The 57,671-nt window shown below is 39.5% G+C and carries 69 protein-coding genes and 2 other annotated features (1 of these 71 running past the window's edge); all 69 genes read right to left on the bottom strand.

The window, feature by feature from the left end; genetic code table 11:
* Positions 1–142: the start of a 50S ribosomal protein L13 gene (gene rplM, locus AC1DFT_RS14215; protein ID WP_478159392.1), read on the bottom strand. Its footprint begins 296 nt before the window's first position; 142 of the gene's 438 nt are visible here — the first part of the coding sequence; it begins with the start codon at positions 140–142; its stop codon lies off the left edge, out of view.
* 168 nt (positions 143–310) lie between these two features.
* Positions 311–1,063 carry a tRNA pseudouridine(38-40) synthase TruA gene (gene truA / locus AC1DFT_RS14210; protein ID WP_478159399.1) on the bottom strand — a complete coding sequence of 251 codons (753 nt, stop codon included), beginning with the start codon at positions 1,061–1,063 and terminating at the stop codon, positions 311–313.
* 10 nt (positions 1,064–1,073) lie between these two features.
* Positions 1,074–1,871, bottom strand: a complete 798-nt coding sequence (locus tag AC1DFT_RS14205; RefSeq protein WP_478159391.1) for an energy-coupling factor transporter transmembrane component T family protein — start codon at positions 1,869–1,871, stop codon at positions 1,074–1,076.
* A gap of 1 nt (position 1,872) precedes the next feature.
* Positions 1,873–2,739, bottom strand: a complete 867-nt coding sequence (locus tag AC1DFT_RS14200) for an energy-coupling factor ABC transporter ATP-binding protein (protein ID WP_478159390.1) — start codon at positions 2,737–2,739, stop codon at positions 1,873–1,875.
* Complete coding sequence (locus AC1DFT_RS14195; protein WP_478159389.1) at positions 2,715–3,563, bottom strand: energy-coupling factor ABC transporter ATP-binding protein; 849 nt, start codon at positions 3,561–3,563, stop codon at positions 2,715–2,717. The genes AC1DFT_RS14200 and AC1DFT_RS14195 overlap by 25 nt, the downstream gene beginning before the upstream one ends.
* A gap of 325 nt (positions 3,564–3,888) precedes the next feature.
* Positions 3,889–4,269 carry a 50S ribosomal protein L17 gene (gene rplQ / locus AC1DFT_RS14190; RefSeq protein ID WP_093274692.1) on the bottom strand — a complete coding sequence of 127 codons (381 nt, stop codon included), beginning with the start codon at positions 4,267–4,269 and terminating at the stop codon, positions 3,889–3,891.
* 53 nt (positions 4,270–4,322) lie between these two features.
* The gene (locus tag AC1DFT_RS14185; protein ID WP_093274697.1) at positions 4,323–5,267 is read right to left on the bottom strand and encodes a DNA-directed RNA polymerase subunit alpha; all 945 of its coding nucleotides are present in this window, start codon (positions 5,265–5,267) and stop codon (positions 4,323–4,325) included.
* Between the two features lie 137 nt (positions 5,268–5,404).
* Positions 5,405–5,794 (bottom strand): 30S ribosomal protein S11, encoded by a 390-nt coding sequence (rpsK, locus tag AC1DFT_RS14180; protein ID WP_053591340.1) that lies wholly within the window; start codon positions 5,792–5,794, stop codon positions 5,405–5,407.
* Positions 5,795–5,819: 25 nt separating this feature from the next.
* Positions 5,820–6,185 (bottom strand): 30S ribosomal protein S13, encoded by a 366-nt coding sequence (gene rpsM, locus AC1DFT_RS14175; protein WP_478159388.1) that lies wholly within the window; start codon positions 6,183–6,185, stop codon positions 5,820–5,822.
* A 23-nt stretch (positions 6,186–6,208) separates the two neighbouring features.
* A complete protein-coding gene (gene rpmJ, locus AC1DFT_RS14170; RefSeq protein ID WP_003247619.1) occupies positions 6,209–6,322 on the bottom strand; it encodes a 50S ribosomal protein L36 in 114 nt (37 codons plus the stop codon).
* A gap of 37 nt (positions 6,323–6,359) precedes the next feature.
* On the bottom strand, positions 6,360–6,578 hold the full coding sequence (gene infA / locus AC1DFT_RS14165) for a translation initiation factor IF-1 (RefSeq protein ID WP_016429904.1): 219 nt from the start codon (positions 6,576–6,578) through the stop codon (positions 6,360–6,362).
* 456 nt (positions 6,579–7,034) lie between these two features.
* Positions 7,035–7,688 carry an adenylate kinase gene (locus AC1DFT_RS14160; protein WP_478159387.1) on the bottom strand — a complete coding sequence of 218 codons (654 nt, stop codon included), beginning with the start codon at positions 7,686–7,688 and terminating at the stop codon, positions 7,035–7,037.
* A 65-nt stretch (positions 7,689–7,753) separates the two neighbouring features.
* A complete protein-coding gene (secY, locus tag AC1DFT_RS14155; RefSeq protein ID WP_478159386.1) occupies positions 7,754–9,046 on the bottom strand; it encodes a preprotein translocase subunit SecY in 1,293 nt (430 codons plus the stop codon).
* Positions 9,046–9,486: a 50S ribosomal protein L15 gene (rplO, locus tag AC1DFT_RS14150; protein ID WP_478159385.1), complete on the bottom strand. Its 441-nt coding sequence runs from the start codon at positions 9,484–9,486 to the stop codon at positions 9,046–9,048. Before rplO ends, secY begins: the two co-directional genes overlap by 1 nt.
* Positions 9,487–9,518: 32 nt before the next feature.
* Positions 9,519–9,701 (bottom strand): 50S ribosomal protein L30, encoded by a 183-nt coding sequence (rpmD, locus tag AC1DFT_RS14145; protein WP_093274716.1) that lies wholly within the window; start codon positions 9,699–9,701, stop codon positions 9,519–9,521.
* A gap of 15 nt (positions 9,702–9,716) precedes the next feature.
* Positions 9,717–10,217: a 30S ribosomal protein S5 gene (rpsE, locus tag AC1DFT_RS14140; RefSeq protein ID WP_093274720.1), complete on the bottom strand. Its 501-nt coding sequence runs from the start codon at positions 10,215–10,217 to the stop codon at positions 9,717–9,719.
* 21 nt (positions 10,218–10,238) lie between these two features.
* Positions 10,239–10,598: a 50S ribosomal protein L18 gene (gene rplR, locus AC1DFT_RS14135; protein WP_093274725.1), complete on the bottom strand. Its 360-nt coding sequence runs from the start codon at positions 10,596–10,598 to the stop codon at positions 10,239–10,241.
* A 30-nt stretch (positions 10,599–10,628) separates the two neighbouring features.
* A complete protein-coding gene (gene rplF, locus AC1DFT_RS14130) occupies positions 10,629–11,168 on the bottom strand; it encodes a 50S ribosomal protein L6 (RefSeq protein ID WP_478159384.1) in 540 nt (179 codons plus the stop codon).
* Between the two features lie 30 nt (positions 11,169–11,198).
* Complete coding sequence (rpsH, locus tag AC1DFT_RS14125; protein WP_142538198.1) at positions 11,199–11,597, bottom strand: 30S ribosomal protein S8; 399 nt, start codon at positions 11,595–11,597, stop codon at positions 11,199–11,201.
* 30 nt (positions 11,598–11,627) lie between these two features.
* Positions 11,628–11,813 carry a type Z 30S ribosomal protein S14 gene (locus AC1DFT_RS14120; protein ID WP_093274736.1) on the bottom strand — a complete coding sequence of 62 codons (186 nt, stop codon included), beginning with the start codon at positions 11,811–11,813 and terminating at the stop codon, positions 11,628–11,630.
* Positions 11,814–11,831: 18 nt separating this feature from the next.
* Positions 11,832–12,371, bottom strand: a complete 540-nt coding sequence (gene rplE / locus AC1DFT_RS14115) for a 50S ribosomal protein L5 (RefSeq protein ID WP_402825751.1) — start codon at positions 12,369–12,371, stop codon at positions 11,832–11,834.
* A gap of 23 nt (positions 12,372–12,394) precedes the next feature.
* The gene (gene rplX / locus AC1DFT_RS14110; RefSeq protein ID WP_142605848.1) at positions 12,395–12,703 is read right to left on the bottom strand and encodes a 50S ribosomal protein L24; all 309 of its coding nucleotides are present in this window, start codon (positions 12,701–12,703) and stop codon (positions 12,395–12,397) included.
* Positions 12,704–12,739: 36 nt separating this feature from the next.
* The gene (gene rplN / locus AC1DFT_RS14105) at positions 12,740–13,108 is read right to left on the bottom strand and encodes a 50S ribosomal protein L14 (protein ID WP_053591327.1); all 369 of its coding nucleotides are present in this window, start codon (positions 13,106–13,108) and stop codon (positions 12,740–12,742) included.
* 44 nt (positions 13,109–13,152) lie between these two features.
* Positions 13,153–13,416: a 30S ribosomal protein S17 gene (rpsQ, locus tag AC1DFT_RS14100; RefSeq protein WP_478159383.1), complete on the bottom strand. Its 264-nt coding sequence runs from the start codon at positions 13,414–13,416 to the stop codon at positions 13,153–13,155.
* An 18-nt stretch (positions 13,417–13,434) separates the two neighbouring features.
* The gene (gene rpmC / locus AC1DFT_RS14095) at positions 13,435–13,635 is read right to left on the bottom strand and encodes a 50S ribosomal protein L29 (protein WP_090567840.1); all 201 of its coding nucleotides are present in this window, start codon (positions 13,633–13,635) and stop codon (positions 13,435–13,437) included.
* Positions 13,625–14,059: a 50S ribosomal protein L16 gene (rplP, locus tag AC1DFT_RS14090; RefSeq protein WP_478159382.1), complete on the bottom strand. Its 435-nt coding sequence runs from the start codon at positions 14,057–14,059 to the stop codon at positions 13,625–13,627. The genes rpmC and rplP overlap by 11 nt, the downstream gene beginning before the upstream one ends.
* Position 14,060: 1 nt before the next feature.
* Positions 14,061–14,717 carry a 30S ribosomal protein S3 gene (gene rpsC, locus AC1DFT_RS14085; RefSeq protein WP_402825738.1) on the bottom strand — a complete coding sequence of 219 codons (657 nt, stop codon included), beginning with the start codon at positions 14,715–14,717 and terminating at the stop codon, positions 14,061–14,063.
* Positions 14,718–14,720: 3 nt separating this feature from the next.
* The gene (rplV, locus tag AC1DFT_RS14080) at positions 14,721–15,065 is read right to left on the bottom strand and encodes a 50S ribosomal protein L22 (protein ID WP_093274750.1); all 345 of its coding nucleotides are present in this window, start codon (positions 15,063–15,065) and stop codon (positions 14,721–14,723) included.
* A gap of 20 nt (positions 15,066–15,085) precedes the next feature.
* Entirely contained in the window at positions 15,086–15,364 is a 279-nt protein-coding gene (rpsS, locus tag AC1DFT_RS14075) for a 30S ribosomal protein S19 (protein WP_090567829.1), read from the bottom strand.
* Positions 15,365–15,424: 60 nt separating this feature from the next.
* The gene (gene rplB, locus AC1DFT_RS14070) at positions 15,425–16,255 is read right to left on the bottom strand and encodes a 50S ribosomal protein L2 (RefSeq protein ID WP_402825733.1); all 831 of its coding nucleotides are present in this window, start codon (positions 16,253–16,255) and stop codon (positions 15,425–15,427) included.
* Between the two features lie 42 nt (positions 16,256–16,297).
* Positions 16,298–16,582 carry a 50S ribosomal protein L23 gene (gene rplW / locus AC1DFT_RS14065; protein ID WP_142538192.1) on the bottom strand — a complete coding sequence of 95 codons (285 nt, stop codon included), beginning with the start codon at positions 16,580–16,582 and terminating at the stop codon, positions 16,298–16,300.
* Positions 16,582–17,205, bottom strand: coding sequence for a 50S ribosomal protein L4 (gene rplD / locus AC1DFT_RS14060; protein ID WP_478159381.1), 624 nt, complete (start codon positions 17,203–17,205; stop codon positions 16,582–16,584). The genes rplW and rplD overlap by 1 nt, the downstream gene beginning before the upstream one ends.
* Positions 17,206–17,231: 26 nt before the next feature.
* Complete coding sequence (gene rplC / locus AC1DFT_RS14055; RefSeq protein ID WP_478159380.1) at positions 17,232–17,861, bottom strand: 50S ribosomal protein L3; 630 nt, start codon at positions 17,859–17,861, stop codon at positions 17,232–17,234.
* A 44-nt stretch (positions 17,862–17,905) separates the two neighbouring features.
* On the bottom strand, positions 17,906–18,214 hold the full coding sequence (gene rpsJ / locus AC1DFT_RS14050) for a 30S ribosomal protein S10 (RefSeq protein ID WP_093274779.1): 309 nt from the start codon (positions 18,212–18,214) through the stop codon (positions 17,906–17,908).
* Positions 18,215–18,572: 358 nt separating this feature from the next.
* Positions 18,573–19,889 carry a Na+/H+ antiporter family protein gene (locus tag AC1DFT_RS14045; RefSeq protein ID WP_478159379.1) on the bottom strand — a complete coding sequence of 439 codons (1,317 nt, stop codon included), beginning with the start codon at positions 19,887–19,889 and terminating at the stop codon, positions 18,573–18,575.
* 124 nt (positions 19,890–20,013) lie between these two features.
* Complete coding sequence (locus tag AC1DFT_RS14040) at positions 20,014–22,002, bottom strand: FtsX-like permease family protein (protein WP_478159378.1); 1,989 nt, start codon at positions 22,000–22,002, stop codon at positions 20,014–20,016.
* Positions 21,992–22,753 (bottom strand): ABC transporter ATP-binding protein, encoded by a 762-nt coding sequence (locus tag AC1DFT_RS14035; RefSeq protein WP_478159377.1) that lies wholly within the window; start codon positions 22,751–22,753, stop codon positions 21,992–21,994. Before AC1DFT_RS14035 ends, AC1DFT_RS14040 begins: the two co-directional genes overlap by 11 nt.
* Before the next feature lie 99 nt (positions 22,754–22,852).
* Positions 22,853–23,854 (bottom strand): sensor histidine kinase, encoded by a 1,002-nt coding sequence (locus AC1DFT_RS14030; RefSeq protein ID WP_478159376.1) that lies wholly within the window; start codon positions 23,852–23,854, stop codon positions 22,853–22,855.
* A gap of 6 nt (positions 23,855–23,860) precedes the next feature.
* The gene (locus tag AC1DFT_RS14025; RefSeq protein WP_478159375.1) at positions 23,861–24,550 is read right to left on the bottom strand and encodes a response regulator; all 690 of its coding nucleotides are present in this window, start codon (positions 24,548–24,550) and stop codon (positions 23,861–23,863) included.
* Between the two features lie 671 nt (positions 24,551–25,221).
* The gene (tuf, locus tag AC1DFT_RS14020; RefSeq protein ID WP_478159374.1) at positions 25,222–26,409 is read right to left on the bottom strand and encodes an elongation factor Tu; all 1,188 of its coding nucleotides are present in this window, start codon (positions 26,407–26,409) and stop codon (positions 25,222–25,224) included.
* Between the two features lie 117 nt (positions 26,410–26,526).
* Entirely contained in the window at positions 26,527–28,605 is a 2,079-nt protein-coding gene (gene fusA / locus AC1DFT_RS14015; RefSeq protein WP_478159373.1) for an elongation factor G, read from the bottom strand.
* 51 nt (positions 28,606–28,656) lie between these two features.
* Positions 28,657–29,127, bottom strand: a complete 471-nt coding sequence (gene rpsG / locus AC1DFT_RS14010; protein WP_478159372.1) for a 30S ribosomal protein S7 — start codon at positions 29,125–29,127, stop codon at positions 28,657–28,659.
* Between the two features lie 41 nt (positions 29,128–29,168).
* Positions 29,169–29,588, bottom strand: a complete 420-nt coding sequence (gene rpsL / locus AC1DFT_RS14005) for a 30S ribosomal protein S12 (protein WP_478159371.1) — start codon at positions 29,586–29,588, stop codon at positions 29,169–29,171.
* A 98-nt stretch (positions 29,589–29,686) separates the two neighbouring features.
* On the bottom strand, positions 29,687–29,941 hold the full coding sequence (locus AC1DFT_RS14000; protein WP_478159370.1) for a ribosomal L7Ae/L30e/S12e/Gadd45 family protein: 255 nt from the start codon (positions 29,939–29,941) through the stop codon (positions 29,687–29,689).
* A 121-nt stretch (positions 29,942–30,062) separates the two neighbouring features.
* Positions 30,063–33,665 carry a DNA-directed RNA polymerase subunit beta' gene (rpoC, locus tag AC1DFT_RS13995; RefSeq protein WP_478159369.1) on the bottom strand — a complete coding sequence of 1,201 codons (3,603 nt, stop codon included), beginning with the start codon at positions 33,663–33,665 and terminating at the stop codon, positions 30,063–30,065.
* 217 nt (positions 33,666–33,882) lie between these two features.
* Positions 33,883–37,437 carry a DNA-directed RNA polymerase subunit beta gene (rpoB, locus tag AC1DFT_RS13990; protein WP_478159368.1) on the bottom strand — a complete coding sequence of 1,185 codons (3,555 nt, stop codon included), beginning with the start codon at positions 37,435–37,437 and terminating at the stop codon, positions 33,883–33,885.
* Between the two features lie 229 nt (positions 37,438–37,666).
* Positions 37,667–38,269, bottom strand: coding sequence for a class I SAM-dependent methyltransferase (locus tag AC1DFT_RS13985; protein WP_478159367.1), 603 nt, complete (start codon positions 38,267–38,269; stop codon positions 37,667–37,669).
* A gap of 77 nt (positions 38,270–38,346) precedes the next feature.
* Positions 38,347–38,709, bottom strand: coding sequence for a 50S ribosomal protein L7/L12 (gene rplL, locus AC1DFT_RS13980; RefSeq protein WP_478159366.1), 363 nt, complete (start codon positions 38,707–38,709; stop codon positions 38,347–38,349).
* 68 nt (positions 38,710–38,777) lie between these two features.
* On the bottom strand, positions 38,778–39,278 hold the full coding sequence (gene rplJ, locus AC1DFT_RS13975) for a 50S ribosomal protein L10 (RefSeq protein WP_282241551.1): 501 nt from the start codon (positions 39,276–39,278) through the stop codon (positions 38,778–38,780).
* Between the two features lie 32 nt (positions 39,279–39,310).
* Positions 39,311–39,454 (bottom strand) — a sequence feature (ribosomal protein L10 leader region).
* 42 nt (positions 39,455–39,496) lie between these two features.
* Positions 39,497–40,189, bottom strand: coding sequence for a 50S ribosomal protein L1 (gene rplA / locus AC1DFT_RS13970; protein WP_478159365.1), 693 nt, complete (start codon positions 40,187–40,189; stop codon positions 39,497–39,499).
* A 128-nt stretch (positions 40,190–40,317) separates the two neighbouring features.
* The gene (gene rplK / locus AC1DFT_RS13965; protein ID WP_139176005.1) at positions 40,318–40,743 is read right to left on the bottom strand and encodes a 50S ribosomal protein L11; all 426 of its coding nucleotides are present in this window, start codon (positions 40,741–40,743) and stop codon (positions 40,318–40,320) included.
* A gap of 171 nt (positions 40,744–40,914) precedes the next feature.
* Positions 40,915–41,448 carry a transcription termination/antitermination protein NusG gene (gene nusG, locus AC1DFT_RS13960; protein WP_478159364.1) on the bottom strand — a complete coding sequence of 178 codons (534 nt, stop codon included), beginning with the start codon at positions 41,446–41,448 and terminating at the stop codon, positions 40,915–40,917.
* 106 nt (positions 41,449–41,554) lie between these two features.
* Positions 41,555–41,740 (bottom strand): preprotein translocase subunit SecE, encoded by a 186-nt coding sequence (gene secE / locus AC1DFT_RS13955; protein ID WP_478159363.1) that lies wholly within the window; start codon positions 41,738–41,740, stop codon positions 41,555–41,557.
* Between the two features lie 43 nt (positions 41,741–41,783).
* Positions 41,784–41,933 (bottom strand): 50S ribosomal protein L33, encoded by a 150-nt coding sequence (gene rpmG / locus AC1DFT_RS13950; protein ID WP_478159362.1) that lies wholly within the window; start codon positions 41,931–41,933, stop codon positions 41,784–41,786.
* A gap of 76 nt (positions 41,934–42,009) precedes the next feature.
* Entirely contained in the window at positions 42,010–42,654 is a 645-nt protein-coding gene (sigH, locus tag AC1DFT_RS13945; RefSeq protein WP_402825670.1) for an RNA polymerase sporulation sigma factor SigH, read from the bottom strand.
* Between the two features lie 71 nt (positions 42,655–42,725).
* A complete protein-coding gene (locus tag AC1DFT_RS13940) occupies positions 42,726–43,235 on the bottom strand; it encodes an NYN domain-containing protein (protein WP_478159361.1) in 510 nt (169 codons plus the stop codon).
* Positions 43,236–43,239: 4 nt separating this feature from the next.
* Positions 43,240–44,001, bottom strand: a complete 762-nt coding sequence (gene rlmB, locus AC1DFT_RS13935; RefSeq protein ID WP_478159360.1) for a 23S rRNA (guanosine(2251)-2'-O)-methyltransferase RlmB — start codon at positions 43,999–44,001, stop codon at positions 43,240–43,242.
* The gene (locus tag AC1DFT_RS13930) at positions 44,002–44,421 is read right to left on the bottom strand and encodes a Mini-ribonuclease 3 (RefSeq protein ID WP_478159359.1); all 420 of its coding nucleotides are present in this window, start codon (positions 44,419–44,421) and stop codon (positions 44,002–44,004) included.
* A 4-nt stretch (positions 44,422–44,425) separates the two neighbouring features.
* Positions 44,426–45,826 carry a cysteine--tRNA ligase gene (cysS, locus tag AC1DFT_RS13925; protein ID WP_478159358.1) on the bottom strand — a complete coding sequence of 467 codons (1,401 nt, stop codon included), beginning with the start codon at positions 45,824–45,826 and terminating at the stop codon, positions 44,426–44,428.
* Entirely contained in the window at positions 45,823–46,479 is a 657-nt protein-coding gene (cysE, locus tag AC1DFT_RS13920) for a serine O-acetyltransferase (RefSeq protein WP_478159357.1), read from the bottom strand. The genes cysS and cysE overlap by 4 nt, the downstream gene beginning before the upstream one ends.
* Positions 46,480–46,536: 57 nt before the next feature.
* Positions 46,537–46,757, bottom strand: a binding site (T-box leader).
* A gap of 57 nt (positions 46,758–46,814) precedes the next feature.
* Entirely contained in the window at positions 46,815–48,278 is a 1,464-nt protein-coding gene (gene gltX, locus AC1DFT_RS13915; RefSeq protein WP_478159356.1) for a glutamate--tRNA ligase, read from the bottom strand.
* 70 nt (positions 48,279–48,348) lie between these two features.
* On the bottom strand, positions 48,349–48,828 hold the full coding sequence (gene ispF, locus AC1DFT_RS13910; RefSeq protein ID WP_478159355.1) for a 2-C-methyl-D-erythritol 2,4-cyclodiphosphate synthase: 480 nt from the start codon (positions 48,826–48,828) through the stop codon (positions 48,349–48,351).
* 1 nt (position 48,829) lies between these two features.
* Complete coding sequence (ispD, locus tag AC1DFT_RS13905; protein WP_478159354.1) at positions 48,830–49,522, bottom strand: 2-C-methyl-D-erythritol 4-phosphate cytidylyltransferase; 693 nt, start codon at positions 49,520–49,522, stop codon at positions 48,830–48,832.
* A 71-nt stretch (positions 49,523–49,593) separates the two neighbouring features.
* Positions 49,594–50,685, bottom strand: coding sequence for a PIN/TRAM domain-containing protein (locus AC1DFT_RS13900; RefSeq protein ID WP_478159353.1), 1,092 nt, complete (start codon positions 50,683–50,685; stop codon positions 49,594–49,596).
* Between the two features lie 91 nt (positions 50,686–50,776).
* Positions 50,777–52,147 carry a DNA repair protein RadA gene (radA, locus tag AC1DFT_RS13895; RefSeq protein WP_478159352.1) on the bottom strand — a complete coding sequence of 457 codons (1,371 nt, stop codon included), beginning with the start codon at positions 52,145–52,147 and terminating at the stop codon, positions 50,777–50,779.
* Between the two features lie 58 nt (positions 52,148–52,205).
* Entirely contained in the window at positions 52,206–54,656 is a 2,451-nt protein-coding gene (locus tag AC1DFT_RS13890; protein WP_478159351.1) for an ATP-dependent Clp protease ATP-binding subunit, read from the bottom strand.
* The gene (locus AC1DFT_RS13885; protein ID WP_478159350.1) at positions 54,646–55,746 is read right to left on the bottom strand and encodes a protein arginine kinase; all 1,101 of its coding nucleotides are present in this window, start codon (positions 55,744–55,746) and stop codon (positions 54,646–54,648) included. The genes AC1DFT_RS13890 and AC1DFT_RS13885 overlap by 11 nt, the downstream gene beginning before the upstream one ends.
* Positions 55,736–56,281, bottom strand: coding sequence for a UvrB/UvrC motif-containing protein (locus AC1DFT_RS13880; protein ID WP_478159349.1), 546 nt, complete (start codon positions 56,279–56,281; stop codon positions 55,736–55,738). Before AC1DFT_RS13880 ends, AC1DFT_RS13885 begins: the two co-directional genes overlap by 11 nt.
* 21 nt (positions 56,282–56,302) lie before the next feature.
* A complete protein-coding gene (locus AC1DFT_RS13875) occupies positions 56,303–56,770 on the bottom strand; it encodes a CtsR family transcriptional regulator (RefSeq protein ID WP_478159348.1) in 468 nt (155 codons plus the stop codon).
* Positions 56,771–57,671: the final 901 nt, after the last annotated feature.

The following is a 57,671-nucleotide window of genomic DNA, read 5'->3' as shown; positions in this document are numbered from 1 at the left end:
TTGGTGTGAATGTTGGTTTGTTTTTTCCACGTAAAATAGCTGCAACTTCTGAAGCTAGACGACCAAGAGTTTGGCCTTCAGCGTCTACTACTAACCATTTACGTTCTACTTCGTGACCTTTAGCCATGAATGTTGTACGCATGTATTTTGTCCTCCTAATTCAATCATAATCGATCTATAATTTTCTATATCCTCATACCAATAAGTTTCGGGGCTTATATTGTGGGGTTAATGAAAATACCATACATCATCTTAACCCGAATACTTCATTTAGTCAAGCGTTTTATGAAAAACACCTGGAAAGGTTGCTTCATTGCAAATACGCTACTTTTTCTAGGTACAAACCGTGTGCTGGCGCTGTTTTCCCAGCATTTTTTCGGCTGCAAGATTGCAAGATTTCAGGTAAGTCCTCTACACTTTTTTTTTCGATTCCAATTTCCCATAAAGTTCCTGCAATAATCCGAACCATATTATATAAAAATCCATTCCCGCTAATCTCCATATGCAGCTGATTCATCTCCATATTCACTTCCAAACGAATGGAATGGATTGTTCTGACAAAATCTTTCACACTCGTGTTAGATGCACAAAAACTTGAAAAGTCATGTGTTCCAAGCAAATGGACAGATGCCTCTTTCATCAGCTCAATATTCGGTTTATATCGTTCCACATGTACGCTATAATTGCGTTCAAATGGGCTATGCACTTCATTTAATGACCAAATATACCGATACGTTTTTCCAACCGCATCATATCTTGCATGAAAATCGTCCCGCACTTGTTCAACCGATAACACTCGAATATCCCCCGGAAGTTGTACATTTAGTGCCGTTTTCCAGCGATCCATCGGTATTGAAAGCGGACTATCATAATGGATCACTTGACCAGTTGCATGTACGCCAGCATCCGTCCTTCCACTAGCAACGACTTTCACAACTATTCCTTTATGCATCGTCTGCAATACTCGTTCTAACTCCAACTGGACGGTTCGTTTTCCAGGTTGCACTTGATAGCCTGAAAACGCACTACCATCATAGCTAATAATTGCACGTAGCCGCATGATACACCTCCAATTACGATCTAAAGTAGAAGAGAACAATCGCTAAAACTAGAAGAATAACAATAACTACCGTATCTTTTGTTGCCCATTCTAACTTACGATATCTCGTTCTTCCTTCTCCGCCTTTATAACCTCGTACTTCCATCGCAGTCGCCAAATCTTCGGCCCGTTTAAACGCGCTAACGAATAAAGGAATAAGCAGGGGAACAATGGCATTCATTCTTTCTTTCATACTACCACTTGTCATATCCGACCCTCTTGCCATTTGCGCTTTCATAATTTTATCCGTTTCATCCATCAATGTTGGGATAAACCTTAAGGAAATGGACATCATAAGCGCTAATTCATGCACAGGTAGCTTCCATTTCTTCAATGGGTTTAATAGTGTCTCTAATGCATCTGTAATCGAAATAGGGGTCGTAGTGAGCGTTAAAATAGACGTTAATATAACAAGGACAAAAAAGCGGATGGAGATGAATATCCCTTGTCGCAAACCTTCCTCATAAATCTTTATAAACTTCCACTCAAATATGACTGCACCTTCCCTTGTAAAGAATAAATGCAATAAGAACGTAAAAATGATTAAAATAACAACAGGTTTCAACCCATTAATTAAAAAATAAAGTCGAATTCTAGACATTCGAATGATTAAAAATGTAAACACAACTAAAATTGCATATGTAATCCAGTTATTCGCGATAAATACTATCGCAATAAACAAAAACACAAAAATCAATTTTGCACGCGCATCTAACCTATGGATAAACGAATCCCCTGGTATATATCGACCAAATATCATTTTTTCTAGCATTTTACTCACGCCCCTTCTTCAAAAAAAGCGCAAGTTCTTCTGCTAACATTTCTTCTGTTAAACAAAGAACAGGTAACCTTTTGCCCATCATTTGTTCCACCTTCTTTTGGAACTTGATGCTTTGGGGAAGTTCTAAGCGGTAATCCATCAAACGACTTTCATCAGCAAAAATGTCTTGCGGTGTTCCTGCTAAGACGCATCTACCATCATGCATAATGGCAATCCGATCGGCATATCGTGCGGCATCTTCCATACTATGTGTCACAAGTACTGTTGTTAACCCTTTTTCTTTGTGAAGTCGATAAAACAAATCCATTATTTCTTTTCTTCCTCTTGGGTCTAGTCCTGCTGTTGGCTCATCTAGTACCAATACTTCTGGATTCATCGCAAGCACTCCCGCAATTGCGACACGTCTCATTTGCCCTCCTGATAAATCGAAAGGCGACTTTTCTAATACTTCATCCGGTAAACCTAGTAATTTGACTAGTTCAATGGCACGATGTTTTGCTTCTGCTTCCGGTACACCAAAATTCATCGGTCCAAACATAATATCTTTCAACACTGTTTCATCAAATAATTGATGCTCTGGAAATTGAAATACAATCCCTACTTTTTGTCTTACTTTTCGGAGCTGCTTATTTTTCTTGTCTGCCTTCACTTCTACATCACCAATTGCAATTGTACCCTCCGTCGGTTTCAAAAGAGCATTCAAATGCTGTAAAACCGTCGACTTCCCTGACCCAGTATGGCCAATAATGGCTTGATAGGATCCAGAAGGAATATGTAAATCTACATCGAAAAGCGCTCTTTTTTCAAATGGCGTATTTTTCGCATAGGCGTAACTTACTTGTTGAAGTGTGATGTCCATAAATCATTCACCAATTCTTCTTCTGACATATGTTCTCCTACTAATTCAATTCCCTGTTCCATTAACAATCTAGAAACATTCATTGCAAACGGTAGATCTAATCCTACATCTACTAATGCTTGCCCACGCTGAAAGATCTCTTCGGGCGTTCCTTCTGCATACTTGTTCCCTTGATTCATCATAATGACCCGATCAGCGAGTAATGCTTCTTCTAAATCATGTGTAATGGATATAACGGTCAAGTCTGTCTCTGCTCTAAGCTGCCTTACCGTAGAAAGTACTTCTTCTCTACCTTGGGGGTCTAACATGGATGTCGCTTCGTCTAGTAAAAGTATTTTAGGTTGCAGGGCAATAGCTCCCGCAATGGCAACTCGTTGTTTTTGACCACCTGATAAATGATGGGGTTCACTATTCATAAAATCGCTCATCTTCACTTTTACCAACGATTGTTTCACGCGTTCTACCATTTCCTCAAAAGGGATCCCGTTATTTTCTAATGCAAATGCCACATCATCTTGTACGGTAGCCCCTACAAATTGGTTATCCGGATTTTGAAAAACCATTCCCATTTGAGAACGTGTATCCCATAAACTTTGTTCGGCAAGCGTCTCTCCAAAAACACGTACTTGTCCCGTCTGAGGAAATAGCAGACCATTCATTAATCGTGCAAGCGTCGATTTTCCAGATCCATTATGACCGACAATCGCCACCCATTCCCCTTCGTATATTGTATAAGATACATTATTTACCGCAGGTCGCACGCTTTCATCTTCTTCGGCATATGTAAAAGTTACTTCATGTAAAGAAATAATTTCGTGTTTCATCCTTTACCTCCTCTAGCTCATCTCAGCTACTCTAATTCTCTTTACACTATATTACGACAAATTAAAAAAGCGCGCACCTCATTTAGAGAAATGCGCTCTTCTATAACTTATTTCAAGATTGGCTGCTCAAGACCAATCCGAAAATGAGGTGCGTAGAGCTAGACAAGACGCTACTTTTCGATAGAAAAGTCCGCTCATCGTAACACTCTGCTTTTATAATGTCGTATAAATCTGTTTGAAAAAAGAAGAGGGAGGTCAGAAATACCAACATCCCTCTTCAACTTTTTAGAGTTTAACTTTCGCAAGTGTAAAAACACCTATCAAATTAAACTAACTCAATTACTACAACTGGTGCTCCGTCTCCGCGACGAGGTCCAACTTTCATAATACGAGTATAACCGCCTTGACGATCTGCATAACGTGGTGCTACATCATCAAACAACTTTTGCAATGCAAATACAGTTGTTTCATTGCCTTCTTCGTCAGTAGAAGTAGCTACTTCACGACGAATATAAGATGCAGCTAAACGACGTGCATGTAAATCTCCGCGTTTACCTAAAGTGATCATTTTTTCAACGACAGAACGTAATTCTTTCGCGCGCGCTTCAGTTGTTTGAATACGCTCGTTAATGATTAAGTCTGTAGTTAAGTCACGTAACATCGCTTTACGTTGAGAACTTGTACGTCCAAGTTTTCTGTAACCCATGGATGTTTCCCTCCTTTGGTGAATAGTTCAAATCTAGCTATATCAAAATTCGCTTAGTCTTCTTTACGTAATCCTAAGCCAAGCTCATCTAACTTCGCTCTTACTTCTTCTAAAGATTTACGTCCAAGGTTTCTTACTTTCATCATGTCATCTTCTGACTTGCTTGCAAGCTCAAGTACTGTATTAATACCAGCGCGTTTTAAGCAATTATAAGAACGAACAGAAAGATCAAGCTCTTCGATAGTCATCTCTAATACTTTTTCTTTTTGATCTTCTTCTTTTTCAACCATGATTTCAGCAGTTTGTGCCTCGTCAGTCATTCCTACGAAAATGTTCAAGTGCTCTGTTAAAATTTTTGCTCCAAGCGAAATCGCCTCTTTAGGACCGGTGCTGCCATCTGTCCACACATCAAGAGTTAATTTATCGTAATTGGACGATTGCCCAACACGAGTATTTTCCACTTGAAAATTAACGCGTGAAACTGGAGTATAAATAGAGTCGATCGGGATTACGCCGATAGGAAGATCCTCACGTTTGTTTTGATCAGCAGGAGTGTAGCCACGGCCTCGACCTGCGTACATACGCATACGGAAATGACCATTTTTGCCGATTGTTGCAATATAGAGTTCTGGATTTAATATCTCAACATCACTGTCATGTGTAATGTCAGCAGCTGTAATCGTTCCCTCTCCTTTTACATCAATCTCAATGACTTTTTCTTCATCAGAGTAGATTTTTAAAGCGAGCTTCTTCACATTCATGATAATAGATGCGACATCTTCCACTACGCCTTCAATAGTTGAAAACTCATGTAAAACGCCATCAATTTGAATAGAAGTTACTGCGGCTCCTGGTAAAGAAGACAGAAGGATACGACGTAAAGAATTACCCAAAGTATTTCCATAGCCACGTTCTAGCGGTTCTACAACAAATTTACCAAACTTGGTATTTTCGCTGATTTCTACACTTTCAATCTTTGGTTTTTCAATTTCGATCATTCCAATTTACCCTCCCTCAAAACATCGAATGTATAGGTTCTTTCCATCATGAATTCGATCGTTTAACTGGTTGCTTATTTTGAACAACCTCAGTCTGTACAATAAATGATGTTCTCAAACAATTTGAGTGTCACCTTTTACACGCGACGACGTTTTGGTGGACGGCAACCATTATGTGGTACTGGTGTTACGTCTTTGATAGCTGTAACTTCTAGACCTGCAGCTTGAAGTGCGCGGATAGCCGCTTCACGTCCAGCACCAGGACCTTTTACTGTTACTTCTAAAGTTTTAAGACCATGTTCCATAGACGTTTTTGCAGCAGTTTCTGCAGCCATTTGTGCAGCGAATGGAGTAGATTTACGAGAACCTCTGAATCCAAGAGCTCCAGCACTTGACCAAGAAAGTGCATTACCTTGCATGTCTGTGATAGTCACAATTGTGTTATTAAATGTTGAGCGAATGTGAGCAATACCGGATTCGATATTCTTTTTCACACGACGCTTACGTGTTTGTTGTTTACGTGCCATGTTAAGAAGAAACCTCCTTTACCGATTATTTTTTCTTGTTAGCTACTGTTTTACGTGGACCTTTACGAGTACGTGCATTGTTCTTCGTATTTTGTCCGCGTACAGGTAAGCCGCGACGGTGACGGATACCACGGAAAGATCCGATTTCCATCAAACGTTTAATGTTTAGTGATACTTCACGACGAAGGTCACCTTCTACTTTGTATACACCGATTTGTTCACGGATTTTGTTTAACTCGTCTTCTGTAAGATCACGAACTCGTGTCGATTCAGAAATACCAGCTCCAACTAGTACTTTTTGTGCAGTAGTTTTACCAATTCCGAAAATGTATGTTAATGCAATAACAACGCGTTTATCGCGTGGAATGTCAACACCAGCAATACGTGCCATATGTGTCGTGCACCTCCTTCTAATTATCCTTGTCTTTGTTTGTGTTTAGGATTTTCACAGATTACCATTACTTTACCGCGTCGGCGAATTACTTTACATTTTTCGCAGATCGGCTTCACAGATGGTCTCACTTTCATCTAACCCAACCTCCTTAGTAGTCCGGAGTGCAAAAGATTATTTAAAACGGTACGTGATACGACCGCGAGTTAAATCGTAAGGAGAAAGTTCAATTGTGACTTTATCTCCAGGTAAAATGCGGATAAAGTGCATACGAATTTTACCCGATACATGCGCAAGTATCGTATGACCGTTTTCTAATTCTACCTTAAACATCGCGTTTGGCAAAGTCTCAACAACTGTTCCTTCGACTTCAATTACATCATCTTTCGCCATCAACCCTGTCTCCCTTCTATATACAAATCAGGTTCTCATCACTACTCAAACGTAATTTGCTTTAGTATAGCCTCTAGTGGAACGAAACTATTCGTTTCAAGCATATGTTTGGAAATCATGAGAGATGTTCGAAAGACACTCGTAAGGTTTCGCTTTTGCAATCCACGGAGTAGACTGACTGGTAGAAACCCGTCTCCCTCATGTCAACATGTTCGTACGAATGTGTTGGATGAGTTCCATAGTACCCGTTCGTTACATAGATGCTTCCACGAAACCCATTATACCCTTTCAGAAGTCAAAATGCACGTGGACTAGGGGGCCCTCGTTATATATACATTTCTATTCATCCAGTTCGTATACCGGGCGCAATATGCTTTTGCAGCTCTCGAAAAAAACGTTTTCGTTCTTTATGCATAGTGCCCGGGTATTCAGTCGTCTGCGACAGGCACCGGGCTATTAGATGCGGTTGCCCTGTAACAGAGCATCTAGATCAGCAAATACTTTTGAAATATCTTGCTGTCCATCTATATTTGTTAAAACACCTTTGTTGTCATAAAAATCAAGCAAAGGTTGTGTTTGCTTCATATTTACTTCCAGACGGTTAGTTACCGTTTCCGGATTATCATCCGCACGTTGATAAAGCTCTCCACCATCTTTGTCACATACCCCATCAGTAGTAGGTGGGTTAAAGACTAAATGATAAGCAGTACCGCATACTTTACAAATACGTCGGCCAGTTAGACGTCTGATCAATTCATCTTGTTCTACTTGAATGTTAAGCACATGCTCAATTGACTTTCCAAGATCCGTAAGTAAAGCATCTAATGCTTCTGCTTGCGGTACAGTACGTGGAAAACCATCAAGTAGGAATCCTTTTTCACAGTCTGGTTTACTTAATCTATCGCGAACGATACCTATCGTTACTTCATCCGGTACTAATGCACCTTGATCCATAAACGATTTTGCTTTTAAACCAAGTTCCGTACCATCTTTAATAGCTGCACGAAACATATCGCCTGTAGAAATATGAGGGATTGCGTACTTCTCAACAATTTTATCTGCTTGTGTACCTTTACCAGCACCCGGCAGACCCATTAAAACGATATTCATACGAAAATACCCCCTCAGGACTATTTGTAGATTTTTAGGAACTTAGCCGTTCCTAAAAACCAATATTATTTCATAAAGCCTTTATAGTGACGTTTAACTAATTGTGATTCCAATTGCTTCATAGACTCCAATGCTACCCCAACCACGATAAGTAAGCTGGTACCACCAATTTGAGCTGTTTGCGGTAGACCTGCAAACTTAACAAATAGTAATGGCATTATTGCGATCAAAGCTAAGAAAATAGAACCGACAAAAGTTAATCGGTATAATACGCTAGTCAAATAATTTTGTGTGTTTATCCCTGGACGAATCCCCGGAATATACGCACCTTGCTTTTTCAAATTGTCCGCTACATTTTCTGGATTCACTTGAATGAATGCATAGAAGTAAGTAAAGGCAACAATTAAAGCAATATAAATAATCATACCAATAGGTTGAGTATAATCTAATGCTCGCGTTATGAACTCAGTCGTGCTGTTCTGTCCAAAAAACAAAACAAGTGATTGAGGTGCCATAAGAAAAGCAGAAGCAAAGATTACCGGAATTACTCCCGCAGCATTTACTTTTAAAGGCAAGTGCGTTTGTTGACCACCCGTTTGAGCGGTACCAGCAACACGTTTTGCGTATTGGATTGGAATTTTACGTAACGCTTGTTGAACGTATATAACTCCAACCGTAACAGCAATAATTGCCAATAATAATAATACGACAATAACAATATTGATAAATAGTGCTTCTCCAGCACCGTCGATAAATTGCGCATACACTTGGTTAACCGCATTTGGAATAGCAGCCACGATACCAGCGAAGATAATAATAGAAATACCATTACCTACACCTTTAGCAGTAATCTGTTCTCCCAACCACATTAAAAATGCAGTACCTCCAGTTAAAACAATTGCAATCACAACATAATTTAAGATGCCTTCTTCTTTTATTAAAGAACCACCGTACATACGGTTAAAGCCGTAAGACATAGCAATTGCTTGAATAAAAGCTAACACAATGGTGAAGTAACGTGTGAATTGAGCAAGTTTTCGTCTTCCAACTTCTCCTTGCTTAGCCCACTCCGTAAACTTCGGTACAACATCCATTTGTAACAATTGTACAATGATGGATGCTGTGATGTATGGCATGATGCCCATCGCTAAAATGGAGAAGTTGGCTAATGCTCCACCTCCAAATGTATTTAAGAAGCCAATCAAACCTAATTGATCGGTTTGCTTTAATACATTTGCATCAACGTATGGTACCGGTACGAATGTTCCGATACGAAATACGATCAACATCAATAAAGTAAAAATGATTTTATTTCGAATATCTCGCACACGCATAAAGTTGGAGATTGTCTGAAACATTAAACCACCTCAGTTTGTCCGCCAGCATTCTCGATTGCTTCTTTCGCTGACGCAGAAAATTTGTGAGCTTTAACAGATAATTTCTTGTCAAGAGTTCCATTACCTAGAATCTTAATACCAGATTTTTCACTGCTCACAACACCTGTTTCAATTAATAAAGCAGGTGTTATTTCTGTGCCTTCTTCGAAACGGTTTAATGTATCAAGGTTCACAATTGCAAATTCTTTACGATTAATGTTCGTGAATCCACGTTTTGGTAGACGACGGAACAATGGGTTTTGACCGCCCTCAAATCCTGGACGAACTCCACCGCCCGAACGAGAATTTTGACCTTTATGACCTCTACCTGCAGTTTTACCATTACCAGAACCGGTACCACGACCTACGCGGTTACGTGTAGAACGAGATCCTTCTGCTGGTTTTAACTCATGAAGTTTCATATGGTGGCACCTCCTTATTCTTAAAATAAACCTTAAATTTCTTTGACAGTTACTAAGTGAGCTACTTTGCCAACCATCCCGCGGATAGCAACATTGTCTTGGTGCTCTACTGTTTGATGCATTTTACGTAGTCCAAGGGCTTCAGCTGTTTTGCGTTGATTTGGTTTTGTACCAATCAAGCTTTTAGTAAGGGTGATTTCTAATTTAGTTGCCATTGTCAATTTCCCCCCTTATCCTAACAGTTCTTCTACTGATTTACCACGTAATTTAGCAACGTCCTCAGCACGTTTTAGTTCAGTTAAACCTTGGATTGTAGCACGAACCATGTTAATAGGTGTGTTAGATCCAAGTGATTTAGAAAGAATGTCTGTAATACCAGCTAATTCTAGAACCGCACGAACAGGTCCACCAGCGATAACACCTGTACCAGGTGCAGCAGGTTTAACTAGAACAGAGCCAGCTCCGAAGCGTCCAATAATTTGGTGAGGAGTAGTTCCTCCAACTCTTGGTACTTCTACTAAGTTTTTCTTTGCATCTTCAACTGCTTTACGGATTGCATCTGGAACCTCTTGAGCTTTACCAGTACCAAATCCAACATGTCCGTCTTTATCTCCTACTACTACTAATGCAGTAAATCGGAAACGACGTCCACCTTTTACAACTTTAGCAACACGGTTAATCGTTACTACGCGTTCTTCAAGTTCAAGTTTGTTTGGGTCAATACCACGCATGAAATATGTCCCTCCTTCTTCTTAAAATTCTAAGCCGTTTTCACGTGCAGCTTCAGCTAACGCTTTAACACGTCCATGATATAAGTAACCGCCACGGTCGAATACAACAGATTTGATGTTCTTTTCAACAGCGCGTTTTGCGATTGTTTCACCGATTAATGTAGCAGCTTCAAGATTTCCAGCTGTACCATTAAAGTCTTTATCCATAGTAGACGCACTTACGATTGTTACACCTTGTGAATCATCGATAAGTTGTGCGTAAATATGTTTATTAGAACGGAATACATTTAAACGAGGACGTTCAGTAGTACCCGTGATTTTTGTACGAACACGTGCATGACGTTTCTTACGAACTTGATTTTTGTCTTGTTTCGTAATCACAGTGGTCACTCCTTTCTAATGCGTAATGCATTATTTACCTGTTTTACCTTCTTTGCGGCGTACAACTTCGCCTTCATAACGAATACCTTTACCTTTGTAAGGCTCTGGTGGACGAACTTGACGAATGTTAGATGCTAAAGCACCAACACGTTCTTTGTTAATACCGCGAACGATAATTTTTGTATTAGAAGGAACTTCAACTACTACTCCGTCTTCAGGAGTGAATTCAACTGGATGAGAGTACCCTACGTTAAGTACAAGTTTAGTACCTTGTAGTTGTGCACGGTAACCAACCCCAACTAATTCAAGTCCACGTTCAAATCCTTGTGATACACCAGTAACCATATTTGCTAATAAAGCACGTGTAGTACCATGGATCGTACGGTGTTCTTTAGACTCTGAAGGACGTACTAATGTAATCACATTACCTTCTTGCTCAATTTTAATATCTTGGTTAAAAGAATTTGTTAATTCACCTTTTGGTCCTTTTACTACTACTGTATTGTCAGCGTTAACTGTCACAGTAACTTCTGCAGGAACCTCTATTGGTTTTTTACCTACTCGAGACATTTTGTTGCACCTCCATTCGTTTGTTGATTATTACCAAACGTAAGCTACGATTTCTCCGCCAACTTGTTTAGCGCGAGCTTCTTTATCTGTTAATAAACCATTTGAAGTAGAAACTAAAGCAATTCCTAAACCGTTAAGTACTTTAGGCACTTCGTTTGTTTTTGCGTAAACGCGTAGACCAGGTTTTGAAATACGTTTCAAACCAGTAATAACGCGCTCATCGTTTTGACCATATTTTAAGAAGATACGGATGATACCTTGTTTGCTATCTTCTACTAATTCTACATCACGCACGAAACCTTCGCGTTTTAAAATTTCAGCGATTTCCTTTTTCATGTTTGAAGCAGGAACTTCCAATTTCTCGTGACGAACCATGTTAGCATTACGAATGCGTGTAAGCATATCTGCAATTGGATCTGACATTGTCATTACATTTACCTCCTTCCCATTTATAGGGGTTTACCAGCTTGCTTTTTTAACGCCAGGAATTTGTCCTTTATATGCAAGTTCACGGAAACAAATACGGCAAAGCTTAAATTTACGTAATACGGAGTGCGGACGTCCACAACGCTCACAGCGTGTGTAGCCTTGCACTTGGAACTTTGGCGTACGTTGTTGTTTAACGATCATTGATTTTTTAGCCACGTTTTCGCCTCCCTTATTTTACTTTTGGAATGGCATACCGAATTGTGTTAATAACTCACGAGCTTCTTCGTCAGAGTTCGCAGTTGTTACAATTACGATGTCCATACCGCGTACTTTCGAAACTTTATCATAATCGATTTCAGGGAAAATTAATTGCTCTTTTACTCCTAGTGTGTAGTTACCGCGACCGTCAAATGCTTTTTTAGAAACACCACGGAAGTCACGTACACGTGGAAGAGAGATAGCAATTAGTTTATCCAAAAAGTCATACATACGCTCTCCACGTAATGTAACTTTTGCTCCGATTGGCATTCCTTCACGAAGACGGAAACCAGCGATCGATTTTTTAGCTTTCGTAACTACAGGTTTTTGACCTGAGATAATTTGTAATTCTTCAACAGCAGCGTCAAGTGCTTTTGTATTAGATACAGCATCACCCACACCCATGTTGATAACAATTTTATCAACTTTAGGTACTTGCATCACTGACTTATATTCAAACTTGCTCATAAGAGCAGGAGAAACTTCCTTAAGATATTTGTCTTTTAGGCGGTTCATGTGTGTACCTCCCTTCTTTTTACTTATTTAATGATTTCACCGGATTTTTTCGCAACACGAACTTTTTTGCCATCTTCTACTTTATAACCTACGCGAGTCGGCTCGCCAGTTTTAGGGTCGATTAACATAACATTCGATACGTGAATTGCAGCCTCTTGGCTTACAATTCCTCCTTGCGGATTAACTTGATTTGGCTTCATATGTTTTTTGATGATGTTTACACCTTCAACTAACACACGGTCTTTCTTAGGAAAAGAAGCTAGGATAACACCTGTTTTCCCTTTGTCTTTACCTGAGATTACCATTACTTTGTCGCCTTTTTTAACATGCATTCTGTCGCACCTCCTTGATTGGCACTTTCATGTAAATTAAAGAACTTCTGGAGCTAAAGATACGATTTTCATGAAGTTGCTGTCACGTAGTTCACGCGCAACAGGTCCGAAAATACGAGTTCCACGCGGCCCTTTATCGTCTTTGATAATAACACATGCGTTTTCATCAAATTTGATATAAGTACCGTCTTTACGGCGTACGCCGCTTTTTGTGCGAACGATTACAGCTTTAACGACGTCACCTTTCTTGACAACGCCACCTGGTGTTGCTTTCTTAACTGTACATACGACGATATCGCCGATATTAGCAGTCTTACGTCCAGTACCACCAAGTACTTTGATTGTTAAAACTTCACGTGCACCTGAGTTGTCAGCAACTTTCATACGAGTTTCTTGTTGGATCACTTAGGTAACCTCCCTTCGGAATGAATTAGTTCCGAAATTTATTATTAGATAATAACCGCTTTTTCTACAACTTCCAATAGGCGGAAACGTTTTGTAGCTGATAACGGACGAGTTTCCATAATGCGGACGATATCTCCGATTTGGGCTTCGTTTTGCTCATCATGAGTTTTGAATTTCTTCGAGTATTTAACACGTTTACCGTATAACTTATGTTTTTTATGAGTTTCAACTAAAACAGTGATTGTTTTATCCATTTTGTCTGAAACTACACGGCCTGTGTATACTTTGCGTTGATTACGCTCAGTCATGCCTGAAAACCTCCTTTATCAGTTGTTTGCACTGATTTCTCTTTCGCGTACCACAGTTTTCATACGCGCAATCGCTTTACGTACTTCACGAATGCGAGCTGTGTTTTCTAATTGACCAGTCGCCAATTGGAAGCGCAGGTTGAAAAGCTCTTCTTTCAGTGATTTTACCTTTTGTTCTATTTCTGCAGTAGTAAGTTCACGGATGTCATTAGCTTTCATTAGATTCACCACCAATTTCTTGACGTTTAACTATCTTACATTTCACAGGAAGCTTATGTGATGCTAAGCGTAGCGCTTCACGAGCTATCTCTTCAGATACACCAGCGATTTCAAACATAATTTTTCCTGGTTTTACTACAGCTACCCAACCTTCAGGAGCACCTTTACCGGAACCCATACGAACCTCAAGAGGTTTTTTCGTGTAAGGTTTATGCGGGAATATTTTAATCCAAACTTTACCGCCACGTTTCATGTAACGTGTCATTGCAATACGAGATGCTTCAATTTGACGGCTAGTAATCCAGCTTGCTTCAGTTGCTTGTAAACCAAATTCACCGAATGATACTTCTTTGCCGCCTTTCGCTTCACCACGCATTTTTCCGCGGTGTTCACGACGATATTTAACGCGTTTAGGCATTAACATATTATTTGCCTCCTTCCTCAGAGTTCTTCTTCACTGGAAGGACTTCCCCACGATAGATCCATACTTTAACGCCTAGCTTACCATAAGTAGTGTCAGCTTCAGCATGTGCATAATCAATGTCAGCACGTAATGTATGAAGTGGTACAGTTCCTTCACTATAGTGTTCAGCACGCGCGATGTCAGCGCCGCCAAGACGTCCAGATACTTGAGTTTTAATACCTTTAGCGCCAGCACGCATTGTGCGTTGAATTGCTTGTTTTTGAGCACGACGGAAAGATACGCGGCCTTCTAGTTGGCGTGCAATACTTTCTGCTACTAATTTAGCATCTAAGTCAGCTCTTTTAATTTCTACGATGTTGATGTGTACACGCTTGCCAGTAAGATCGTTTAAGTGTTTACGAAGTGCTTCAACTTCCGTACCACCTTTACCGATTACCATACCTGGTTTCGCAGTGTGAATTGTAATGTTAACACGTTTAGCTGCGCGTTCGATTTCTACTTTAGAAACAGATGCATCATTTAAACGAGTTTCAATGTATTTACGAATTTTCAAGTCTTCGTGAAGTAGAGTTGCATAGTCTTTACCAGCGTACCATTTTGACTCCCAGTCACGAATAATACCTACTCGTAATCCTATTGGATGTACTTTTTGACCCACGAATTATCCCTCCTTCTTCTCAGATACCACTACAGTGATGTGGCTAGTACGTTTGTTAATCGCACTTGCACGACCTTGTGCACGTGGACGGAAACGTTTTAATGTTGGACCTTCGTCAACAAAAATTTCAGAAACAACTAGGTTGTTAATATCTAAATCATAATTGTGCTCAGCGTTCGCAACTGCAGATTTTAATACTTTCTCAACAACAGGTGATGCTGTTTTTGGAGTAAGTTGTAAAATCGCAACTGCTTCACCAACTTGCTTTCCTCTGATTAAATCTACGACTAATCTTACTTTACGAGGAGCAATGCGCACCGTTTTAGCAATAGCTTTTGCTTGTGACATTTGAATGACCTCCTCTCAAATTAGCGTCTTGTTTTCTTATCATCTGCACCATGACTTTTATAAGCGCGTGTTGGTGCAAACTCGCCTAGTTTATGACCTACCATATCTTCAGTCACGTATACAGGGACATGTTTACGTCCATCATATACTGCGATTGTTAATCCGATAAAAGTAGGGAAAATTGTTGAACGGCGAGACCAAGTCTTAATCACTTGTTTTTTCTCAGAATCCTTTTGTGCATCGACCTTTTTAAGTAAATGATCGTCTGCGAAAGGTCCTTTTTTCAAGCTACGACCCATGCTGAATCCTCCCTTTCGTGATTACACCACGGTCCGTTCTTTGAACCGTAGTAAACCACATTATTTTTTACGACGACGAATGATAAGTTTGTCGGATTTGTTTTTCTTGCTACGAGTTTTGTATCCAAGAGTTGGTTTACCCCATGGAGACATAGGTGACTTACGACCGATTGGCGTACGTCCTTCACCACCACCGTGTGGGTGATCGTTAGGGTTCATTACAGATCCACGTACAGTTGGGCGTTTACCTAACCAACGAGAACGTCCTGCTTTACCAATGTTTACTAGTTCATGTTGTTCGTTTCCTACTTCACCGATAGTTGCACGGCAAACACCTAGGATTAAACGAACTTCACCAGATTGTAAACGTACGATTACGTATTTACCTTCTTTACCAAGTAATTGAGCAGATGTACCAGCAGAACGTACTAGCTGACCACCTTTACCAGGTTTCATTTCAATGTTATGGATTGTAGAACCCATTGGAATGTTTTCTAATGGAAGAGCGTTTCCTACTTTAATATCAGCTTCTGGACCTGACACAACTGTCATTCCAACTTCTAAGCCTTTAGGAGCTAGGATGTAACGTTTTTCCCCATCCACATAGTTAATCAATGCGATATTCGCAGTGCGGTTTGGATCATATTCAATAGTAGCTACACGGCCTTCAATACCATCTTTGTTTCGTTTGAAATCAATGATACGGTATTGACGTTTGTGTCCACCACCATGATGACGAACAGTAATTTTACCTTGATTGTTACGGCCGCCTTTACGCGTCACAGGAGCAAGAAGTGATTTCTCAGGTTTGTCTGTTGTGATTTCTGCGTAATCTAACGATGTCATGTTACGACGTCCGTTTGTCGTTGGTTTATACTTTCTAATCGCCATTGTATTCCCTCCTTCTTGAGTATTGATTTGTTTTTATAAGATTTAGATCTCGAATAATTCGATTTCTTTGCTATCTAGAGTTAATGTAACAATCGCTTTACGGCGTTTGTTTGTATATCCACCAAATTTACCTACACGTTTGAATTTCCCTTTGTAGTTCATGATGTTCACTTTTTCAACATCTACTCCAAAGATTTCTTCAACTGCATATTTAACTTGTGTTTTGTTAGCGCGAGTGTCCACTTCGAAAGTGTACTTTTTATCTGCCATTATTTCAGAAGAACGCTCGGTAATGACCGGACGTTTAATAATATCACGTGCTTCCATTATCCAAGCACCTCCTCAACTTTTTCTACTGCAGATTTAGTTAACACTAATTTTTCGTGTCCTACTAAATCTAATACGTTAATGCMTGTTGCAGACACAACTGTGATTCCAGGGATGTTACGTGCAGCTAATGCTACGTTTTCATCTAAATCAGCAGTTACGAATAACGCTTTTTTATCGATAGAAAGGTTAGATAACACTTTCACGAATTCTTTTGTTTTTGGTGCATCAAAAGCCAAACCTTCTAGTACTACGATGCTTTCTTCACGCGCTTTAGATGAAAGAGCTGAAAGAAGTGCTAGACGACGTACTTTTTTAGGTAATTTATAGCTATAGCTACGTGGAGTTGGACCGAATACAACACCACCGCCACGCCATTGTGGAGAGCGGATCGACCCTTGACGAGCACGACCTGTTCCTTTTTGACGCCATGGTTTACGTCCACCACCAGCTACTTCAGAACGGTTTTTCACTTTGTGATTACCTTGACGAAGTGAAGCGCGTTGAGCAATGATAGCTTCAAATAAAACAGCTTCGTTTGGTTCGATACCGAAAACTTTATCGTTTAACTCGATTTCACCAACAGAAGTTCCTGCTTGATTTAATAAAGATACTTTTGCCATTCCTGTTTCCTCCTTTCTTTAAGAGATTATTTCGATTTAATAGCAGCTTTTACAACTACTAATGATTTACGAGAACCAGGAACATTACCTTTTACAAGAAGTAGGTTGCGTTCAGCATCCACTCTTACGATGTGTAAGTTTTGGATTGTCACTACATGCCCACCCATTTGACCAGGTAATTTCTTTTGTTTAAATACACGGTTCGGAGCAACTGGCCCCATTGAACCTGGACGACGGTGGTAACGAGATCCATGGGCCATTGGTCCACGAGATTGTCCGTGGCGTTTAATAACACCTTGGAAACCTTTACCTTTAGTAACACCTGTTACATCAATTACATCGCCTTCTGCAAAACTTTCTACGTTGACTTCTTGACCAACTTCGTAATTAGCTGTTTCCAAGCCGCGGAATTCGCGGATGAAGCGCTTAGGAGCAGTGCTCGCTTTTGCTACGTGCCCTTTAGCAGGTTTGTTAGAAAGCTTTTCGCGCTTATCTTCAAATCCTAACTGAATTGCTTCGTAACCGTCTGTTTCAACTGTTTTCTTTTGAAGTACTACGTTTGGAGTAGCTTCAATTACAGTTACAGGGATTAAGTCACCGTTCTCAGCAAATACTTGCGTCATACCGATTTTTCTACCTAAGATTCCTTTGGTCATCCGTCACACCTCCTATTATAATTTGTTGTTTTATTTTTTTACCATTAAAGTTTGATTTCAATATCAACGCCAGATGGTAAATCAAGCTTCATTAACGCATCAACAGTTTGTGGTGTTGGGTTAACGATATCGATCAGACGTTTATGCGTACGCATTTCGAATTGTTCACGAGAATCTTTGTACTTGTGAACAGCACGAAGAATTGTGTACGTCGACTTCTCAGTTGGAAGTGGAATCGGACCTGATACACTTGCACCTGAACGTTTAGCAGTTTCCACAATTTTCTCAGCAGATTGATCAAGGATTCTGTGATCATACGCTTTCAAACGGATACGAATTTTTTGTTTTGCCATTATTTTCCCTCCTTCTCGCCTATTTTCTAGACATTCTCCACGAAAATTTTCCAATCACTCGCCATGGCAAAGCGGCCGGGTGTGTCGGTAACCTCTCGCTTCATCGCAGTCAAAGACCAACTACAACATTATATACAATAAAAAAAGATTTCGCAAGTGTTTTAGCGAAATTCTTTTAAAATGTTTTAACAGCACTTCTTTTTAATTATATATATATGTTTTTCTAAGCCGATGTCTAGTATATAAAATTCTAGTGAAAATGGCAACTGATAAGGTTAATGAAATTTTTGGAATATGTCCTTTCATCTATGACATGAAAAAGGATATCTCTTCTATAGAGATATCCTTCCACTAAGTATTATAGAACAAATACAATCGCTATCCACCCAAAGAGGACGAGAGGAATGTTGTAACAAAGAAAAGTCGGGACACAAGTATCCCAAATATGATTATGCTGTCCATCTACATTTAATCCCGCGGTAGGTCCAAGTGTCGAGTCGGAAGCTGGTGAACCAGCATCACCTAAAGCTCCTGCAGTACCTATTAAAGCAATTGTCGCTAAAGGACTTAGCCCAAGTTCCATTGCAAGCGGTACAAAGATAGCGGCGATAATAGGAATAGTTGCAAAAGAAGATCCTATTCCCATCGTCACAACTAAACCGATAATTAGCATGATTAATACTGCTATACTCACATTACCTGCTAACAGATTTGAAGAAGCTTCAACCAAGCTCTCGATATGTCCTGTTGCATTGATAACTGACGCAAAGCCATTTGCTGTAATCATCACGAACCCAACAAAGGCCATCATGCGCATACCTTCCGTTAATAGGACATCTGCTTCTTTCCTTTTAAGTGCCCCACTAATATAAAGAACCACGATACCAGCAAGTGCACCTGCAATCATCGAGTCTGTATTCACTTGAACAAATAGTGCTGCCAACAAAGAAATAATGGTGAAGAGGATACTACTCCTTTTTACTTCTACTTCTAATTCGCTTACCTCTACTTCCTCTTGTTTATAGTTTCTTGGCTTCCGGTATAAAACAAAGGCAGACATCAATCCAAATACCATTCCTAGTGCAGGAAAAGCCATCGCTTTAGGAATATCACTTAATGATACCTCTAGACCAGATAGCCCTATCTGAGTAGCAACGATATCTTGATAAATCGCACCAAAGCCATATGGCAGGAACATATACGGGGTTATTAAACCAAATGCTAATATACAGGCAATCATTCTTCGGTCCACCCGTAACATGTTCAATACTTTTAATATTGGTGGTACTAACAAAGGAATAAATGCGATATGGATTGGGATTAAGTTCTGTGAAAACACAGCCATTAATAATAGCAATAAGAAGACTAGCGCTTTTACAAAACCCGTTTTATTTGAATCTCCCTTTCTTTTTACTAGCTTTAAAATTGCTATTACTAATAAGTCTGGTATCCCCGTTCTGGAGATAGCAACTGCAAATCCTCCTAGCAATCCATAACTTAAAGCTATAGTTGCTCCAGCACCTAACCCACCTGTAAATGCTTCAATCGTTTCGGCAACAGATAAACCTGCTGTAAGCCCTCCTACCAGGGCACCTATAATTAACGAGAATACAACATTAATACGTAGTAAACTCAAAATTAACATGACACATACTGCAACTAATACTGCATTCATAAAAACACTCGCTTTCACACACTAGATTACTAACAAATGAAAGTTTAATTCTTCTTGGGCTAAATGTCAATGGAAAAAGCCTCCTTGTTTTGAAAACAAAGAGGCTCTCGTTCATAATTAACCATTACAATGATTCATTTACAACTTTTCTATAGTAACCTATAGAAAGAAATGCAAAGATCGAATATAAAACTACATAAATCCCCATCGTAATTAGTAAAGGTGCTACGAGTTCTGTACCAAATAACATCCAACCCGACTTAACCGCAAAGTAGCTATGCGCTAAACCAATGACTAATGGAACGCCGAAGTTAAATAACTGCTTTTTATAAATTCCTTTCATCAACTCATTTGTAGTGAAACCAATTTTCCGAAGCACTGTATAGGAAGCTTTTTCTTCTTCCGCTTCCGTCATTTGTTTAAAGTAAAGAATACTGCCTGTAGTCATCAAAAACGCTAAGCCTAAGAATCCAGTTACGAAGATCACTAGTCCAAACATATCTAGCATCGACAATCTATATGCTTCTTGCGAATCCATGTTGACACTATCAATTACGCCGTCATCTTTAGTCACTTCAAAATGACCATTATTGGTTGTCTCCTCGTATAACGCTTGCACTTCTTTTAACTGCGCTCTATCCGCCAAATCAATACCAACTTGTTTTTTCCATCCAGTTTGCTCGCTGATTATAGCGTCCGCTTTCAGCTTTTCAAATTGATCATCCCTTACAACTATTGACATGCCGGCACCAGTTAGGTAATAGACAAGCAAAGAATCCGATTTAATTTCTTTAATTGTAATAGCTTCTTCTCCGTCTGATGTCGTTAGCTGTACTGGTTTATTTTCTTCCAGTTTCACTATTTCTGACATCATATTACTATATCCTGTGATATACCCTTCCCCTGCTTTTAATGAGAGCTCCGGCATTACCTTTTGCATATCACTTAGCTTTGAGATAATCATCGGCCCTTTATATACCATACTTAATCCCGCTGGCATATCATTAGCGTAGATATCTGCCGTATCGACTTCCACATTCAATAATTCGATATCCGTTTGTGTAAACTCTATTTTTTCCTCATTCAATCGCTCTATAAATGCCTCGCCTTGGTCATTCATAAGAATATAATCAAAAGGTATATTTTGTTTTGCCGATGAACCTGCCGAGTAATAGGAGATATACGACAAACAAAGAATACCTAAAGCTGTAGCAGATATAACTGTAATTACAGTTAGTGACATTGCATTCGATTTCATTCGATGCATGATTGGCGATAAAGATAATACATCCTGTATAGACAAATGGCCCCTTTTCTGTTTTCGAATTAAATTCAATATAAACGCTACTGAAAATCGAAAAACAAAAAACGTTCCTCCAATTGTTGAACCTAAAATAGCGATCATTTTATAAAAAAGCATATTGACATTATCACTATCTAAATCGAACAATGTAGTAGACAAGTAATACCCATAACCAATTAATAAAAGACCAATGAAGCCGAGTAACATTTGTAGTCCACTAAATCGCTTCACTTTCACATCCGCTGTTGCATTTGCCGTAAACAACGCAAGTAACGACACCCGTCGGATACCGATTGCAGTCTGGATCAATACTACGATCAATAACACCAAAAACACGAAAATGGTCATTTGCAATGCTTCAACCGAGAATATTAACTGAACTAACACATCTTTTTCTAAAATGCGCAGCAAAACCATCCCAAAAATTCTAGAAGTTAAAAAACCAAGTCCGACACCTATGGCAAGTGCACTAACCCATAGAATCGTATTCTCAAGCACTAATAACCTTGTCACAAGCCCTTTCGACATCCCTATTAACTGGTAGAGCCCAATTTCTTTACTTCTACGTTTCATAAACAGGAGATTGGCATACAGAACAAAAAACACTACTACAAATAATAATATATACGAAGCGGCTTTTAAACCAGCAGCAATCTTTACCCCTTGCGATACATCTACTACACTAGGGTTGTATTGCAAAGTAACAAAAGAAAAGTAAAGCGTTACACTGAATATTAGTGCAAAGAAATATAAATAATAATATTTAATGTTTTTCTTCATGCTTCGAAGAACTAACTGACTAAGCGTCATAGCCATCACCACCAAGTACACCTTGCGTACTCATAATTTCTTGGAAAAAACGCGTTCGGTCTTTTTCACCTTTATAAAGCTCTGTATATAGTTGACCATCTTTTAGGAATAACACACGTGAACAGAAGCTCGCAGCAACCGCATCATGCGTAACCATCATAATCGTTACTTTTTTATCAAGATTGATTTTCTCTAGGTTACTAAGCAGTGCAGTAGCCGCTTTAGAATCTAGCGCTCCTGTCGGCTCATCGGCAAACACTACCGAAGGGTTACTGATTAATGCACGGGCAGCCGATGTTCTTTGTTTTTGTCCTCCTGATATTTCGTTTGGATATTTGTTTGCAAGATCATCAATACCTAATGTTTTAGTAAGATCTTGGAAACGTGCTTCCGCTTCTTTTTTCGAAATATTACTAATGGAAAGTGGCAATAGTATATTTTCTTTGACCGTTAATGTATCTAACAGATTGTAGTCTTGGAATATGAAACCTAATTGCTCCCGACGGAAGTTAGATAGTTCGCGTTCTTTCATCGTCCGTAAATTATGGCCACTAATCTCGATGACACCCTCCGTCGCTTTATCAATAGAAGCTAGTACATTTAGTAACGTCGTCTTCCCGGAACCCGACGGCCCCATAATGCCAACAAATTCTCCTTCTTGCACTTCCATATCTATACCTTTTAATACTTCTTGTGCCGTTGACTTTTTCCCATACACTTTTCTTATTTTACGTCCGCTCAAAATAGTCATGTATTTACCTCCTACATAGTATTAATCCTAGTGTAAGGCTTTTTATTCTTTTAATCGTTCGATTTACATGACAAACGAATAGAGTAGATGACAATTTTGTCACCTACTCGTTATTTTACTCATTTCATTTTTTAAAGGAAACTGTAGTGAAAATGAGGAGCCTTCCTCCATTTTAGATTCTACTATTATTCGTATTCCCAATTTATCGGCAGCTTTTTTCGTTAAATACAGTCCCATTCCAGTTGAAGCAGCAGTATTTCTCCCCGTTGTGCCGGTAAATGACTTTTCAAATATACGCGGTAGGTCTGCCTTCGTTATTCCACTTCCAAAGTCTTTTACCGTCAAAATTGTATGACCTGCTTCGTCTTTTCTAGAGAAAATGTGAACTTCTTTATCTGGATTACTATACTTAACCGCATTTGATAACAATTGGCGAAGGATAAACGCTAACCATTTTTGATCGGTTAGCACTTCTTCTTGCAAAAGATCAATTTCAAAACCAATTCCTTTTTGCATACACCATGCCTGCAGTTCTTTGATTTCTTTATGTATTAATCTTTGAAGTGAGACAGACTCTACTACATAATCCTTTTCTAAAGAAGGCAGTCTTGTATGGTGTAGTTGCTGATCTAACAATAAATGAATTCTTAACCACTCTAGCTCTAGTTTTTCACGCAATAAAGGTTCCGGTACAGCATCGATTATGAGTCTCATGCCAGTCAATGGAGTTTTCACCTCATGAATCCATGCTAAAATCCGATCATTCTCTTCTAAATGCCCCACTTTCAATTGATTCAATTCTTCGTTATTTACTAATATTAGTTCTTCCATAATACTTGTAATTTTCTTTTCAAAGCTAGACTCACCTCTTGGAAGAGAATCGAACGTTGCACTTTCTTCCAATTCTTTATAAAAAGTTGTCTCTTTTCTATACCTCCACAAAAGGAATAGTAGGAAAGCTATTATATACACAAGGTTTATATAAAGAATAGCAACGTCTTGAAAAGCGATATCTAAAGTTAATAAGATGTTCAGCCAAATTTGCAAGCCTATAAAAAAGAGAATCCATGCTTTTCTTTCTTTTACATACAAAATGAACAAATAACTTTACCCCTCTTTCGTAATTGCCATATAGCCTAGTCCTTTTTTCGTTAGGATAACTTCTTTCAATCCAATTTCCTCTAGCTTTAAGCGCAACCTATTCACATTTACAGATAGCGTATTATCATTTACAAATCGCTCATCATCCCAAAGCTCCCGCATTAACTCCTCACGAGAAACGATTGCATCCACAGATTTTAATAGAATACGCAATACAAAAAGCTCATTTTTCGTAAGTTCTACTAATCTATCCTGCTTTCTAACTTCACTTTTAGCAAAGTCAATGATTGCCCCATTCCAATTACTAATATCCAATTTCTCTTCCTGATAATCATATGTTCGCCGTAATAATGCCTGTACCTTCGCAAGCAGTACGTCCATATTAAATGGCTTTTGTACAAAATCATCTGCCCCCATCTGCATCGCCATAATCATATCCATCGGATGATCTCGAGAAGATAAGAAAATAATCGGCACTTTTGATATATGCCGAATTTCTCTACACCAATGGAAGCCATCATAGGCCGGTAATTGTATATCAATAATTACTAATTGTGGTTTTTGTTCAATAAAATCATGCATCACGTTTTGAAAGTCATTTGGGCGAATTACATCAAACGACCACTGAACAAATCGCTCTTTAATCATTTCAAATATTAGTTGATCATCTTCAATTAACAAGATTTGTGCATTCATTAGACTCCACCTCTTACAACCAGTTTACACTATTTTTAAGTACAAAAAAGTATAGTGCACAATATAGGGAAAGTGCGACGTAAAAGACCTATTAGGTGACCGCAGGATTTTCGCTAAATTACTCAGTATCGACTGGCTAAAAACATAATTTTATACAGTTTTTCGACCATGTGTATCCAATAAGTGGCTTAGGGCAACCAACCGATCACTGGGAGCAACAAGTTCTACTACGAAAGCAACCAATTCTCAAAATGGCTCTTTACTCAATGTGAGACAACTATAATTCAGACCTATTATAGGAATTATATATCTTAAAGTTCGTCGAACACGCCTGGTCGGCATCCACTCGACTAGTTTGTCGTGTTCAAAGGCGAGATTGTCGCGTTCGCAGTGGTTATTGTCTCGTTCAACCATTTATTGTTAATATGGGATCTCAATAATTTAGCAATTTCCATTGATTTTCGGTGAAGGCTCATCGCTCACCCCGTGGAAAGCGTCCGCCCTGCAGCGGAAATCCTAGCGGTTACCTCGCAGTATCTCTATATTATGTTCCATCATTCCCTATACTTTATGGTGAAAGTATCCACATACTATAGAATTTATTCTTTCCTAGAAGCACAAAAAAATCCATCTCGTCGTCACGAGATGGATTTTAGAAGTTAAATTATAAATTATTTAGTGATAGTAGCAACTACACCAGCGCCTACAGTACGTCCACCCTCACGGATAGAGAATTTTGTACCTTCTTCAAGAGCGATTGGAGAGATTAGAGAAACAGTCATTTCGATGTTATCTCCAGGCATAACCATTTCTACGCCTTCTGGTAAGTTACAAACGCCTGTTACGTCAGTTGTACGGAAGTAGAACTGTGGGCGGTAGTTAGAGAAGAATGGAGTATGACGTCCACCCTCTTCTTTTGAAAGAACATAAACTTCAGCTTTGAAGTCTGTGTGTGGTGTAATTGAACCTGGTTTAGCTAATACTTGACCACGTTGGATGTCTTCACGAGCAACCCCACGAAGTAGAGCACCGATGTTGTCACCAGCTTCTGCATAGTCAAGAAGTTTACGGAACATTTCAACACCTGTTACAGTAGTTGATTTTGCTTCTTCAGTAATACCGATGATGTCTACAACGTCACCAATTTTAACTTGACCACGTTCAACACGGCCAGTTGCAACTGTTCCACGACCAGTGATTGAGAATACATCCTCAACTGGCATCATGAATGGTTTGTCAGTTTGACGTTCTGGAGTTGGGATATAGCTATCAACAGCGTCCATTAATTCAACGATTTTTTCTTCCCAATCAGCTTCGCCTTCAAGAGCTTTAAGAGCAGAACCTTTGATTACTGGAATGTCGTCGCCTGGGAAATCGTATTCAGAAAGAAGGTCACGAATTTCCATTTCAACTAATTCAAGAAGTTCTTCGTCATCAACCATATCACATTTGTTCATGAATACAACTAGGTAAGGAACACCTACTTGACGTGAAAGAAGGATATGTTCACGAGTTTGTGGCATTGGGCCATCAGCAGCAGATACTACTAAGATACCGCCGTCCATTTGAGCTGCACCTGTGATCATGTTTTTAACATAGTCAGCATGTCCTGGGCAGTCTACGTGAGCGTAGTGACGAGAAGCTGTTTCATACTCAACGTGTGAAGTATTGATAGTGATACCGCGTTCTTTTTCTTCAGGTGCGTTATCGATGTCAGCGTATGATCTAGCTGTACCACCCATTTTTTTTGAAAGAACTGTTGCGATAGCAGCAGTTAGAGTTGTTTTACCATGGTCAACGTGTCCGATTGTACCAATATTAGCATGCGTTTTTGAACGGTCAAATTTTTCTTTAGCCATTAGAGAGATCCTCCTCAGTAATTGTATGATTTTTTATGATAAAAGGTAGAGGGCGTACGTCCCCCTATCTTTTATACTCTATAAAATAGTTATACTTTAATTTTGGTGAAATATCAATTATTCACCTTTATGTTTTTTAATAATTTCTTCCGAAATTGATTTTGGAACATCTTCATAGTGATCAAATACCATAGAGAATACTCCGCGTCCTTGCGTGTTAGAACGTAAAGACGTTGCATATCCGAACATTTCAGCAAGTGGAACCATTGCACGTACTACTTGTGCGTTACCACGAGCATCCATACCTTCAACGCGACCACGACGAGACGTGATATCACCCATGATGTCTCCTAAATATTCTTCAGGAATAACAACTTCTACTTTCATGATTGGCTCAAGAAGCGCTGGGTTTACTTTAGATACAGCATTTTTCAATGCCATAGATGCTGCAATTTTAAATGCCATCTCATTCGAGTCAACATCATGGTATGATCCGTCGAATAATCTAGCTTTAATATCGATTAATGGGAACCCTGCAATTACCCCATTGTCAAGTGAGTCACGAAGACCCGCTTCAACAGCTGGAATATATTCACGTGGTACTACCCCACCAACGATTGCATTTTCAAACTCAAATCCTTTTCCTTCTTCGTTTGGAGAGAATTCAATCCAAACGTGTCCGAATTGTCCACGTCCACCAGATTGGCGAACGAATTTACCTTCGACTTCAGCTGAAGAGCGGAAAGTTTCACGGTAAGATACTTGTGGAGCACCCACGTTAGCATCTACTTTAAATTCACGACGCATACGGTCAACTAAGATGTCAAGGTGAAGTTCACCCATACCTGCGATGATTACTTGGCCAGTTTCTTGGTCAGTATGCACGCGGAATGTTGGATCTTCTTCAGAAAGTTTTTGTAAAGCTTGACCCATTTTATCTTGGTCTGCTTTTGTTTTTGGTTCAACTGATAGTGAGATAACTGGTTCTGGGAATTCCATAGATTCTAGAATTACTAGAGCTTTTTCATCACATAGTGTATCACCAGTAGTTGTATCTTTTAAACCTACAGCCGCTGCGATATCTCCAGAGTGCACTTCTGAGATTTCTTCACGAGAGTTAGCATGCATTTGTAGAATACGTCCTACACGCTCACGCTTACCTTTTGTAGAGTTTTGTACATACGAACCCGCTTGTAGAGTACCAGAATACACACGGAAGAATGTTAGCTTACCAACATAAGGGTCAGTCATTACTTTAAATGCTAAAGCAGAGAATGGCTCTGAATCATCTGAATGACGTTCAACTTCTTCTTCAGTATCTGGATCGATACCTTTCATAGCAGGAATATCAAGTGGTGATGGAAGGTAAGCTACAACTGCGTCAAGAACTTTTTGGACACCTTTGTTTTTAAATGCAGTACCACATACTACTGGATAGAATTCTACGTTTAAAGTACCTTTACGGATACCATTAACTAATTCTTCGTTCGTAATTTCTTCTCCACCAAGATATTTTTCCATCAAATCTTCGTCAAGTTCAGCTACCGCTTCAACTAGTTTTTCACGGTATTCTTCAGCTTGCGCTTTGTATTCTTCAGGAATTTCTACTTCTTGGATATCTGTACCTAAGTCGTTACCATACATAGTAGCTTTCATCGTTACTAAGTCAATAATTCCACTAAACTGATCTTCAGCACCAATTGGTAACTGAATTGGATGAGCATTAGCTTGTAAACGGTCATGAAGTGTTCCTACAGAATATAAGAAATCCGCGCCCGTTTTATCCATTTTGTTAACGAAAACAATACGTGGTACGCCGTAAGTTGTAGCTTGGCGCCATACTGTTTCTGTTTGTGGTTCAACACCAGATTGTGCATCTAGTACTGTAACCGCACCATCAAGTACACGAAGTGAACGTTCAACTTCAACTGTGAAGTCTACGTGTCCAGGTGTATCGATGATATTTACACGGTGGTTATCCCAAGCAGCTGTTGTTGCAGCAGAAGTGATTGTAATACCACGTTCTTGTTCTTGCTCCATCCAGTCCATTTGTGATGCACCTTCATGAGTTTCCCCAATTTTGTGGATTTTACCAGTGTAATAAAGAATACGCTCCGTAGTAGTCGTTTTACCAGCATCGATGTGAGCCATGATCCCGATATTACGTGTTTTTTCTAAGGAGAACTCTCTAGCCATATTGTATTTCTCCTTCCAATTTCGGATTAGGGTATCAATTTGAAGTAAATCTTACCAACGATAGTGTGCGAATGCTTTGTTAGCTTCCGCCATTTTGTGCATATCTTCACGTTTCTTAACTGAAGCACCAGTGTTGTTAGATGCATCAAGAATTTCGTTAGCTAAACGTTCTTCCATCGTTTTTTCTCCACGAAGACGTGAATAGTTAACTAAGTAGCGAAGACCTAAAGTTGAACGGCGATCAGGACGTACTTCAACCGGTACTTGGTAGTTTGCACCACCAACACGACGAGCACGAACCTCTAAAACTGGCATTACATTAGTTAATGCAGCTTCGAATACTTCTAATGCATCTTTACCAGAACGTTCTTTTACAAGTTCAAACGCTCCGTATAGAATTTTTTGAGAAGTACCTCTTTTACCATCAACCATCATTTTATTGATTAAACGAGTTACTAGTTTCGAATTATAAATTGGATCTGGTAACACGTCACGTTTGGAAACAGGACCTTTACGAGGCATGTGTTTTCCTCCTTTCGACGAATGTCAAATTATTGATTAAATTATTTTTTTTCTTTCGGGCGTTTTGCACCGTAAAGTGAACGGCTTTGCATACGACCATTAACTGCAGCTGTATCAAGAGCACCACGTACGATATGATAACGTACCCCTGGTAAGTCTTTTACACGTCCGCCGCGAAGAAGAACAACACTGTGTTCTTGAAGGTTGTGACCTTCACCCGGGATATATGCATTTACCTCTAACGTATTCGTTAAACGTACACGTGCATATTTACGAAGTGCTGAGTTTGGTTTTTTCGGCGTCATAGTACCAACACGAGTACAAACTCCACGCTTTTGAGGTGAGTTCAGATTCGTAGCTGATTTTTTAAAGCTGTTATAGCCTTTTCCTAACGCTGGAGATTTAGATTTCGTGCTTTTGGATTGACGAGGCTTACKGACCAATTGGTTAACTGTAGGCATCGATTATTCCTCCCTTCATTTCATCTTGTTAATACCACACATCCAGGTGGTTCATTTTTTGGGTAAAAACAAAGCTTTTGTGTTTTACACAAAAACTGTTACACAGTAATAGCTACTACTGATGCGCTAACGCGCAATCCACAAGCTCTACCAAGATCTACTTTAGACTCAACATAGTGAATAAATACATTGTTTTCTTGTGCTGTTAATCGTGCTAGTTCAATGAATTTTTCTTCTACATCAAGCGCAATATAAACTTCTTTGACAAGCCCTTTTTGCATTGCTTTTACTGCTTGCTTTGTACCAATGATTGTTTCTTTCGCTTGCTTTACTTTTTCATAAGACACTTTCATATCCTCCAAAGCTACAAGTACGATAACTATCAACCTTAAGTATATTATCATTTCTTGAAAAAAGTGTCAACACTTATGGTGAAAATTATTAGGGAGAATATTCTCCCTAATAATGATTTCCTTACTCAGCGCTTACTATTACTTTTTCCGCATCTGCTTCGTTAGGTGAGATTGCAATTTGACGATAACGTTGCATTCCAGTACCAGCAGGAACCAATTTACCGATAATTACATTCTCTTTCAATCCTAACAATTCATCACGTTTTCCTTTAATCGCAGCGTCTGTTAAGACACGAGTCGTTTCTTGGAAGGATGCAGCAGATAGGAACGATTCTGTTTCAAGAGAAGCTTTAGTAATACCAAGGATAACTGGGCGACAAGTTGCAGGTATTTTACCTTGTAAAACAGCATCTTTGTTCGCTTCAGCAAATTGGTGAATATCAAGCAGTGAACCTGGAAGTAAATCCGTTTCTCCCGCTTCAATAATACGCACTTTACGAAGCATTTGGCGTACCATTACCTCGATATGCTTATCCCCAATTTCTACCCCTTGCATACGATAAACTTTTTGTACTTCTTTTAATAAGTACTCTTGAACTGTTGAAACATCTTTTACTTTTAACAATTCTTTCGGATCTACAGAACCCTCTGTTAGTACTTGACCACGATTAATAACATCGTTTAATTGAACTTTTAAACGTGCATTATACGGTGCTAAGTACTTACGTGTTTCTACAGTACCTTGAATTGTAATCTCTTTTTGGCCTTCTCTTATTTCATCAATTTCCGTTACAGTACCAGTGATTTCTGAAATAACAGCTTGCCCTTTTGGATTACGAGCTTCGAAAATCTCTTGGATACGCGGAAGACCTTGTGTAATATCGTCTCCTGCAACCCCTCCTGTATGGAATGTACGCATCGTTAACTGTGTACCTGGTTCTCCGATTGATTGAGCGGCAATAATACCAACTGCTTCTCCAACCTCTACCGTATCTCCAGTTGCTAAGTTAAGACCATAACATTTCTTACAAACACCATGTTTTGTATTACATGTGAACGCAGAGCGAATTGTCAACTCCTCGATACCTGCTTCTTCAATAACACGGGCAACGTCTTGTGTAATCAGTCCGTCTTTTTCTAAGATGACTTCATTTGTAGTAGGTTGGAAAATAGTTTTCTTCGTATGGCGCCCAACAATACGTTCACCAAACTCTTCAATTACTTCCGTGCCTTCCATAAGTGAGCCAATCAGTAAGCCACGATCAGTTCCACAATCGTCTTCACGAACGATTACATCTTGCGCAACATCTACTAGACGACGAGTTAAGTAACCTGAATCGGCTGTTTTCAGTGCTGTATCGGCAAGACCTTTACGGGCACCATGTGTAGAAATGAAGTACTCGAGTACAGTTAACCCTTCACGGAATGATGACTTGATCGGAAGTTCGATAATTCGTCCTGCCGGGTTGGCCATAAGTCCACGCATACCTGCAAGTTGAGTAAAGTTAGATGCGTTACCACGGGCACCAGAGTCACTCATCATGAAGATTGGGTTCATGTTATCAAGGGTTTTCATCAGCTTATCTTGAATTACTTCTTTCGCTTTACTCCAATGTCCGATTACGCTCGCATAACGCTCGTCTTCCGTGATTAAACCACGGCGGAATTGTTTTATTACTTTATCTACTTTACTTTGCGCCTCTTCTAGAATTTCACCTTTATCAGGAAGTACGACGATATCGGAAATACCAATAGTAATACCTGCTTTAGTTGAATATTTAAATCCAAGTGCTTTCATGCGGTCAAGCATTTTAGAAGTTTCCGTGATATGGAAGTTCTTAAATACTTCTGCAATGATTTCTCCAAGGATTTTTTTCTTGAATGGCTGTACAAGATCCATAGATTCAATATGTTTCTTCACGTCTGTCGTTGTAGAAACAAAATATTTTTCAGGAGTTTCAATTTGTAAGTTGAAATCCGTTGGTTCATTAATATACGGGAACGTTTCTGGCAGTATTTCATTGAAAATTACTTTACCTACAGTTGTTAACAATAACAGCTTGTTTTGTTCTTCCGTAAATGTTTGGTTTTTTAAGGATGCCGCTGCAATAGCGATACGCGTATGCAAATGTACATGCCCTGTATTGTAAGCAATTAGCACTTCTTCTGGTCCGTAGAACGTAGTACCTTCACCTGTTGCACCTTTACGTTCAAGCGTTAAGTAGTAGTTTCCTAAAACCATATCTTGAGAAGGCGTAACAACTGGTTTTCCGTCTTTCGGGTTTAGAATGTTTTGTGCTGCAAGCATTAATAGACGCGCTTCTGCTTGTGCTTCTGCAGATAGAGGTACGTGAACAGCCATTTGGTCACCATCGAAGTCAGCATTATAAGCTGTACACACTAATGGATGTAGACGAATTGCACGACCTTCTACTAATGTTGGTTCGAATGCTTGAATACCTAGTCGGTGAAGAGTAGGTGCGCGGTTTAGTAAAACCGGATGCTCCTTAATAACATCTTCTAATACGTCCCAAACTTCTGCATGCATACGCTCAATTTTACGTTTTGCACTTTTAATGTTATGAGCTAACCCACGTTCAACAAGTTCTTTCATCACAAATGGTTTGAATAATTCAATTGCCATTTCTTTTGGAAGACCACATTGGTACATTTTCAAGTTTGGTCCTACTACGATAACCGAACGACCAGAATAGTCTACACGTTTACCAAGTAAGTTTTGACGGAAACGACCTTGTTTCCCTTTAAGCATATGAGAAAGTGATTTCAATGGGCGGTTACCTGGTCCCGTTACCGGACGACCACGACGACCATTGTCAATCAATGCATCTACGGCTTCTTGTAACATACGTTTTTCGTTTTGAACAATGATGCTTGGAGCACCAAGGTCTAGTAAACGTTTTAAACGGTTATTACGGTTAATAACACGACGATATAAATCGTTTAAATCCGATGTAGCAAAACGTCCACCATCTAATTGAACCATTGGACGTAATTCTGGCGGAATTACTGGAAGTACATCTAGGATCATCCAATCAGGCTTGTTTCCTGAGTTACGGAATGATTCTACTACTTCTAAACGTTTAATCGCACGTGTACGGCGTTGGCCTTGTGCAGTTTTTAGTTCTTCTTTTAAGCTTTCTGTTTCATTTTCTAAATCAATTTCTTGAAGTAGACGTTTAATAGCCTCTGCACCCATGGCTGCTTGGAACTTAGTACCAAATTTATCACGGTATGCACGGTATTCTTTTTCAGAAAGTAATTGTTTCTTTTCAAGTGGTGTATCTGCCGGTTCGATTACTACATAAGAAGCAAAATAAATGACTTCTTCCAGTGATCTTGGTGACATATCTAAAAGTAGACCCATACGACTTGGAATACCTTTGAAATACCAAATATGCGATACTGGTGCGGCTAATTCGATATGGCCCATACGTTCACGACGAACTTTCGCACGTGTAACCTCTACTCCACATCGATCACAAACGACACCTTTATAACGAACACGTTTGTATTTACCACAGTGACATTCCCAGTCTTTTGTTGGACCGAAAATACGCTCACAGAATAAACCATCTTTTTCAGGTTTTAATGTACGATAGTTGATCGTTTCTGGTTTTTTTACTTCCCCATAAGACCATGAACGGATTTTATCAGGTGAAGCTAAACCTATTTTCATATACTCAAAATTATTAACGTCTATCAAGGAGCCTACCTCCCTTTAGTCTTGTGTCTTTTAAAAAAGACTTTCCAAGTAGCTCTGCATTATGCAATTTTATACGGAAATACGGACAGGTATCACCTGTCCGATTTTTGTTTTTTATTCCACAGTTCCAACTGGTTCCTCTTCATTTGCTCCTGCGCGAAGCTCGTCGCAGAAAACATTTGCAAGTCGCCGTCGAACACTTTTCTAGCTATACTCTTTATTCCCCTACTTCAACTGGTTCCTCTTCATTTGCTTGTGGCAAAATTCCAAGTGCGTCAGCTGCTGGAATATCATCATCTTCATCTAAATCACGAAGTTCAATTTCTTCTTCGTCAATTGTTAACATTTTAACGTCCATACCTAAACTTTGTAATTCCTTGATCAATACTTTGAATGATTCCGGAACACCAGGTTCTGGTACGCTTTCTCCTTTAACGATTGCTTCGTACGTTTTTACACGTCCTACAACGTCATCGGATTTCACAGTTAAAATTTCTTGCAATGTATAAGCTGCACCATATGCTTCCAGTGCCCATACTTCCATCTCTCCGAAACGTTGTCCACCAAATTGCGCTTTCCCTCCAAGAGGCTGTTGCGTAACGAGTGAATATGGTCCAGTAGAACGAGCATGTAACTTATCATCTACCATGTGGGCAAGTTTAATCATATACATAACCCCAACAGAAACGCGGTTATCGAATGGTTCACCTGAACGCCCATCATATAAAGTTGTTTTACCATCACGGTTTAGACCTGCTTCTTCCATTGTGGTCCACACATCTTCTTCGTTGGCACCATCAAATACTGGTGAAGCCATATGAACTCCAAGCAGTCTAGAAGCCATACCTAAATGTAGCTCTAATACTTGCCCAATGTTCATACGAGAAGGTACACCAAGTGGATTTAACATGATGTCAACTGGTGTTCCGTCTGGAAGGAATGGCATATCTTCTTCTGGAAGAATGCGTGAGATAACCCCTTTGTTACCATGACGTCCGGCCATTTTATCCCCAACGGAGATTTTACGTTTTTGAACGATATAAGCACGAACTAATTGGTTAACACCTGGAGATAATTCATCGCCATCTTCACGATTAAAGACTTTTACATCTAATACAATCCCGCCAGCACCATGAGGTACACGTAGAGATGTATCACGAACTTCACGTGCTTTTTCGCCAAAGATAGCATGTAGTAAACGTTCTTCTGCAGTTAACTCTGTAACTCCTTTAGGTGTTACTTTACCAACTAGAATATCACCGTCACGTACTTCTGCACCTACACGGATGATTCCACGATCGTCTAAGTTGCGTAGCGCATCTTCCCCAACGTTTGGAATATCTCTTGTAATTTCTTCTGGCCCAAGCTTCGTGTCACGTGACTCTGATTCGTATTCTTCAATATGCACAGAAGTATATACATCATCTTTCACTAGACGCTCGCTCATAATAACGGCATCCTCGTAGTTGTATCCATCCCATGTCATGAAGGCTACTAGCACGTTACGTCCTAGAGCAAGCTCTCCTTGTTCCATGGAAGGTCCATCTGCAAGAATATCTAGTGGTTTTACTCGATCTCCAACTTTAACAATTGGACGTTGGTTTATAGATGTCCCGTGGTTAGATCGTTCGAATTTATGGACTTTATACGAAGTTAAATCACCTTTAACTTCTTTGCCATCTACTTCTTCGAGGCGTCTAACGCGGATTTCTTTCGCTTCTACATGCTCAACGATTCCGTGATACTTCGCAATAATAGCAGCTCCAGAATCACGGGCATTTACATGCTCCATACCAGTTCCGACAAACGGAGCTTCTGGATTTAATAATGGAACAGCTTGACGTTGCATGTTCGCTCCCATTAGGGCACGGTTCGAGTCATCATTTTCTAGGAAAGGAATACATGCTGTTGCTGCTGAAACAACTTGTTTTGGAGAAACATCCATGTAATCTACTTGTTCTCTTCTAAATACCGTATTATCCCCTCGGAAACGCCCTACTACTTCTTCGTTTAAGAACGCACCTTCATCTGATAATAAAGAGTTTGCTTGTGCTACTACATAGTTATCCTCTTCATCCGCAGTTAAATAGTCAATGCGCATCGTTACTAAACCTGTTTCAGGGTCAACTCGGCGATACGGTGTTTCAATAAATCCAAATTTATTCACTTTTGCAAAGCTTGAAAGTGAGTTAATAAGCCCAATGTTTGGTCCCTCTGGTGTTTCGATTGGACACATACGACCATAGTGAGAATAGTGAACGTCACGTACTTCAAAACCAGCACGTTCACGTGTTAAACCACCGGGTCCAAGCGCTGACAGACGACGTTTGTGCGTAAGTTCAGCTAATGGGTTTGTTTGGTCCATGAATTGAGATAATTGCGAGCTACCAAAGAATTCTTTAATAGATGCAATAACTGGTCGAATATTAATCAATTGTTGAGGCACGATAGATTGCGTGTCGTTAATAGACATACGCTCACGTACAACACGTTCCATACGAGAAAGCCCAATACGGAATTGGTTTTGTAGTAATTCTCCTACTGAACGTAAACGGCGGTTACCAAGATGGTCGATATCATCCGTGTTCCCAACATTAAATAAAAGATTAAAGAAATAACCAATGGAAGAAACGATATCAGCAGGCGTAATGTTTTTTACTTCATTTTCTACATACGCATTACTAATAACATTAATTTCTTTTTGTTCTTCATCATTTGGAGCAAATATTTTAATCGATTGAATGGTAATGTCGTCTTCTAAAACACCACCAACTTGCGATAATGTTTTGAAGCCAATCCCATTTTCTAAATGAGGAATCAGTTTATCTAGTACACGACGATCGATAAGTGTACCAGCTTCTACTAATATCTCACCCGTTTCCGGATCCACTAACGTTTCTGCTACCGTTTGATTGAATAAACGATTTTTTATATGCAATTTTTTATTCATTTTGTAACGACCAACATTTGCAAGATCATAGCGTTTTGGGTCAAAAAAGCGAGAATATATCAGGCTCTTTGCGCTTTCTACTGTTGGTGGTTCACCAGGACGTAAACGCTCATAGATTTCAAGTAAGGCTTTTTCAGCTGTTTCTGTATTATCTTTTTCAAGCGTGTTACGTAAATATTCGTTGTCACCGATTAAATCGATGATTTCTTGATCGGATCCAAAGCCTAATGCGCGAAGTAAAACAGTCACTGGTAATTTACGCGTGCGATCGATACGTACGTATACTACGTCTTTTGCATCGATTTCGTATTCTAGCCATGCACCGCGGTTCGGAATTACTGTTGCCCCGAAACCTTTTTTACCGTTTTTGTCTGTTTTGTCATGGAAGTAAACACTTGGTGAGCGGACTAACTGAGATACGATAACGCGCTCAGCACCATTAATTACGAAAGTACCTGTTTCTGTCATAAGTGGGAAATCACCCATGAAGACATCTTGTTCTTTCACTTCGTCCGTTTCTTTGTTGTGGAGACGTACTTTTACGCGCAGTGGTGCCGCATATGTAGCGTCACGTTCTTTCGATTCGTCGACGGAATATTTCGGTTCATTTAAACTATAGTCGACAAATTCAAGTGATAGATTGCCTGTAAAGTCCTCGATTGGTGAAATATCTTTAAACATTTCACGTAAACCTTCTTCAAGGAACCATTCGTAAGATGCCGTTTGAATTTCGATTAGATTCGGAAGTTCAAGCACCTCACTAATACGCGCAAAACTTCTGCGCTGGCGGTGTTGTCCGTACTGAACTAGTTGACCTGTCAACTCATTCACCCCTCAATAAAGCGATATTAGGTCTTTTCGATACACACATTTTGGTGTATGATAACGAAAGACAAAAAGAAAACGAGTTCTTAATAAGAGCTCATTTTTCGATTAACCAAACTTTTTCTCGGCCAGTATACCCATTTATAATAAGTTATATTCAAAAGGGCATACGTCCTCAAAATAATATATTTGCATTTTATTATAATATCATAGCGATTTTGTCAAGTCAATCTTTTGTAGCTTTTAGAATCCAATAGCCTTTTGCTTTGTCTACAACTTCTACTTGACCAAAAATCTCTTCTAAATAGCTAAAAGTAGATGGTGCCCCTTGTTTCTTTTGAATCACAATCCACAATTCTCCCTTTGAAACCAACTTCTCATAGGACTCTTTATAAAAACGAAAAATAGTTTCTTTTCCAGCGCGAATCGGTGGATTAGTTATAATAGCCGCAAAGTTTGCAGTCGTAACTGCTGACAATCCATCACTTTCATAGATTCGTACATTTTGTATCCCGTTAGCAGCGGCATTTCTTTCTGCAAGTTGGATTGCACGCGTGTTCACATCTACTAAATGAACCGTTCTTTCTTCATTTGCTTTTGCAACGGAAAGACCTATTGGCCCATATCCACACCCTATATCTAAAAAGTCACCTTCTAGATCAGGCGCTTCAAAAGCATCGATTAATACACGGGAGCCAAAATCTACTTCGCTTTTACTAAATACACCAGCATCTGTTTCAAATCGAAAATTATGACCGAGCAATGTAAAATTCCAATGACGTGGTTTACTTTCCGTTTGAGGTTTTCTAGAATAATAATGATCAGACACCGAATAACCCTCCACAATACATACGAAGAAAAGCTCGTCGTTTACTGACGAGCTTTTTTCTTCGAACTGTACAAAAATTACTTAACTTCTACGCCTGCGCCAACTTCTTCAAGTTGAGCTTTGAAAGCTTCTGCTTCGTCTTTAGAAACGCCTTCTTTAAGTGCTTTAGGAGCGTTGTCAACTAATTCTTTAGCTTCTTTCAAGCCAAGACCAGTGATTTCACGTACTACTTTGATTACTTTGATTTTTTGATCGCCTGCAGATGCAAGGATTACGTCAAATTCAGTTTTTTCTTCTTCAGCAGCAGCTCCGCCACCTGCAGCAACCGCTACTGGAGCAGCAGCTGTTACACCGAATTCTTCTTCAATTGCTTTTACTAAGTCGTTTAATTCAAGAACTGTCATTGATTTGATAGCTTCTAAGATTTGCTCGTTGTTCATTATAATTTCCTCCTATAATTGGATAGTTTTTAGGCTATTAGCCGTTTTTTGTTAAGCCGCGTAACGAATTAAGCGCCTTGTTCTTCTTTTTGTTCTGCAACAGCTTTTGTTGCAAGCGCGAAGTTGCGCACTGGAGCTTGAAGTACTGAAAGAAGCATAGAAAGAAGTCCTTCGCGTGATGGAAGTTCTGCTAATGCTTTCACATCTTCAGCAGATGCTACAGTTCCTTCGATGATACCAGCTTTAATTTCAAGCTGTTCGTTCTTTTTAGCAAAATCATTAATGATTTTTGCAGGAGCGATTACATCTTCGTTAGAAAATGCAACAGCGTTTGGACCAACAAGATGTTCATTAATCCCGTCAACTCCAACTACTTCAGTAGCACGGCGTGTAAGTGAGTTTTTGTAAACTTTGAATTCCACACCAGCTTCACGAAGTTGTTTACGTAATTCTGTTACTTGCGCAACGTTTAAACCACGGTAATCAACTACAACTACAGAAGCAGCAGCTTTAAACTTTTCTGCAATGTCTTGAACTTGCACTTTTTTTGTTTCAATTGCTTTGCTCATCTTGGCACCTCCTATAAGAATTGGCCATTTATACCGAAAAAAGAAAAGCCTCTGATCTACGGATAGACACAGAGGCAGAAAGTCATCATCTAATAAGAATCTGAATTTGCTTGTCCTCGGTAGGATATTAAGTGACAAGTCACTCCTACTGTCTTCGGTACAAATGTATATTTCACAACAAAAGCCATCTTAACAGATAAACTTTAAGTTGTCAATTATTATTTAATCGATTGAGCGTCAACTTTTACAGCTGGCCCCATAGTAGTTGTAACATTTACAGACTTCATGTAAATACCTTTTGATGCAGCTGGTTTTGCTTTTTGAATTACTTCAAATACAGCCATGAAGTTTTCTACTAATTTATCGTCTTCGAAAGAAACTTTACCGATAGGAGCGTGGATAATTCCAGCTTTATCAGCGCGGTATTCAACTTTACCTGCTTTAATTTCTTCGATTGCTTTTGTTACGTCAAATGTTACAGTACCTGTTTTCGGGTTTGGCATCAAACCTTTTGGCCCAAGAACACGACCGATTTTACCAACTTCACCCATCATGTCAGGTGTAGCTACGATTACATCGAAGTCAAACCATCCTTGTTGGATTTTGTTGATGTATTCTGCATCGCCTACGTAATCTGCACCAGCAGCTTCCGCTTCTTTAAGTTTTTCACCTTTAGCGAATACTAATACGCGTTGTGTTTTACCAGTACCGTTTGGAAGCACTACTGCTCCACGGATTTGTTGATCATTTTTACGAGTGTCAATCCCTAAACGGAAAGCAACTTCTACTGTTGCGTCGAAATTAACTGTGCTTGTTTTTTTCGCAAGCTCGACAGCTTCTTTAGCTGAATATAATGTGTTGTTATCAACTAATTTAGCTGCTTCTTGTAACTTTTTACCTTTGTTAGCCATTTAAAACGTCCTCCTTGATAGTGGTTTTAGCGGAATAAACCTCCCACGTGTAAAGGTTGCAGTTATCCTATATGAACAACTACAACCTTCCAAAAAACAATGCGTCATATCAAAATGCACATTAAGTATTAGTCTTCGATCGTAATACCCATGCTACGTGCAGTACCTTCAACCATTAACATAGCTGCTTCAACAGATGCTGCATTTAAATCTGGCATTTTTTGTTCTGCGATTTCGCGAACTTTTTCACGTTTTACTGTCGCCACTTTTACGCGGTTCGGTTCACCTGATCCAGATTGAATACCTGCTGCTACTTTAAGTAACACTGCTGCCGGCGGAGTTTTTGTAATGAAAGTAAATGAACGGTCTTCAAATACAGAAATTTCAACCGGAATGATTAGACCTGCTTGATCAGCAGTACGTGCGTTGAACTCCTTACAGAATCCCATGATGTTAACACCTGCTTGACCCAATGCTGGACCAACCGGCGGTGCTGGATTTGCTTTACCAGCAGGAATTTGTAATTTAACAACTTTAATCACTTTTTTAGCCACGAGACACACCTCCTTAAGTCCGTGATGTGGTAATTGGGTTGCCCCTCCCACTCAAATATCTGTCTCTCAGCTCTGCGCTGATAACATTAGAAAATTCATGCAGACGTATTTTCAGTCTGACCTTTGAAATGATACCATTTTTTTGTTACTTCTGCAAGCATCAATACATAATTATATTTTGATTACTTGATCAAAGTCTAATTCCATATTCGTTTCCCGACCAAACATGTCTACTGAAACGGTTACTTTTGCTTTTTCTGAATCGATTGTTTCTACTTTCCCTTGGAAGTGCGCAAACGGACCTTCTAAAACTTCCACCATTTCTCCTACTGAGAAATCGACTTCTACTTTACGATCTTCTGTACCCATTTGTTTTAGCATAGATTGCACTTCTTCTGGAGCTAAAGGAGTAGGTTTTGTCCCTCCACCTGAAGAACCAAGGAATCCTGTTACCCCTGGTGTGTTTCTTACAACATACCAGGCATCATCTGTCATAATTAGTTCGACAAATACGTATCCCGGGAAAGTTTTTCTTAAAACGACACGTTTTTTGCCATCTTTAAAATCTACTTCTTCTTGTTCAGGGATATATACTCGGAAAATTTTATCTGACATTCCCATCGTTTCTACACGTTTTTCTAAATTTGCTTTAACTTTATTTTCATACCCTGAATAAGTATGAACTACATACCAATTTTTTTCCATATAATTTAGGACCTAATGTCCTTTCCCTCCTTTTCTTTAGACAAATGAAAAAACCCGTTCGTTTTCTAAGACGGGCTATTTTCAAAAAATATTTACATGCGACTTTTTATAACTCTAAATACCAACGGAATAGTTCTGAAATCCCTAAGTCTACTATAGCAAAAAACACAGCCATTAGTACAACTGTAGCAAGCACAATTACTGTATAGCGTGTTAGCTCTTTGCGTTTTGGCCAACTTACTTTTCTCATTTCAGACATTACATTTTTAAAAAATCCACCTACATTAGCCATTCTAGCTAAACCTCCACATGGAAAATCTATCTTACTTTCATACTTATAGCGTTTGTTTATGAAGCGTATGTGCGTTACAATGCGTACAGTATTTTTTCCGTTCTGTACGTATCGATGAACTTTCTTTAGGTGTCGGAACTGTATAATTCCGATGCCCACATTGCACACAACTCAAGACAATTTTCTTTGTCATTTTATCACCTTTTTGGCGTATAATTCTTGTTCAAGATTATCATCTTACAGAAACTGTGTCAACCAAACATAAGAGTTTATACATAATTACTGTCAATCTCCATATATCGTTCTAGCTTTCTCTTAACACGTTGCAACGCATTGTCAATTGACTTTACGTGGCGGTTTAACTCTTCGGAGATTTCTTGGTAAGACTGTCCGTCTAAATACAAAGCTAGCACTTGTTGCTCTAGCTCACTTAAAATTTCAGCCATCTTTCCTTCCATATAAACATAATCTTCCCGATTAATGATTAACTCCTCAGGATCATCTACAACCGAACCAGCAATCATATCCATCAATGTTCGATCTGATTCTTCATCGTAAATAGGTTTGTCCAAGGATACATAAGAGTTCAGCGGGATATGTTTTTGACGAGTTGCGGTTTTGATCGCTGTAATAATTTGCCTAGTAATACATAACTCTGCAAAAGCACGAAAAGAAGCAAGCTTCTCCTCTTTGAAATCTCGTATCGCTTTATATAACCCAATCATTCCTTCTTGAAGAATATCCTCTTTATCTGCTCCAATTAAAAAATAGGATCTTCCTTTCATTCGAACGAACGAACGGTACTTCGTTATTAAAAAATCTAGTGCTTCAGTGTTCCCTTGATGAACTAGCTCTACAAGTTCCTCATCTAGTAAACTATCCAATTGTTGTAGATTCTGTTCTGTCTTTTCCAATGAAGTCACCTCAGCCAAATTACTAATAGTTACCACAAGTATACAGGATGAATTTTTAAAGCGTCAATGAATCATTTCATTCCTCGTCGCCATTTTTCGAAAATTTCTGCAACTTCTGCTGTTAGCGGAATAGTAGAAGTCGGTTTATCTTCTTGTATATGCTTCATTTTTTTCGTAATATTCGAGGAAATAGCCATCATTTCAATTTCAAATTCCCTTGCCGATTTTCTTAACGCTCCTTGACCAAATATTACCCTCTGTTCTGTCATATCGGAAGTTGCTACGTAAATTTGTACCCTTCTGCCGCTAAGTTCTAACGTCAGTTTTTCAATACGTTCATCGGCAGTTTCATTTTTTCGTGTATAAATGATCTCCACGTCATATTCTTTCATCTTATGCTCGATACCTGGCACTAAATGCGCATCAAAAACAACAATCACCCGAATTCCCGTAAATGCTTTATATTCTGCCATTAGCTCAATCAATCGGTCTCTAGCATCTAGTAATTTGTCGGTTTTCAGCTTTCTTAGCTCGCTCCATGCGCCGATGATGTTATATCCATCGACAAGTAGAATTTGCATGCTTTTATCCTTTAAGCGGTTTTCTGACGCGTAATACTTCGTATAAAAGTATAGACGCGGCTACTGACGCATTCAAACTAGTTACATGACCGACCATTGGCAAATGATAAAGAAAGTCACATTTCTCTTTCAATAAACGACTCATCCCTTTTCCTTCGCTACCAATGATTAGTGCGAGTGGGAGTGTTGCGTCCATATTACGATAATCGGTTGATTTTTGAGCATCTGTTCCAGCAATCCACACGCCACGTTCTTTTAACTCATCTACCGCTTGAGACAAATTGCCCGCACGGTATACCGGGATATGTTCAATCGCACCTGTAGATGCTTTTGCAACAACTGCCGTTAGTCCAACTGCACGTCTTTTCGGAATAATAATACCATGTGCACCTACTGCATCAGCCGTTCTCATAATCGAACCAAGATTATGCGGATCTTCAATTTCATCTAAAATGATAAAAAGTGGATCCTCTTGCTTACTTGCCGCTAAAGCAAACAAATCGTCTAGTTCTGCATATCGATAGGCTGCAACAGATGCGACAATGCCTTGGTGATTCGCATCTGTTAAACCGTCCAATTTCTTTTTCGGCACAAATTGAACAATGATTCCAGCTTCTTTTGCTAATTGTATGATTTCGGAAACACCACTTTTTTGGATACCTTCCGCAAGCCATACTTTGTTCATGTCTCTACCTGAACGCAATGCTTCCACTACAGGATTTTTTCCAGCAATAATTTCCCCCGTTTGCTCTGTTTGTTCTGTCATTTACTTTTTCTCCCCTTTCTGTCCATCTATAAATTCGATTGCAAATTGGATTACTTCTTGTAAACGTTCTTCTTGCTCACTTAAGTATAAACTTCCTACTACTGCTTCAAACGCTGAACTATAATGATATGTTTGGACATCTGTGTTTTTAGGAACTGTTCCAGACTTCGCATTGCGACCTCTTCGAAGTACAGCTTCCTCTTCTTCTGTCAGAAACCCTGTATTTAACATTTCCCGAACGATTGTTGCTTGTGCTTTTGCGGATACGTATTTTGTTGCTTCTTTATGCAAAGTATTAGGTTTCACTCGCCCTAAATAGATGAGATGCTTCCGAACCACTTGTTCGAATACAGCATCTCCCATATACGCTAAAGCTAAAGCGTTTAGTTGTTTTACATCTGATAACTTAAAATTTCCCACAAGTTTATCCTCGTTTCCATCGGATACCTTGCGCAGTATCTTCCAAAATAATATTCATTTCTTTTAGTTGATCTCTTATTTCGTCGGCACGAGCGAAATTACGATCCTTTCTCGCTTGGTTACGCTCTTCAATTAGCGCATCAATTTCTTCGTCTAGCACTTCTTTTTCTTGTTGAAGCGTTAAACCTAACACTGCCGTCAACTTATCAAATACCGCTATGAACTGTTTCAACACTTGTTCAGCTGTTTGTTTTTCTAACAAATACGTATTCGCAAGCTTAGATAGTTCAAAAATCGCTGCAATACCATTGGCAGTATTGAAATCATCGTCCATCGCAATTTCAAATTGTGTTTGTACTTCTGCAATTTTATGCAACCAAATATCATGTTGATCGCCCAAATCTGCCGTGGCATTCAATCGGTGTACTACATTTGCATATGCAGTACGAATACGTTCAAGACCAGCTTCTGCTTGTTCTACTAGCTCTACTGAATAGTTGATCGGATGGCGGTAATGTACACTCAACATGAATAAACGTAATACTTGGGGATCAATTTGCTTGCGAATGTCATTTACTAACACAAAATTCCCAAGGGATTTAGACATTTTTTCGTTATCAATATTAATATACCCATTATGCATCCAATATCGCGCAAATGTTTTACCCGTTCTAGCCTCAGACTGAGCAATTTCATTTTCGTGATGAGGGAACGTTAAATCTTGCCCTCCAGCATGGATATCAATTGTATCCCCTAGTATTTCACGCGCCATTACGGAACATTCGATATGCCATCCAGGGCGACCTTGACCCCAAGGGCTTTCCCAGAAAACCTCTCCTGGTTTTGCTGCTTTCCATAAAGCAAAATCTAAAGCATCTTCCTTTTTTACTCCAGTTTCGATACGCGCTCCAACTTTCAGATCATCCACTGATTGATGTGAAAGCTTACCATAACCTTCAAATTTTCTAGTACGGTAATATACATCTCCTTGTGATTCGTACGCATACCCTTTGTCTTCTAAAACTTTAATAAAATCAATAATTTCGTTCATATGATCCGTTACACGAGGATGCGCATCTGCTCTACTGCAACCAAGCGCTTCGACATCAGCAAAATATGCTTTTATAAAACGAGCAGTTAACTCTGAAACGTCTTCTCCTAGCTCATTTGCCGCTTTAATAATTTTGTCATCCACATCTGTAAAGTTAGATACAAACGTTACGTCGTAACCTCGGTATTGCAAATACTTTCGAACTGTATCGTAAACAATTACAGGACGAGCGTTTCCAATATGAATGTAGTTATAGACAGTTGGACCACAAACGTACATTTTTACTTTTCCTTCTTCCATCGGTATAAAAGGCTCTTTTTCACGCTTTAATGTATTAAATATTTGAATTGTCATAATAAGTGTTTCTCCCTTTCATTTGCTAATCGTCTAATTTCTTTTTGAAGTGTTGCAATTTCCTCTTCCATCTTTTTGCATCGGTCAGCGAATGGATCCGGCAAATCCTGGTGATCCAAGTTACGTTTCACCTTCACTCCATCCTGTATGACGACAACTCCTGGTATACCAACAACCGTAGAATTCCCTGGTACATCTTTCAATACAACTGAACCCGCACCTACTTTGCTATTTTCCCCAATTGTAATGGATCCTAATACTTTTGCTCCTGTTGCCACTAGTACATTATCCGCAAGGGTAGGGTGTCTCTTCCCTTTTTCTTTTCCCGTTCCGCCTAATGTGACCCCTTGATAAATGGTACAGTCATTGCCAATTTCACAAGTCTCTCCGATGACAACACCTGAACCATGGTCTATAAAAAAACGTCTACCAATTGTAGCTCCAGGATGAATCTCGATACCAGTGAAAAAACGACTTATTTGGGAGATTGCTCGAGCAAGGAAGAAAAAGTGTTTTTTATATAATGCATGCGCAATTCGATGACTCCAAATGGCATGTAAGCCTGCGTATGTTAATATTACTTCCAATTTACTAGTTGCTGCGGGATCTTGTTCGAAAACGACAGCTATATCTTCTTTCATACGTTCAAACATGTTGGTTCCTCCCTCTTTTTATTGGCAAATAAAAAAACGCCCCTGTCTATACATATAGACAGAGACGCCAGTAAGCGCGGTTCCACTCTGATTGGAAAAAATACTACTCTTTCCCACTCGACATCTTTAACGCAGATGATACGTCCAGCCTACTTGGTATGTTCGGCATGGCGCTCGGAGGTGCATTTCGGTAACTCACTCGTTCAGACCACTTTCAGCCGGTGATGGTCCTCTCTAAAGAACATGCGTTACTTACTTCTCCTCTTCTTCACTTTCTATTTTTCCGTTCGGTAATTGTACCCTCATTTTCACACCTTAGAAGCAGAAAGTCAATCTTATTGTTTAGCGTATTTAGCCACACGTGCGATTACTTTCTCTTTTCCGATTAGGCTAATGGCATCAGCTAACTCAGGGCCATGCGTTTGGCCAGTCGTTACGACACGGATTGGCATAAATAGGTTTTTCCCTTTATGTCCTGTTTCTTTTTGCACTGCTTTAATCGCCGCTTTAATCTCTGCAGCTTCGAACGTTTCTAGGTTCTCTAATTGCACTTTAAATGCAGCCATTACTTCTGGAACTTGTTCTCCAGCTAACACTTCTGTTGCTTCTTCATTATATGCAAGTTCGTCATTAAAGAACAGCGAAGATAATTCTACGATTTCTGCTCCAAAACTCATTTGGTCATGGTACAGAGCGATTAATTTGTTTGCCCACGTTTGTTGCTCTTCCGACAATTCACTTGGAAGAAGTTCTGCTTTTTGCAAATGTGGTAGTGCAAGTTCTATTACTTTTTCTAATGGTAACTGCTTGATGTATTGATTGTTCATCCATGTTAGTTTTTGTTTATCGAACATCGATGGAGATTTGGATAGGCGGTTTACATCAAAGATTTTAATGAACTCTTCTTTAGAGAAAATTTCCTCTTCCCCTTCAGGAGACCATCCTAATAATGCAAAGAAGTTGAACATTGCTTCTGGTAAGTAACCAAGATCTTTATATTGGGAAACGAATTGAATAATCGATTCGTCACGTTTGGACAGTTTTTTACGGTTTTCGTTAATGATTAATGTCATATGACCGTACTTAGGATAATCCCATCCAAATGCATCAAATATCATCAATTGTTTTGGTGTATTCGATAAATGCTCTTCTCCGCGGAATACATGAGAGATTTTCATGAAATGATCATCTAATACGACTGCGTAGTTATAGGTTGGGATTCCATTTGCTTTTACAAGAACCCAATCACCAACATCTTTTGACTCAAACGTAACGGATCCACGAACTAAATCTTCAAATGTATAGGTCACGTTTTCTGGAACACGCATGCGAATTGTGTAAGCAAGACCTTCTGCTTCTTTTGCTTGTACTTCCTCTACCGATAAATGACGGCATTTGCCATTATACATAGGAGCAGCTACTCCGTTTTCTTTTTGTACTTCACGGTCCGCTTCTAATTCTTCTGACGTACAGAAGCATTTATAAGCATGTCCCTTTTCTAACATTTCTTCTGCATGTTTTGTATAAACGTCTAGACGTTCCATTTGACGATACGGTGCATAAGGTCCTCCGATATCAACGGACTCATCGTAGTCGATTCCTAACCACCTTAAGTTTTCCAGTTGCGATAGTTCGCCACCTTCGATGTTACGTTCAATATCTGTATCTTCAATACGAACGATAAACTTCCCGTTATGGTGACGTGCATATAAATAGTTGAATAATGCTGTACGTGCTCCTCCAATATGTAAATGTCCAGTTGGACTTGGTGCGTAGCGTACGCGAACTTCTTGTGTCATTGTAATATCCTCCTAGTTTTCGTGCATATAAACTTTAATTATTTTAACATTGCTGCGGTGTTTTTTAAAGTTAGTCTTTCTTTACAAGCAAAATAGTGGCCATCGAAGCAATTCCTTCTTCACGTCCAGTAAAACCTAGTTTTTCCGTTGTTGTCGCTTTTACATTCACTTGGCTTACATCCGCTTGAAGAAGTTCTGCAACTCGTGCACGAATCGTTTCAATATGTGGAGCCATCTTTGGTTTTTGCGCGATAATCGTGCAATCGATATTCCCTAGTTTATATCCTCTCGCATCTACTAGTTTCCAAATATGCTCCAAAAGTTTTGCAGAATCAGCATCTTTAAAATCAGGATCTGTATCTGGGAAATGCCGTCCGATATCCCCTTCTCCAATTGCTCCAAGTGCCGCATCCGTAACCGTGTGAAGTAGTACATCTGCATCAGAATGGCCGATAAGCCCTCTTTCGTAAGGGATTGTAACTCCCCCTATTATTAGCGGACGATTATCCGCAAACTCATGTACATCAAACCCTTGACCAATTCGCATCATGTTATTGTTCCTCCTGTTCTCGTTTAGTTAAAATTACTTCTCCGAAAAGAAGATCTTCTTTTGTTGTCATTTTCACATTATCATAAGTACTTTCTACGATATGAACATGCTCACCCTGTCGTTCCACAAGCATTGCTTCATCTGTACCTAAAAACCCTTCATTTTCCGCTAGTCTTTCAGCTCGCTCTAGTACATCATACCGGAACGCTTGCGGTGTTTGAATAATCCACAGACTATCTCGATCTACCGTTTCTTGAATTATACCATTTTCTACTTTTTTCATCGTGTCCTTTGCGCGGACCGCTGCTACTGCCGCTCCATATTCCTCTGCCGTTTGCACTAGTTGGTGGATAACCTCCTGCTTAATAAACGGTCTTGCCGCATCATGCACGAGTATAATGCCTTTTGAAAGAGTGGCTTTTAAGCAAGCATATACACTATGTTGACGTTCTGCCCCACCTTCCGTAATCGCAGCAACTTTTGTAATATGATATTCTGCAAGTAACTTTTCGATAAAGCCCTGTTCTTCTTTTTTCACTGCTAATACAATTTGATGACACTTCGAATCTTGTTCAAAAGCCTGTAATGTATGTATTAAAATCGGCGTATTTCGAAGTTCTAAAAAAAGCTTATTTTGACCTGCTCCCATTCGCTTTCCACTTCCGGCAGCGGGTAATAACACCGTATATACCATTAGTATTCCCTCCTACTTCACATAGAAAAAGGGCGTTTTCCTACTAAATAAGAGGAAACTACCCTTCTCCATTATTTTGACTCTTGTGGTTTGGCGAAAATCATACGACCTGCAGAAGTTTGTAATACACTTGTTACTTCTACATTTATTGCCTGACCGATATGGGATTTCCCACCCTCTACAACAATCATCGTACCATCATCTAAGTATGCAACGCCTTGATTATGTTCTTTTCCATCTTTAATGACTACTACATGCATTATTTCCCCGGGAATAACAACGGGTTTTACTGCATTTGCTAGATCATTAATATTCAGAACCCGTACTTGATGTAGATCACACACTTTATTCAAATTAAAGTCATTGGTGACAACAATTCCATTCATCTTCTTCGCTAGACGAACTAGCTTTAAATCTACTTCATGTATATCTTCAAAGTCCTCTTCCACTATTAAAACTGCGGAAGCACGCTCGGTTTGTAGTTTTTTCAATACATCTAACCCGCGGCGACCTCTCGTTCTTTTAAGTGTGTCAGAAGAATCCGCTATATGTTGTAGCTCCGTTAGTACAAACTGCGGAACTACCAATACCCCTTCGATAAAACCTGTTTCCGAAATATCCGTAATACGACCATCGATAATAACACTCGTGTCTAGCAATTTATACGTCCCTAAACCCAAACCTTGCGTCACTTCTTCATCTGTTGCTTTCTTTTTACTCGTTTGTTGCTTGGTAGAAGTAAAAACATGAAGTAGTTCATCTCGTTTTTTAAATCCTACTTGGAATCCCAAGTATCCTAGAACGATTGACAATAATACCGGTACGACAGAGTCAATGCCAGGAATGGCAATATTATTAATCGCTGTCCCAAGTAAAAATGCGACGATTAATCCAATAACTAGCCCTAGTGTACCAAAAAGCAAATCCCCAATCGGTGCCCTTAATAGACGCTCTTCCATCCACTTAATAAAATTTATTAAGTAATCAGTTAAAAATAAGGCCATAACATAAAGTAAAACTGCTCCAATTAGAATAGATACATAAGGATTGTGGATCCAAGGGTTATCGGATAAATTAATAAATTCGTATAAATGCGGTAATAATATTAAACCCAACGTACCACCAATTAAAACAAATGCGATTTGTATAATCCATTTCAACAAAATGCCACCTCCAATTAATTATTAATTATACTGCTTGTAGCCTTCATACGTCTATTCAGACCACAAGCAGTATGTCTTTCATGGCTCTTCTTTAAGAAAATGCCTCTTTCATTACTTCGTTTACAGATTCTACTCCGATCACTTGAATTCCTTTTGGGTAATCCCATCCGCCAATATTAGAAGCAGGAACGATTGCCCGCTTAAACCCTAACTTCGCCGCTTCCTGTACACGTTGTTCTATTCTAGAGACTCTTCGCACTTCTCCAGTTAGTCCAACTTCTCCTATAAAACAATCCGTAGGAGCAGCGCCTGTATCACGAAAACTGGATACGATACTTACTAGGACGGCTAAATCGATCGCAGGTTCGTCTAGCTTCACTCCACCCGCAACTTTTATATATGCATCTTGTGTTTGAAGTAATAATCCCATACGTTTTTCTAACACTGCCATGAGTAATGACACACGGTTTTGATCGATTCCTGTTGCCATTCGTTTCGGATAGTTAAAGCTAGATTGCGTAACCAGTGCTTGGATTTCCACCAAAATTGGTCTTGTCCCTTCCATCGAGGCGACAATCGCCGAACCCGCCGCTCCATGAGAACGTTCTTGTAAAAAAAGCTCGGAAGGATTTAATACTTCCTTTAATCCTTGTTGCACCATTTCAAATATCGCAATTTCATTGGTGGAACCAAATCGGTTCTTTTGAGACCTTAATATCCGATACGTATGATGGCGTTCCCCTTCAAAATATAAAACGGTATCCACCATATGTTCTAGTATTCGAGGACCCGCAATTTGCCCTTCTTTCGTTACATGTCCTACTAAAAAGATAGCCACATTCTTTGTTTTAGCGATGCGCATTAATTCTGCTGTACATTCCCTTACTTGAGAAACACTTCCCGGGGCACTTGTTACTTCTGGATGATGTACAGTTTGAATAGAATCAACGATCACAAATTTCGGTTCTACACTATCGATTGTTTCATTGATCATTTCTAAATTCGTTTCCGAATAAATATAAAGTTCCGCTGAAGTAACCCCTAAACGTTCTGCACGAAGCTTTGTTTGACGAATGGATTCTTCACCAGAAATATATAAAACACGCTCGCCTTTATTGGCAAGTAAGGCTGAAACTTGTAAAAGAAGTGTTGACTTACCAATCCCCGGATCCCCACCAATTAACACAAGAGAACCCGGTACTATTCCGCCTCCAAGTACGCGATTTAACTCACCGAAATCTGTTGCTACGCGCGGTTCCTCTTTCGTCTCAATTGCAATAATGGGTGTTGCTTTTTGTGCCACTCCCGTAGAATGCTGAAAAGAACGTTTTGGTCCTTTCGATACGATTTCTACCTCTTCCACCATCGTGTTCCATTCTCCGCACCCTGGACATCTTCCCATCCATTTAGCTGCCTCATAACCACAGGAATTACACATAAATTTCGTTTTTTTCTTCGCCATAGTACCTCCTATGTAAAAAAAGAGCATTCCGTCCTTAAGGGTTGGAATGCCCGCAATATTATTTTTCCACCGCTACCTTCGCTTTTGTACGAACAACAAATTCATCATTTTCCACATCAAACACGACATGTTGACCTGCTAATACTTCCCCTTTTAATAACTCTTCAGAAAGTCGGTCTTCTACGTGTTTTTGTAGTGCTCTACGTAACGGACGTGCTCCATATGCTGGATCGTATCCTTCTGTTGTAATCTTCTCTTGAGCTGCTTCTGTAAGCTCTAAATCAATACCTTGTTCTTTCAAACGTTTCGCTAATTGTTCTGTCATTAGTGAAACAATTTGTTTTAAATGTTCTCTTTCAAGCGAGTGGAATACGATCATTTCATCCAATCGGTTTAAAAATTCAGGACGGAATGCTTTTTTCAATTCTTCTAGCATTTTGCCCTTCATGTCTTTATAATCCGTTTTTCCACTTTCTTGTAGGTTAAATCCAACATGTTTATTGTATTTAAGTGCATCTGCTCCTACGTTAGATGTCATAATAACAACCGTATTGCGGAAGTCAACTGTACGTCCTTTGGAATCTGTTAATCGACCGTCTTCTAATACTTGAAGAAGAATATTAAACACATCTGGATGTGCTTTCTCTATTTCATCTAATAAGATAACAGAATATGGTTTACGACGTACTTTTTCCGTTAGCTGTCCACCATCTTCAAATCCAACATAACCTGGAGGTGAACCTACAAGACGTGAAGTCGAATGTTTTTCCATATACTCAGACATATCTACTCGAATCATTGCATCTTCGTCGCCAAACATTACTTCTGCAAGTGCACGAGCAAGTTCTGTTTTACCGACTCCAGTAGGTCCAAGGAAAATGAAGGAACCAATCGGACGTTTGGGATCTTTTAACCCTGCACGAGCACGACGAATCGCTCGAGAGATTGCGTCTACAGCTTCCGCTTGACCAATGACGCGTTCATGCAGCTTTTCTTCTAGTTTTAATAACTTTTCAGATTCTGTTTGTGCTAGTTTAGATACCGGTACTCCCGTCCACATGGATACAACTGCCGCGATATCTTCTACTGTCACTTCCGACTCTTCTTTTCCTTGCTTTTCTTTCCAGTCATTCTTCATTTTTTCTAGCTCGTCTTTAAGCTTCTGCTCTGTATCACGGAAAGATGCAGCTTTTTCAAATTCTTGACTTTGCACCGCGGCATTTTTCTCCGAACGAATTGCTTCTAGCTTCGCCTCTAATTCTTTTAAATTAGGAGGAGTTGTGTAAGAACGTAGTCTCACTTTTGACCCTGCCTCATCGATTAAATCGATTGCTTTATCTGGTAAAAAACGATCCGAAATATAGCGATCTGACATTTTCACTGCTGCTTCTACAGCTTCATCTATAATTTTCACGCGGTGATGCGCCTCATAACGATCGCGTAATCCATATATAATTTGAATTGCTTCAGCAACTGAAGGTTCATCCACTTGGATTGGTTGGAAACGACGCTCTAATGCTGCATCTTTTTCAATGTATTTTCGATATTCATCTAATGTTGTCGCACCAATACATTGAATTTCCCCACGCGCAAGTGCTGGTTTTAAAATGTTCGATGCGTCAATTGCACCTTCTGCCCCGCCTGCTCCTATTAATGTATGAAGCTCATCGATGAATAAAATAACATTTCCAGCTTGGCGAATTTCATCCATTACTTTTTTCAATCGATCTTCAAATTCACCACGATACTTAGTCCCAGCTACTACCGTCCCCATATCAAGCGTCATTACTCGTTTATCACGCAATATTTCTGGTACTTCATTTTGAATAATTTGCTGTGCAAGGCCTTCTGCAATAGCTGTTTTACCAACACCAGGTTCCCCTATTAAAACAGGGTTATTTTTTGTCCGGCGTGCTAGGATTTCAATGACACGTGTAATTTCTTTACTACGCCCAACTACTGGATCTAATGTACCTTCTCTAGCAATTTGGGTTAAATCCCGCGCTAATCCATCGAGTGTAGGCGTACTCGCTGGAGCGGCACTATTATTAGCGTTGCCATGCGATTGATCAGTACTTCCAAGTAATTGAAGTACTTGTTGGCGAGCCTTATTCAGACTAACACCAGCATTATTTAAAACTCTTGCCGCTACCCCTTCTCCTTCACGGATCAATGCTAGTAATAAATGCTCTGTACCTATATAGGAGTGCCCTAGTTTGCGAGATTCATCTACAGAAAGCTCAATCACTTTTTTTGCGCGTGGTGTATAATTGACGATCGGTCCAACTTCTTCTGCTCCAGTTCCTACCAACTCTTCAATTCCCACTTCAATCACTTTCGTATCTACTTCAATAGCTTCTAGTGCTTTTGCAGCTATACCACTACCCTCACGGATTAAACCAAGCAATATATGTTCTGTGCCGATAGATTCATGCTTTAAGCGAATTGCTTCTTCTTGCGCCAATTGTAAAACTTTCTGCGATCTTTGTGTGAATCGATTAAACATCATACGAGTTCTCTCCTTTTGTTTTCGTTTTTTCTTCCTTTTGCAACCGTTCTCTCAGCAACTTCGCTCGAAACAAATCACGCTCTGAAGTATTTAAAGTAGTTCCGGCATATTGTTGTAAAAATCCTGGTTGCATAAAGACCATGCATTCATTCAAAATAGTCATATCTACATCTTCAATAAGCCCCATATCTATCCCTAAACGCACGTCGGACAAACACTTCGCCGCCTCTTCTGTCGTCATAATACGTGCATATGACAATGTTCCTAAAGAACGATATAACCGATCCTCTAGTGTACTGGCTGAATGCTTTAAAAGTGCATTCCGCGCTTCTCTTTCTTTTTGAATAATCTGTTCGGTTATGCTTTGAAGATCGGCAATTATGTCTTCCTCTGATTTACCAAGCGTTGTTTGATTGGATACTTGGTACACATTCCCGAGCGCTTCACTACCTTCCCCGTAAATTCCTCTTACAACCATCCCTAATCTAGAAATAATCGTGATGATTCGGTTCATTTGTTTCGTTATTGTTAAAGCTGGCAAATGCATCATGACAGATGCACGTAGTCCAGTCCCCGTATTAGTGGGACAGCTGGTTAAATAACCGAACTGTTCATCAAACGCATAAGATAACTCTTTTTCTAAAACTCGATCAATCGCATCAGCCTGACTATAGGCTTCTTGAATTTGAAGACCTGGAAATAAGCATTGAATACGGATATGATCTTCTTCATTGACCATTACACTAACAGCTTCATCATCGGATATTAGAGCAGAACCAGTAGTCGGTGAATTAGCTAGTTTAGGACTGATTAAGTGCTTTTCTACAAGCACTTGTCGATTCAATTCGGACAGATCCTTTATTTGAATGGAAGAAAAGTTCTTCTGTAGATCCTCATTAGCATCTAATAGTGTAGCCGAAACGGATTGGTCAATTTTATGCGCTTCGTCCTCTGTAAATGCAAGTGGAAATCGATATCCGTTTAAGTTTCTAGCTAATCGAATTCTTGTACTCATGACAATATCAGAATGCTCTCCATCTCCTGCCATCCAGCTAGAGATCGAATTATCTAAAAAGCGTTCAATCGACATGCGTTTCTTCACCTCCAGCGGCAAGCTTTTCCTCGAGTTCTCTTGCCTCATCTCTTAGCAGTGCTGCTTCTTCGAATTTTTCTGTTTCAATCGCTTCTTTCATCTGCAACCGTATTGCTTCAATACGCTTTTTCAACGCTAATTTTTCGCCGAATGCTCCAGGTGCTTTTCCTACATGTGCCACGTTTCCGTTGTGTAAACGTTTAAACACGGTAGGCAGTTGGCCACGGAAGCTATTGTAACAAGAGGCACAACCGAATTTGCCTTCATCTAAAAATCGTTGAATAGACCAACCACATGCTTCACATTCTAATGGAGGTTTTTTCTGTACTTGTTGCATTGGTTGCTGGTCTGTATGATTGAACCAATTGGATAATAATTGGTGAAGCGATAGTGGATCTTGTTTATATTCTACATAAAACGGGTGGAGACTATTTGCACAGACCTCGCAATAATGTCTTTCAAAGTGTTCTCCGTTATGCACTTGCGTAACCGTTACTTTTGCTGGTCTTTGCTTACAATTTTCACAAATCACTTTTCAACACCCCGTTCGCTTTCACTTTTTTTCATATTTTAATGTCAGTAACATTGCGCATAGGATACGTGCTCGCAAGTCGTCCCTTGCCGGTAGTGGAATAGCAAGTGTCGTACGATTAAGGGCAGCTAAAATAATTTTTGCTTCTCGATTAGAAATAACTTCTTCATCGATTAATCGGAATACAATATCTTCCGTTACCGATTCAGATGCGCCATTTTCTAGACTTTGTATTATATGCTCAATCAGATCAGCTTTCGTATGTGCCCGCACGCGGAGGATTCGAATATATCCACCGCCACCACGTTTACTCTCCACTAAGTATCCACGATCTTGGGTAAATCGAGTATTAATCACATAATTTATCTGGGATGGGACACACTGAAACTTTTCAGCGATTTCACTTCTTTTTATTTCAATTTGTCCCTTACTCTCTTCTTCGATAATTGCCTTCAAATACCCTTCAATAATGTCAGATATATTTTTCACCTTCTCACCTCTTCTCGCAAACTGACTTTGACTAACTTTGACTATATTATAACGAGAAAATTATGGATGTGCAATTGATACGATTCTCCCTTCAGTGTTCCCGAAATTTCGAATAAAAAAACATAAATGGGCTATATTTTTAGGAGCTAGGAGGAGGTGTGTAGTATGGGGATACTACGACGCAGTGACCGCTGTGATTTTCGCTGCAGTCGTGCGCTTTCCGCCGGGTGAGCGATGAGCCATCCCCGCCGCCCTTAGGCGGACGTTGCGATGGCTTATTTGCCCACTCATCCGGCAGGAGTCGACGCCTGTAGCGAAAATCAATGGAATTTGCCCAATTATCAATACCATCTCATTAAAAAACAAAATTTCARCCAGTTTTTCCATTGGATTATCCAATAAATGGCTTAGGGCAACCAMCCGATGACTGAGAGCAACCAGTTCTACTACGAAAGCAACTAAATCAGCACGAGAGCAACCAAATTACTCGTGAAAGCAACCAATTCTCAAAATGGCTCTTTACTTGATGTGAGACAACTATAATTCCGACMTATTATAGGAATTATATGTCCTAAAGCCCGCCGAACAAGCCTGGCCGGCATCTACTCGACTAGTTTGTCGTGTTCAGCTATCTTATTGTCACGTTCAACCATTTATTGTTAATATGGGATCTCAATAATTTAGCCATTTCCATTGATTTTCGCTGCAGGCGGCGAMTCCAATGGAGGCCAACACGATGTTGGTCACGAAGGCGTTGCCACACGATGTGGCGTTCTTAGCCTTTGTTCCTCTACCTGAGTAAGATGAGACTTCACAACGTACGCGCAAGCGGCGGTGAAGGCTCATCACTCACCCCACGGAAAGCGTCCGTCCTGCAGCGAAAATCATAGCGGTCACTAGT

It is taken from the genome of Psychrobacillus sp. 05T411 (genome assembly GCF_056396485.1).
The sequence above is the reverse complement of the archived record's forward strand: the minus strand, read 5'-3'. Positions and strand labels throughout refer to the sequence as shown.

What these genes read in the sequence shown, in the direction of transcription:
- AC1DFT_RS13885 (WP_478159350.1), bottom strand. Translation starts at nt 55,746, where the DNA reads ATGTCGATTGAACGCTTTTTAGATAATTCGATCTCTAGCTGGATGGCA.
- gltX (WP_478159356.1), bottom strand. Translation starts at nt 48,278, where the DNA reads ATGACACAAGAAGTTCGCGTACGCTACGCACCAAGTCCAACTGGACAT.
- rpmC (WP_090567840.1), bottom strand. Translation starts at nt 13,635, where the DNA reads ATGAAAGCTAATGACATCCGTGAACTTACTACTGCAGAAATAGAACAA.
- ispD (WP_478159354.1), bottom strand. Translation starts at nt 49,522, where the DNA reads ATGGTATATACGGTGTTATTACCCGCTGCCGGAAGTGGAAAGCGAATG.
- rpmG (WP_478159362.1), bottom strand. Translation starts at nt 41,933, where the DNA reads ATGACAAAGAAAATTGTCTTGAGTTGTGTGCAATGTGGGCATCGGAAT.
- tuf (WP_478159374.1), bottom strand. Translation starts at nt 26,409, where the DNA reads ATGGCTAAAGAAAAATTTGACCGTTCAAAAACGCATGCTAATATTGGT.
- rpmD (WP_093274716.1), bottom strand. Translation starts at nt 9,701, where the DNA reads ATGGCAACTAAATTAGAAATCACCCTTACTAAAAGCTTGATTGGTACA.
- AC1DFT_RS14160 (WP_478159387.1), bottom strand. Translation starts at nt 7,688, where the DNA reads ATGAATATCGTTTTAATGGGTCTGCCGGGTGCTGGTAAAGGTACACAA.
- rplC (WP_478159380.1), bottom strand. Translation starts at nt 17,861, where the DNA reads ATGACCAAAGGAATCTTAGGTAGAAAAATCGGTATGACGCAAGTATTT.
- rpsM (WP_478159388.1), bottom strand. Translation starts at nt 6,185, where the DNA reads ATGGCACGTATTGCTGGTGTTGACATTCCACGCGATAAACGCGTTGTT.
- AC1DFT_RS14000 (WP_478159370.1), bottom strand. Translation starts at nt 29,941, where the DNA reads ATGAAAGTGTCTTATGAAAAAGTAAAGCAAGCGAAAGAAACAATCATT.
- rplP (WP_478159382.1), bottom strand. Translation starts at nt 14,059, where the DNA reads ATGTTAATGCCTAAACGCGTTAAATATCGTCGTGAACACCGCGGAAAA.
- rplO (WP_478159385.1), bottom strand. Translation starts at nt 9,486, where the DNA reads ATGAAACTTCATGAGTTAAAACCAGCAGAAGGATCTCGTTCTACACGT.
- cysS (WP_478159358.1), bottom strand. Translation starts at nt 45,826, where the DNA reads ATGACAATTCAAATATTTAATACATTAAAGCGTGAAAAAGAGCCTTTT.
- rplA (WP_478159365.1), bottom strand. Translation starts at nt 40,189, where the DNA reads ATGGCTAACAAAGGTAAAAAGTTACAAGAAGCAGCTAAATTAGTTGAT.
- AC1DFT_RS14040 (WP_478159378.1), bottom strand. Translation starts at nt 22,002, where the DNA reads ATGACGCTTAGTCAGTTAGTTCTTCGAAGCATGAAGAAAAACATTAAA.
- rplQ (WP_093274692.1), bottom strand. Translation starts at nt 4,269, where the DNA reads ATGGGTTACAGAAAACTTGGACGTACAAGTTCTCAACGTAAAGCGATG.
- AC1DFT_RS14195 (WP_478159389.1), bottom strand. Translation starts at nt 3,563, where the DNA reads ATGAAACACGAAATTATTTCTTTACATGAAGTAACTTTTACATATGCC.
- rplF (WP_478159384.1), bottom strand. Translation starts at nt 11,168, where the DNA reads ATGTCTCGAGTAGGTAAAAAACCAATAGAGGTTCCTGCAGAAGTTACT.
- cysE (WP_478159357.1), bottom strand. Translation starts at nt 46,479, where the DNA reads ATGTTTGAACGTATGAAAGAAGATATAGCTGTCGTTTTCGAACAAGAT.
- AC1DFT_RS14185 (WP_093274697.1), bottom strand. Translation starts at nt 5,267, where the DNA reads ATGATCGAAATTGAAAAACCAAAGATTGAAAGTGTAGAAATCAGCGAA.
- infA (WP_016429904.1), bottom strand. Translation starts at nt 6,578, where the DNA reads ATGGCGAAAGATGATGTAATTGAAGTCGAAGGAACAGTTGTTGAGACT.
- radA (WP_478159352.1), bottom strand. Translation starts at nt 52,147, where the DNA reads ATGGCGAAGAAAAAAACGAAATTTATGTGTAATTCCTGTGGTTATGAG.
- secE (WP_478159363.1), bottom strand. Translation starts at nt 41,740, where the DNA reads ATGGCTAATGTAGGTGGATTTTTTAAAAATGTAATGTCTGAAATGAGA.
- AC1DFT_RS14025 (WP_478159375.1), bottom strand. Translation starts at nt 24,550, where the DNA reads ATGAATGCACAAATCTTGTTAATTGAAGATGATCAACTAATATTTGAA.
- rpsQ (WP_478159383.1), bottom strand. Translation starts at nt 13,416, where the DNA reads ATGACTGAGCGTAATCAACGCAAAGTATACACAGGCCGTGTAGTTTCA.
- rpsE (WP_093274720.1), bottom strand. Translation starts at nt 10,217, where the DNA reads ATGCGTGGTATTGACCCAAACAAACTTGAACTTGAAGAACGCGTAGTA.
- rpsK (WP_053591340.1), bottom strand. Translation starts at nt 5,794, where the DNA reads ATGGCACGTAAACAACAAACACGTAAGCGTCGTGTGAAAAAGAATATC.
- rplL (WP_478159366.1), bottom strand. Translation starts at nt 38,709, where the DNA reads ATGAACAACGAGCAAATCTTAGAAGCTATCAAATCAATGACAGTTCTT.
- nusG (WP_478159364.1), bottom strand. Translation starts at nt 41,448, where the DNA reads ATGGAAAAAAATTGGTATGTAGTTCATACTTATTCAGGGTATGAAAAT.
- rplV (WP_093274750.1), bottom strand. Translation starts at nt 15,065, where the DNA reads ATGTCACAAGCAAAAGCTATTGCTAAAACGGTGCGCATTGCTCCTCGT.
- rplB (WP_402825733.1), bottom strand. Translation starts at nt 16,255, where the DNA reads ATGGCGATTAGAAAGTATAAACCAACGACAAACGGACGTCGTAACATG.
- AC1DFT_RS13890 (WP_478159351.1), bottom strand. Translation starts at nt 54,656, where the DNA reads ATGATGTTTAATCGATTCACACAAAGATCGCAGAAAGTTTTACAATTG.
- secY (WP_478159386.1), bottom strand. Translation starts at nt 9,046, where the DNA reads ATGTTTCAGACAATCTCCAACTTTATGCGTGTGCGAGATATTCGAAAT.
- rpsH (WP_142538198.1), bottom strand. Translation starts at nt 11,597, where the DNA reads ATGACAATGTCAGATCCAATTGCAGATATGCTTACACGCATTCGTAAT.
- ispF (WP_478159355.1), bottom strand. Translation starts at nt 48,828, where the DNA reads ATGATGCGAATTGGTCAAGGGTTTGATGTACATGAGTTTGCGGATAAT.
- rpsS (WP_090567829.1), bottom strand. Translation starts at nt 15,364, where the DNA reads ATGGGTCGTAGCTTGAAAAAAGGACCTTTCGCAGACGATCATTTACTT.
- AC1DFT_RS14200 (WP_478159390.1), bottom strand. Translation starts at nt 2,739, where the DNA reads ATGGACATCACACTTCAACAAGTAAGTTACGCCTATGCGAAAAATACG.
- rplX (WP_142605848.1), bottom strand. Translation starts at nt 12,703, where the DNA reads ATGCATGTTAAAAAAGGCGACAAAGTAATGGTAATCTCAGGTAAAGAC.
- rpmJ (WP_003247619.1), bottom strand. Translation starts at nt 6,322, where the DNA reads ATGAAAGTGAGACCATCTGTGAAGCCGATCTGCGAAAAATGTAAAGTA.
- AC1DFT_RS14205 (WP_478159391.1), bottom strand. Translation starts at nt 1,871, where the DNA reads ATGCTAGAAAAAATGATATTTGGTCGATATATACCAGGGGATTCGTTT.
- rplE (WP_402825751.1), bottom strand. Translation starts at nt 12,371, where the DNA reads ATGAACCGCCTAAAAGACAAATATCTTAAGGAAGTTTCTCCTGCTCTT.
- rplJ (WP_282241551.1), bottom strand. Translation starts at nt 39,278, where the DNA reads ATGAGCAAAGCAATTGAAACAAAAAAAGTGCAAGTTCAAGACATTGCA.
- rpsJ (WP_093274779.1), bottom strand. Translation starts at nt 18,214, where the DNA reads ATGGCAAAACAAAAAATTCGTATCCGTTTGAAAGCGTATGATCACAGA.
- AC1DFT_RS14045 (WP_478159379.1), bottom strand. Translation starts at nt 19,889, where the DNA reads ATGAATGCAGTATTAGTTGCAGTATGTGTCATGTTAATTTTGAGTTTA.
- AC1DFT_RS14035 (WP_478159377.1), bottom strand. Translation starts at nt 22,753, where the DNA reads ATGACTATTTTGAGCGGACGTAAAATAAGAAAAGTGTATGGGAAAAAG.
- rplW (WP_142538192.1), bottom strand. Translation starts at nt 16,582, where the DNA reads ATGGAAGCACGTGATATTATTAAACGTCCGGTCATTACCGAGCGTTCT.
- rlmB (WP_478159360.1), bottom strand. Translation starts at nt 44,001, where the DNA reads ATGACAGAACAAACAGAGCAAACGGGGGAAATTATTGCTGGAAAAAAT.
- fusA (WP_478159373.1), bottom strand. Translation starts at nt 28,605, where the DNA reads ATGGCTAGAGAGTTCTCCTTAGAAAAAACACGTAATATCGGGATCATG.
- AC1DFT_RS13940 (WP_478159361.1), bottom strand. Translation starts at nt 43,235, where the DNA reads ATGCAAATTCTACTTGTCGATGGATATAACATCATCGGCGCATGGAGC.
- rpsG (WP_478159372.1), bottom strand. Translation starts at nt 29,127, where the DNA reads ATGCCTCGTAAAGGTCCTGTTTCCAAACGTGACGTGTTACCAGATCCA.